A 55,922-nucleotide genomic window follows, 5' to 3' on the forward strand; every position below is an offset into this window, starting at 1 on the left:
AAACCAGTCGTCAAACGCCTGTCTGTCAATAAACTCGTCGCGCAGCGGCGAGGCCGCACTGTGCTGCTCCGTCTGGCTCAGCATCCGGAAGGTACGGGTATAATCGCTGCCCTCGCGCGCCATGAGGGCAAACAGACCGTTGAGGATGTCGTTATCGCCCTTCTCCTGCGTCATCAGCCCCAGCTTGTTGCGCATCAGCGAGCCGTATTCTCGCAGCAATATGTCCTGATAGCTGTCGAGCGCATCGTTGAGGGCATCTACGTCGATGAACGGCGACAGGGTTTGCGCAAGCCGCTGCAGGTTCCACAGGCCAACCGCGGGCTGATTGTCAAAGCTGTAACGCCCCTGATAGTCGGAGTGATTGCAGATATAGCCAGGCTGATAATCGTCCAGGAAACCAAACGGACCGTAATCAAAGGTCAGCCCGAGGATCGACATGTTGTCCGTATTCATGACGCCATGCGCAAAGCCCACCGTTTGCCAGCGGGCAATCAGGCTTGCGGTACGGGCAACCACATCCCTGAACCAGAGAACGTATTTGTCCGCTTCGTCCTGCAAATGCGCCCAGTGGTGACGAATGGCAAAGTCAGCCAGCTGGCGAACCTTGTCCGGCTCGCGGCGATAGTAAAAGTGCTCGAAATGACCAAAGCGCAAATGGCTTTGCGCAATACGCATCAGCATCGCCCCTTTTTCCACCGTTTCGCGCGCTACCGGCGTATCGCTGGTGACAATCGACAGCGCGCGCGTAGTGGGAATACCCAGGGCATGCATCGCTTCTGACGCCAGGCTTTCGCGGATCGTTGAACGCAGCACCGCGCGCCCGTCGCCCATTCGCGACCAGGGAGTAAGGCCCGCGCCTTTCAGGTGCCAGTCAACCGTCTCCCCGTTGGGAAGCCGTTGTTCGCCGAGCAGGATCCCCCTGCCGTCGCCCAGCTGCCCCGCCCAGACGCCAAACTGATGTCCGCTATAGACCTGGGCCAGAGGCTGCATACCGGCGAGAAGCGTTTCACCGCCCCAGACGCCTGCGCCTTCTGAACGCTGAAACAGCTCAGGCGGAATGGCCAGTTCTTCTGCCAGCAAATCGTTATGCCAGATAAGGCGTGAATTTTGTAACGGTGTTGGTTTGAGTGCGGTGTAAAAGCCAGGCAACTCGTCATGCCAGTGAGCAGTAAAAGACAGGGTCATAAGTCCTCCTGCTTTTAGTGTAGAGGGTTTACCCGGACTTAAACACGGGCGAAAGCAAGGGTTATCGCTGCTGAACCAGCGATGTAACGTGCTCCGCAGAGACGGCTGGCCAGAGTGCGCCCTGCATGGCGCCAAAATTGAAGGACAAAACGCGTTGCAACAGGCCGTGGTCGTCAATGCCCGAGACGATCACTGACTGGCAGTGCGGCGTGATTTGCCAGAGGATGGCGCGCATAAAAGGCTCAAAAGAGAGCTCCGGGGCACGCTGCTGAATGAAGCCTTTATCGAGGATGACCCGTTTAAATAATCCATCATAGACCGCTTTGAGCGATGCGGCACCTGCGCCAAAGTTTGCCAGAACCAACGGGAAATGGATTGCCATTCTCGCCAGCTGCAGATCGTCCTTTCCGTTATTTAAACCTGGATAATTCTCATTAACAGTAAACTCAAGAAACGGATAACGCTCAAGGATTGAAACAGCGTTTCCATTACTTAATAAAAATTCAACTATTGCAGGTGTAATATTGATCCATGCAATTAACTGATGCTGAATAAAAAACAGTTTACAGGTATCAAGCAATTGCAATTTTTCGTTAAACAGCACTAACTCTTCAGATGCTGAAAGCCGAGGGATAACGAGCTCAGTGGGGATCCGCACATCGCTGCCGACGCCAGTAAAGTTAACCAGAACCTCTAAACCTTTAAGCTCCCCTGCGCTATTACGGGCAGGCAGAAGCAGCAGTTCAGACTGGTAAGCATTATCTAGCGTAATAATCATTGCACTCGCTCCACATTAAAGATGAGAGAGGACATCCTGGAGCAATTGCCGACACAATTCCACTGTCTTGATTTTAATAAGATTAATTTCATTAGTTCCGTTTTTATTTTCAGATTTATCCCTGAATCTAAAATAATTTTATCCTGGTTGCCGAATAATAGCCAGTTTTAGATAAAACAGACACATGCAGGATTCGCTAATTTTAGATAAATTTAACTTTAAGCATCTTATTTGAGAAAAAACGGCATGATTTATTAGATACCATGCCGTCATAAGAGAAGTGTCTGACAAAGACTATATACGTCGTGCCTGCCAGAAATTTTTACGCCAGTAAACATTATCAAGAGAAGAGCGCATCACCCCGCGGCTTGTCGAAGCGTGAATGAACTGATTGTCTGTATCATATATCCCCACATGAAGACCGCTTTCACCCGATCCGGTTTTGAAGAAAACCAGGTCCCCGGGGAGAAGATCGTCTTTATCAATTTCAGTGCCAATTTCGGCCTGCTTGCGCGTTTCGCGCGGAAGCTGTAAATCAAACTTATCGCGGAACGTCATCAGAACGAAGCCGGAACAATCTACGCCGCCGCGGCTCATTCCGCCGTAGCGATAAGGCGTACCGCGCCAGTTGCTCAGCTGATCGTTAAGGCTGGCAATGACGGTGATCGAATCTGAAAGCCGTGGGTTAGGCGGCGGCGCACGATGGCTACTGCATCCCGCAAGAAAAAGTGCGGCCATCAGGAGAAACCAGAATCGCATTTTCAGACGAATCCTCTGCTTTTTTTGTTCTTTTCGTAATTTAGCGTGCAATTGTGCTAAGAGGCAAGAAACGGTTACGTCTGCCCGGTAGAAATCAGCATCTTATGTCCCTCAATATCCAGCCTGCGGAACGACATGTTGTACGCGCGGGCAAGATGGGGCGGCGTAAGAACCCGATCCCGCGCGCCGCTGGCGATCATCTTTCCCTGCGACAGCAGCCACACCCGGTGGGCATGACGCAGGGTGTGGTTGAGGTCATGACTGCTCATCACCACGGCGATACCTTTTCGGCTCAGGGTGCTTAACAGCGTATCCAGTGCCGCCTGCTGCGCCACGTCCAGACCGCTCATGGGTTCATCGAGGAGCAGCATTCGCCCGTGAGGATTACCTGCCGGGTGGATCTGAAGAATGACGGCCGCCAGGCGCACCCGCTGCCACTCTCCGCCGGAAAGCTGGCTGGCATGCCGGGACAGTTTATCTTCCAGTCCCAGGGCCGATGCAACGTCCGTCAGCAGTGCCGTTTGTTGTTTGTCGTGCAAATGCAGCATCAGATAGTGCCAGACCGGCATCGCAAAGGGCGGCATCTGCTGCTGTACGAGATAGCTGCGCCGATGCGCCAGCGAGACCGGCGTCCAGTCCGCGAGCGTATGCTCCAGCAGCGTTATCTGCCCTTCTCCGTCGGTCATGCCTGCCATCCGTGCCAGCAGCGTGCTCTTCCCTGCACCGTTTGGCCCGACAAGATGCAGGATTTCTCCCGCATTGATGATTTCGGTTATCGGCTCCAGACGTCCCCGCTCGGCAACGTCCGTGAGCTGCATCAGCAACGACATTATTTCGCCAGCGCCAGCTTGATCGATTCCATGACGATCGGATCTTCAGGGGTCATATCCGGCGAAAAACGCTGAACGACCTGGCCGTCGCGGCCAATCAGGAATTTTTCAAAATTCCACAGGATATCGTCCGGGTAAAGCGGCGCGCGGCCTTTGCTGGCCATGCGTTCATAAAAACCGCTTCCTTCCGGCGCAACGGCCTTCGGCGCGGCAGCGATCAGCTTCGCATACAGCGGATGGCGGTCTTCACCATTAACATCGATTTTGCTGAACATCGGGAACGTCACGCCATAGGTGGTGCTGCAGAAGGTTTTAATCTCCTCTTCGCTACCCGGCTCCTGGCCCAGGAACTGGTTGCACGGGAAGCCCAGCACGGTGAAACCGTCTTTCTCCCAGGCCTTCTGAATGTTCTCCAGCTGTTCGTACTGCGGCGTCAGGCCACATTTGGATGCCACGTTGACGATAAGCAGCACGTTGCCTTTGTAGCCTTCCAGAGTGGTGTTATCGCCATCAATGGTGGTCACTTCAGTATTCAGGATATCTGACTGCATAGCATTCCCTCAGGTTGTCTTACGGCTTGTTGATTAACGTCCAACTTTTAATAGTAGCCAGATAAATACCGGCGCGCCCAGCGTGGCGGTCACCACGCCAATCGGCAGCTCGGCTGCCGTCAGGGCAAGCCGGGCGATGATATCGGCCACCAGCAGCGTGACGGCCCCGGCAACCGCCGAGGCCGGAAGCAGGGTCCGATGGTCCGTGAGGCCACACAGGCGCAGCATGTGCGGAATCACCAGCCCGATAAAGCCGATCGCGCCCGCCAGAGCCACGCTGACGCCGACCAGCCAGCCAATGGCTATTACCAGCACATTACGCCAGAACCCAATCGGCATGCCGAGCTGGCGGGCAGAGGTTTCACCCAGCGCGAGCATATTCAGCGGCTGCGCCTGCAGGGCCGCCCAAACGATGACCGGCACCAGCAGCGCCATCAGCCAGCCCTGGTGCCAGTCAACGCCTCCAAAGCCGCCCATCATCCAGTACATCAGCTGACGCAAGTCAAAGGATGTTGAAAAGTAGACCGCCCAGGTCATCAGCGCGCTGCAGATGATCCCCAGCGCCACGCCGGCAAGCAGCAGGCGGCTGGTCGATAAGTGCCGTCTGGCGAAACGAAGAAGGATCGCGGTGATTAGCAGCGCGCCGAGGATAGCGCTCAGGCTAATACTCCATCCGGAGAGTTCTCCCCCACCCAGCATCACCGCCGCAATCAGGCCTACGCCTGCGCCGTTTGACACGCCGAGCAGCCCGGGCTCCGCCAGAGGGTTATCAAACAACGCCTGCATTATGGTGCCGCACAGCGCCAGCGCGGCGCCGACCAGAACCACCGCGACGGTGCGCGGCAGGCGAATTTGCCAGACGAAGAGCTGCCCGTCAGGCCCCCACCAGCTTTCAGGCCCGATCCATCTGTCGCCCGCGCAGAGGCTCACGCCTGCGGCGACAATGAGCATCAGCACCAGCAAAAGCAGGTGACGCTTATCGGAACGGTGCTGGTGATGGGCATAATCAAGCATGGGTACGGTTTTAGTAGCGAGAGATGTAATTGATTTTACGGCGGGTTTGCCGGAGAGCGCAAAGAAAAAAGGCCGCGTGGGCGGCCTTTTTAGTTAGTTCATATTACTCTGCTTTGGGCGTTGCGTTTTCGACACGGCTTTTCAACTTCTGGCCGGGTCTGAAGGTCACCACGCGGCGGGCTGTAATGGGAATATCTTCCCCCGTCTTCGGGTTGCGGCCCGGACGTTGGTTTTTGTCTCGCAAATCAAAATTGCCAAAACCGGAGAGTTTTACCTGCTCACCATTTTCCAGAGCACGACGGATCTCTTCGAAAAACAGCTCTACCAGCTCTTTGGCATCCCGTTTGCTAAGCCCAAGCTTATCAAACAGATATTCTGACATTTCAGCTTTTGTAAGCGCCATAGGTTCAATCCCTCAATGATGCCTGGAATCGCTCTTTTAATGCCTCTACACATTTGGCGACGGTAGCGGCAATCTCCTCTTCTTCGAGTGTACGGCTGGTATCCTGAAGGATAAGGCTAATAGCGAGGCTCTTGAAACCTTCTGCTACGCCCTTGCCGCGGTACACGTCAAATAAGTTTACGCCAACTACCTGATTTACGCCAACTTTCTTACATTCGGCCAAAATATCTGCTGCAGGCACATTTTCCGCGACCACAACCGCGATATCACGGCGGTTTGCCGGGAAGCGCGAGACGTCCTGAGCCTGAGGAATAACGCGGTCAGCCACCGGGTTCCATTCCAGCTCGAACACGATGGTACGGCCGTTCAGGTCCAGCTTACGCTCCAGCTCAGGGTGAACAACCCCAATAAAACCAACGCGTTTGCCGTCTAAATAGATAGCTGCGCTCTGGCCCGGATGCAGAGCCGGGATAGCTTCTGCGCGGAATTCAATTTCAGATAATTTACCGGTCAGATCCAGAATCGCTTCCAGATCGCCCTTCATATCGTAGAAATCAACCGTGCCTTTTGCCAGGTCCCAGTGCTCTTCATAGCGGTTGCCGCTGATGGCGCCAGCCAGCATGAGATCCTGACGGATGCCTAAATTTGCCTGATTATCCGGTACAAAGCGCAAACCGCTTTCGAAAATTCGCACGCGGTTTTGCTGGCGATTCTGGTTATAAACGACAGTGCCCAGCAGGCCCGTCCACAGAGACAGACGCATCGCGGACATTTCGCTGGAAATTGGGCTTGGCAGGATCAGCGCCTCCTGACCCGGGTGGATCAGCTGCTGCAGCTTTGGATCAACGAAGCTGTAGGTGATCACTTCCTGGTAGCCTTTGTCGTTCAGCATGGTTTTCACACGCTTCAGGGACAGGTCGGCTTCGCGGTGGGTGCCCATCACCAGACCTGCCTGGACAGGCTCGTCAGGGATGTTGTTGTAGCCGTAAACGCGGGCCACTTCTTCCACCAGATCTTCTTCAATTTCCATGTCGAAACGCCATGATGGCGCAACGGCTTTCCATTCGTCCTGGCCTTCGGTTACTTCACAGCCCAGACGTTTCAGGATGTCGGTTACCTGCGCATCGGCAACGTGGTGACCAATCAGGCGATCCAGCTTGCTGCGGCGCAGGGTGATGGTCGCACGCTTCGGCAGGGTCGCTTCGTTGGTGACGTCGATAACCGGGCCCGCTTCACCGCCGCAGATGTCGATCAGCAGGCGGGTCGCACGTTCCATCGCTTTGTACTGCAGCGCCGGGTCAACGCCGCGCTCGTAGCGGTGAGAGGCATCGGTATGCAGGCCGTGGCGGCGTGCGCGACCGGTGATGGAGAGCGGGCTGAAGAACGCGCATTCCAGCAGGACGTTTTGCGTCTCGTCGTTGACGCCCGAGTGCTCGCCCCCGAAGATACCGCCCATTGCCAGCGCTTTGCTGTGGTCAGCAATCACCAGGGTGTCGGCGTTCAGTTTCGCTTCGCTGCCGTCGAGCAGAACCAGGGTTTCGCCCTCTTTCGCCATGCGCACAACGATGCCGCCGTCGATACGGTCTTTATCGAACGCGTGCATTGGCTGGCCCAGCTCCAGCAGAACGTAGTTGGTCACGTCGACCACGGCGTCGATAGAGCGAATACCGCAGCGGCGCAGCTTCTCTTTCATCCACAGCGGAGTTGGCGCTTTCAGGTTGATGCCTTTCACCACGCGACCGAGGTAGCGCGGGCAAGCATCCGCAGCGTCAACCTGGATAGGCAGCACGTCACTGATGGTCGCTTCAACCGGCGCGATTTCCGGCGCGTTCAGCTCAGTCTGGTTCAGCACGGCCACGTCGCGCGCCACGCCGATGATACCTAAGCAGTCGGCACGGTTTGGCGTGACGCTGATTTCGATAGTGTTGTCATCAAGCTTCAGGTATTCACGGATATCGGTGCCGATTGGCGCATCCAGCGGCAGCTCAATAATGCCGTTGTGATCGTCGGAAATACCCAGCTCGGAGAAGGAGCACAGCATGCCTTCAGACGGCTCGCCGCGCAGCTTAGCCGCTTTAATTTTGAAATCACCCGGCAGCACCGCACCGACGGTCGCCACGGCCACCTTCAGGCCCTGACGGCAGTTTGGCGCACCGCAGACGATATCCAGCAGACGGTCACCGCCCACGTTTACTTTTGTTACGCGCAGTTTGTCAGCATTCGGGTGCTGGCCGCACTCGACCACTTCGCCAACGACCACGCCGTTGAAGGCACCGGAAACCGGCTCAACGCCGTCGACTTCCAGACCTGCCATGGTGATCTGGTTAGAAAGCGCGTCGCTGTCCAGCGTGGTGTTCACCCACTCGCGTAACCACAGTTCACTGAATTTCATTGTTCTGTCCTGCCCTTATTTAAACTGTTTGAGGAAACGCAGATCGTTTTCGAAGAATGCACGTAAGTCGGTCACGCCGTAGCGCAGCATAGTCAGACGCTCCATGCCCATGCCGAAAGCAAAGCCGGAGTAAACTTCCGGATCGATACCCACGTTGCGCAGCACGTTTGGATGCACCATGCCGCAGCCCAGCACTTCCAGCCATTTGCCGTTTTTACCCATCACGTCAACTTCCGCAGACGGTTCGGTGAACGGGAAGTAGGACGGACGGAAACGAACCTGCAGATCTTCCTCAAAGAAGTTGTTCAGGAAATCGTGCAGCGTGCCCTTCAGGTTGGTGAAGCTGATGTTTTTATCAACAATCAAACCTTCCATCTGGTGGAACATTGGGGTGTGGGTCTGATCGTAGTCGTTACGATAGACGCGGCCCGGCGCGATAATGCGGATTGGCGGCTCCTGATCCTTCATGGTACGGATCTGAACGCCGGAGGTCTGAGTACGCAGCAGACGCGTAGCGTCGAACCAGAAAGTGTCGTGGTCAGCGCGTGCCGGATGATGGCCAGGAATGTTCAGGGCGTCGAAGTTGTGGTAATCATCTTCGATTTCCGGGCCAGTCGCCACGGTAAAGCCGAGCTCACCGAAGAAACTTTCAATGCGATCGATGGTGCGGGTAACCGGGTGCAGACCACCGTTTTCGATGCGGCGACCCGGCAGAGAAACGTCGATCGTCTCTGCGGCCAGACGCGCATTCAGCACCGCGCTTTCCAGCTCGGCTTTGCGCGCGTTCAGCGCCTGCTGTACCTGCTCTTTGGCTTCGTTAATCACCGCACCCGCTGCCGGGCGTTCTTCTGGCGGCAGCTCACGCAGGGTTGTCATCTGAAGGGTCAGGTGCCCTTTCTTCCCAAGATATTCGACGCGGACATTGTCTAACGCGGCAACATCTGAGGCCTGATTAATGGCGGCTGTTGCACTGGCAACCAGCTCTGCGAGATGTGACATGATTTTCCTCATTATGTCGGTGCAGACACCGATTTGGTGGAGTTATTCTCTCAAATTCAGGCACAAAAAAAGCCTCCATCGGGAGGCTTATCTGGCGCTGTTTTTCGTTTCATCTTTCACGCGCTAGCCTCCTGAAATCAGGTGCTAAAGTAAAAGAAGAAGCGGAAAATAGCAGCATTCATGCTTGCGTTACCTTGTCTGGTAAAAACCGTTAAGACCTTATTGAAAAGCCTGGACGGATAAATGTCAATCTTCTGATGGTGTTAAATGAAAAGAGGGAGCAAAGCCCCCTCTCTCAACTGGCTTATGCCAGTGCTGCTTTCGCTTTTTCGACCAGAGCGGTGAACGCTACTTTGTCGAATACTGCGATGTCAGCCAGGATCTTACGGTCGATTTCAACAGAGGCTTTTTTCAGGCCGTTGATGAATTTGCTGTAAGAAATACCGTTCTGACGTGCTGCTGCGTTGATACGCGCAATCCACAGTTGACGGAACTGACGCTTACGCTGACGACGGTCACGGTAAGCGTACTGACCTGCTTTGATAACAGCCTGGAAGGCAACGCGGTATACGCGTGAACGCGCACCGTAGTAGCCTTTAGCTTGTTTCAAAATTTTCTTGTGACGTGCACGTGCAATTACACCACGTTTTACGCGAGCCATATGTGCTCTCCTGTATCTATATTCTTAGTAAAAAATTAAACGTTAACGGCTTATGCGTACGGCAGGCACGCGATAACCAGACCCAGATCGCCTTTAGAAACGAGGCCTTTTGGACGCAGGTGACGTTTACGCTTAGTAGATTTTTTGGTCAGAATATGACGCAGGTTTGCGTGCTTACGCTTAAATCCACCACCACCGGTTTTTTTGAAGCGCTTAGCAGCACCGCGTACGGTCTTAATTTTTGGCATCTTAATAACTTCCACTTCGCATTGTTAAATAAACGAAACATAGGCGAACAAAACCTATGAAACCCGAAGGCTCCACAGATTTTGCTGCTTGAAGGCCTTACTGTTTCTTCTTAGGAGCGAGCACCATGATCATCTGGCGGCCTTCGATCTTCGTAGGGAAGGATTCGACTACTGCCAGTTCACTCAGATCGTCACGGACGCGGTTAAGCACTTCCATACCAATCTGTTGGTGGGCCATCTCACGACCGCGGAAACGCAGTGTGATCTTGGCCTTATCGCCATCTTCCAGAAAGCGAATCAGGCTGCGGAGTTTTACCTGATAATCGCCATCGTCGGTACCAGGACGGAATTTGATTTCCTTAACCTGGATAACTTTTTGCTTCTTCTTCTGTTCCTTAGAAGACTTACTCTTTTCATAAAGGAACTTGCCGTAGTCCATGATACGACAAACTGGCGGTTCGGCGTTAGGGCTGATTTCAACTAAATCTACTCCAGCTTCTTCAGCTTTTTCGATCGCTTCTCTCAGACTCACAATCCCCAGTGGTTCACCTTCAAGATCTGTTAAGCGAACTTCCTGGGCGCGAATCTCGCCATTGATACGATTCGGACGTGCCGTTTGAACTCGTTTTCCGCCTTTAATACCTTATTCCTCCAGTTGTTGAAGACTGCGGCTGCGAATCTCTTGTTGCAGCTTCTCAATCACTTCACTTACGTCCAGGCTGCCCAGGTCTTTACCACGGCGGGTGCGAACGGCAACTTTGCCTGCTTCCACCTCTTTATCACCACAGACCATCATATACGGGACACGACGTAAAGTGTGCTCGCGGATTTTAAAGCCAATCTTCTCATTTCTCAAGTCTGCTTTTACGCGAATGCCCGCATTTTGTAGTTTCTGCGTCAATTCTTTAACGTAATCCGCCTGAGAATCGGTAATGTTCATCACCACGACCTGCACTGGCGCAAGCCAGGTTGGGAAGAAGCCAGCGAACTCTTCGGTCAGGATGCCGATGAAGCGCTCCAGAGAACCGAGAATTGCACGGTGAATCATTACCGGTACCTGACGCTCGTTGTCTTCGCCAACATAAGAGGCGCTTAAACGCTGCGGCAGGGAGAAGTCCAGCTGTACAGTACCGCACTGCCATGCGCGATCGAGGCAGTCATACAGGGTAAATTCAATTTTCGGACCGTAGAATGCGCCCTCGCCCAGCTGGTATTCGAACGGAATACCGTTCTCTTCCAGCGCCACGGCGAGATCCGCTTCTGCGCGATCCCATGTCTCATCGCTACCGATACGTTTTTCCGGACGCGTTGAGAGTTTGACCACGATCTTCTCGAAGCCAAAGGTGCTGTACATATCGTAGACCATACGAATACAGGCGTTAACTTCGTCACGGACCTGATCTTCAGTACAGAAGATATGCGCATCATCCTGAGTAAAGCCACGAACACGCATCAGACCGTGCAGCGCACCTGATGGTTCGTTACGGTGGCAGCTACCGAACTCCGCCATACGCAGCGGCAGGTCGCGGTAGGATTTCAGACCCTGGTTGAAGATCTGAACGTGGCCCGGACAGTTCATTGGCTTGATGCAGTATTCACGGTTCTCAGACGAGGTGGTGAACATCGCATCTTTGTAGTTGTCCCAGTGGCCGGTTTTTTCCCACAGCACACGGTCCATCATGAACGGGCCTTTCACTTCCTGATACTGGTACTCTTTCAGCTTGGAGCGTACGAAAGTTTCCAGTTCACGGAAGATGGTCCAGCCGTCGTTATGCCAGAACACCATGCCCGGCGCTTCTTCCTGCATGTGGTACAGGTCAAGCTGCTTACCGATTTTACGGTGGTCACGCTTCGCCGCCTCTTCCAGGCGCAGCAGGTACGCGTTCAGGGCTTTTTTATCGGCCCACGCGGTACCATAGATACGCTGCAACATCTTGTTGTTGCTGTCGCCACGCCAGTAGGCGCCTGCGATCTTCATCAGCTTAAAGTGATGACAGAAGCGCATGTTCGGCACGTGCGGTCCACGGCACATGTCGACGTATTCTTCGTGATGGTACAAGCCAGGCTTGTCATCATGCGAAATGTTTTCGTCAAGAATAGAGACCTTGTAGCTCTCGCCGCGCTTCACGAAGGTTTCACGCGCTTCGTGCCAGCTGACTTTCTTCTTGATGACGTCATAGTTCGTTTCGGCGAGCTCGTGCATGCGTTTTTCGAGCGCGTCGATATCTTCCTGAGTCAGGGTGTGGTCAAGGTCAACGTCGTAGTAGAAACCATTGTCGATAACCGGACCGATCGCCATTTTGGTGTTTGGCCACAGCTGTTTGATGGCATGGCCTAACAGGTGCGCGCAGGAGTGACGAATGATCTCCAGACCTTCTTCGTCTTTCGCGGTGATGATTGCAAGCGTCGCATCGTTTTCGATCAGATCGGAAGCATCCACCAGCTCACCGTTAACGCGGCCAGCGATAGTCGCTTTCGCGAGACCAGGACCAATGTCCAGGGCAACATCCATTGGGCTAACAGCACGGTCAAAATGGCGTTGGCTGCCATCAGGAAGAGTAATTACAGGCATTTTATATCCTTATTTGCAGTGATGCCCCACACATAAGAGCATATACAAAGAAAATAATCGTGATTTGACAATAGATTACGACACCATCTGACCAACAATCGTCAAATTGGTTCGTCATCATTCACCAGCCGAATTCAGATTAATGTGGATTTACGGCAAGCGACGTAATGTTAACACTAACGGCAAGGAGATTGCACCCTCTGCGGCCAGATTGATGGGCTGGCGCTTTCGCACGAATTTGCAGGTTGCTTCTCCCCTGCGCTCGCATTTCAAAGATGCTGGGCTACTCTTGAACAGGTCTATAAACCCAAAGGTGCATACCATGAACGTATCCAGTAGAACGGTTGTGATATTGAACATCCTTTCCGCCACAGGTTTATTGTTGATTCTCGCCGAACGATTCCACTGGTTCTGAGCCGAACCCTACGCTGGCATAACCCAATCGTTCCTGAGAAGGGGCATATTTCGGCCCTGTTTGGTAGACTGGGGATATCAACCAACAAGGATTAGGTTATGCCAACTAAACGATTTGCCGTTAAACACTGGAAAATGGTGCTGGTGCTGATTGCCATCTGCGGCGCAATGCTGCTACTCCGTTGGGCGGCAATGATTTGGGGCTAGGGGCGAAGACAAGTCATCAGAAGGGACGTCAAAAGACCGCAGACAATAAACGGGCCGACATCATCATCGGCCCGCTTTTATTACATTCTATAACCCAGTGAAACCGTGGTTCTGCGGTCGGTATGATCCGGTGCAGATTCTGGTGGTGAAGAGTTCCAGGTCACGTTGTAGGCGACTTTCAGGCCAAAGTGTTCGTTGATAGCCACGTTCAGCGCCGTCTCAGAGTTCAGCGTCGTATCGTCGGCACCAAATACAGAAACACCCTGGGTAAATTTGGTGTTGTCAGTCATCTGCCAGGCATAGGTACCGGAAGCGTAACCGAGCGGTTGGGTTTTGGTATCGCCATTGGTGTACTCGTCGTAACGCACACCCGGACCGAATTCAAAACGGAAGCTGTGTACCGGACCGTTCAGGAACTGGCGACCATAACCGGCGGTGAATACATCGCGCTGGCGATAACCGTTGTAACGGTCGGTTAACCAGCTTGCCTGACCAAACAGGTAGTCATAGTCGGTCATGTTGTAACGGCTACGTCCGCCTACCGCATACTTCTCGGAAGAACGTTCGTCGTTAGCAGAAGTGTTGCTGGCATTACCCCATAGAGACCAGGCGGTGGTATTACCGTACCAGGTGAGCGTACTGTCCGCCGTCAGAGAAGAGCTTTTCGTGTTACCGGATTGTGCCAGGTACCCAGCATTCAGATTACCTTCAAACGGTTTTTTCGCGGTGGATGGATCGTCCATGACAGTAAAAACGGTATCATCAGCGGTCGCGTTCATAGCCGCAAACACGCCACCCGCCAGCATCAGTGCAGCGGGCACTGTCTTTAAAAGCTTCATTTTATTAAGGAGTCCGTACAACAAAAAAAGAGACCACACGGTCCCGGAATCTTTCTTGAGGATCAATGACAAGGCGTCCAGAGAAAGGTAACAAATTATAAAAAGCCGCAAATAACATAGCAATGTTTTCTTATTTCATTTTTTGAATAAGAACGATCTCAAAAAGCGTTTTATTTTATATATCCCCCGCCTCACTTTTCGTCAGTATTCATATTTAAAATCATACTGTTATTTACATTGCCTTCCTGACAAATGGTGCCAGGCTAATAAGAACCCATGCTAAAAGGAGGTAATGATGGTTTCTATTTATACTCTGACGCTCTCCCCTTCCCTGGATTCCGCCACCCTGACGCCGCAGATTTACCCGGAAGGTAAATTGCGCTGCAGCGCCCCGGTCTTTGAGCCCGGCGGCGGCGGGATCAACGTGGCGCGCGCCATTACACACCTCGGCGGCAAAGCCACGGCAATTTTCCCCGCAGGCGGTGCTACCGGTGAACACCTGGTCTCTCTGCTGGCCGATGAACAGGTGGCCGTTGAAACCGTTGAGGCCAAAGACTGGACGCGGCAAAACCTGCATGTCCACGTAGAATCCAGCGGCGAGCAGTACCGTTTTGTCATGCCGGGCGCGAAACTCAGCGATGACGAGTTTCGTCAGCTTGAAGAAAAAGTGCTGACGATAGAAAGCGGCGCGCTGCTGGTGGTAAGCGGCAGCCTGCCGCCCGGCGTAAGCCCGGAAAAATTGACGGCGCTGATTCAGGCCGCGCAGCAGCGCGGTATCCGCTGCATAGTCGACAGCAGCGGCGAGGCCCTGCAGGCGGCTCTGGTGCCGGGCAATCTGGAGCTGGTCAAACCCAACCAGAAAGAGTTAAGCGCGCTGGTCAACCGCGAACTGACGCAGCCTGATGATGTGCGCACCGCAGCGCAGGAGCTGGTGCGAAGCGGCAAAGCGCGGCGCGTAGTCGTCTCCCTTGGCCCTCAGGGGGCGCTGGCAGTCGATGAATCGTCGTCCGTTCAGGTTGTCCCACCGCCGATGAAGAGCCAGAGCACGGTTGGCGCTGGCGATAGCATGGTGGGTGCGATGACGCTAAAACTGGCGCAGGGCGCGTCTCTGCTCGAGATGACACGCTACGGCGTGGCGGCGGGTAGCGCCGCCACCATCAACCAGGGCACGCGTCTCTGTTCGCTTGCCGATACGCAAAAAATCGTCGATTACCTGTCCCGAAATTAACCCCTCTTCCCCTTCGTCTTTACGGAGGGGAATGCCGTCTCTGAGTCGCCAAACGCAAACTATCGACTATGCTAAGAAAACTTCCATGATAACAATGAGGTGAATTATGAGCAGTGGTGACATCACACGCTACGTCGTGACCATCAACCTTCATGAAGCATCGCTGACCGAGCTGAATGAGCTCAACAATGCTTTCACCCGCGCTAATTTTCTCCTCACGCTGACGGATGACGAGGGCAACATTCATGATTTAGGCACCCTGACATTTGGTCTGATCGGCGCCCTGAGTCAGGAAGAGGTTCATGCGCTGGCCGCCAGTCTGGTGGAGAGCGTGACCGACAAGCCTGCCGAAATTGACGTGGATACCTGGGAAAGCTGGCGGAAAAAAGAACAATAAGTGCGCTGTATGAATTTAAACCGCTCAGGTGTGCGTTAGTTCGTATTTTTTTACCGCAGTTATGCGCTAACTTTATGATCTGGCAGACAACATGGGAGAGACAACATGTGGCAGGCTATCAGTCATCTTTTACGTGAGCAGCTGGGTGAAGGTGAAATTGAACTGCGTAACGAACTGCCAGGCGGTGAGATCCACGCCGCGTGGCATTTACGCTACGCTGGGCGCGATCTCTTCGTTAAATGCGATGAGCGAGAGCTGCTTTCAATATTTACCGCCGAAGCCGACCAGCTGGAGCTGTTGTCCCGCAGTAAAACGGTCACGGTCCCGCAGGTTCTGGCCGTGGGGAGCGACCGCGACTACAGCTTCCTGGTAATGGAATATCTCCCCGCCCGCCCGCTGGATGCCCATAATGCGTTCATCCTTGGCCAACAGTTAGCGCGCCTGCATCAATGGAGCGACCAGCCGCAGTTTGGTCTCGACTTTGACAACGATCTCTCCACCACGCCACAGCCCAATGCCTGGCAGCGTCGTTGGTCGACATTTTTTGCCGAGCAGCGCATTGGCTGGCAGCTTGAGCTGGCCGCCGAGAAAGGGCTGGAGTTTGGCAATATCGACGCCATCGTCGAGCACGTTCAACAGCGTCTGGCATCCCACCAGCCTCAGGCGTCTCTGCTGCACGGCGATTTGTGGTCCAATAACTGCGCGCTGGGTCCCAACGGCCCGTACATCTTTGACCCGGCCTGCTACTGGGGTGACAGAGAGTGCGATCTTGCCATGCTGCCGCTTCATCCTGAGCAGCCGCCGCAAATATACGACGGATACCAGTCTGTTTCCCCCCTCCCGCCCGGTTTCCTCGACCGCCAGCCGGTGTATCAGCTTTATACGCTGATGAACCGTGCCATTCTTTTTGGCGGAGAACACCTTGTTAACGCGCAGCGGGCACTCGAGCGTATGCTTGCCGCCTGAGAAGATAAGGGTGGCCTTGCCGCCACCCTTATTGCTTACAGAAAACCGAGCAGTGAGAAGAAGAAGTATCCCGCCACAATGATAATCACGGGCAAGATGTAGAGCGGGAAAATTTGCAGGAAAATGGTGTGACGCGGCACAACGATGCGGGATTCAATCTGCTCCCGACTCATTCCTTCCGGGCCTTTGGCCTGCTCCAGAATCAACTGATCCTCAACGCCTTCGCGTAAAAAGCGCGTCTGGCGACTCATTCTCGCGCCAGAGGCCTGCAGTGCCAGCGCGACAAAGATCAGGGCATATATCACCCAAAAGCCGATATTCAGCTGTTGATGAAAATCTGGGGTGGGTGAGTTAAACCAGAAGACATTCAAAAATGGCGTATTAAAACGCATCATCTCAATCATGACATGAGCGAAATCAAGCATTACCGCATTGATACCCGGCTGTTTTTCGCTGTGATCGTACATAAATTTGAGTACAGAAATCAGCGTAGAAATGACGGCAGGAATAAAAATCACCCAGCCAGCAATACGTTTTAAGACCGCAATGCGTCCAGCTTGTTGATACGTCATCAGTTCCTCTTCATAAAGACGCGTTATTTGTGCCTAAGTCTACCTGCTGGTCATCAATTTCGCCCGCTCTTTAAAAGCAATATGCTAAATTGCAGATTGTGCTTAGCACGTATCGTCTGTCGAACACCCTGGATAAGGAGACGTTGTGATGTCGACACCGCGCCAAATTCTTGCCGCAATTTTTGACATGGATGGATTACTGATCGATTCCGAACCGCTGTGGGATCGCGCCGAGCTGGACGTTATGGCCAGCCTGGGCGTGGATATCAGCCGCCGTAATGAACTTCCCGATACGCTGGGCCTGCGCATCGATATGGTGGTTGACCTGTGGTTTGCCCAACAGCCTTGGGTAGGTCCCAATCGCGATGAGGTGACCGCACGCATTATCAGCCGCGCCATTTCTCTGGTGGAAGAGAACCGGCCGCTGCTGCCCGGCGTACGTGAGGCCGTCGCGCTGTGTAAAGCCCAGGGGCTGAAGGTCGGACTGGCCTCGGCTTCGCCGCTGCATATGCTGGAAAAAGTGCTCACGATGTTTGAACTGCGCGACAGTTTTGACGCGCTGGCGTCCGCTGAAAAATTGCCTTACAGCAAGCCGCACCCGCAGGTCTATCTGGACTGCGCCGCAAAGCTGGGCCTGGATCCCCTCAACTGCGTTGCGCTGGAAGATTCCGTTAACGGTATGGTGGCGTCGAAGGCTGCACGGATGCGCTCCATTGTGGTGCCCGCAGAAGAAGGCCGTCACGCCCCCCGGTTTGCCCTTGCCGACGTGAAGCTTAACTCGCTGGCAGAACTCACGGCACATCACCTGCAGGGCGGTTAACGCCCTTCTCCGGTTTGTGACAAACAGTTACACCGTCACCTCTTCCGCCTACTGTATAAAAACCCTATACTGTATGAATTGACAGTTTTGTGGGTTTTATCATGACGGCGGAAGGCCACCTGCTTTTTTCTATTGCGTGCGCGGTATTTGCCAAAAACGCTGAACTCACCCCCGTGCTGGCACAGGGGGACTGGTGGCATATTGTCCCTTCCGCCGTATTGACCTGTCTGCTGCCCGACATTGACCACCCCAAATCTTTCCTCGGACAACGCCTTAAGTGGGTGTCGAAACCCATCGCCCGTGCGTTCGGCCACCGGGGTTTCACGCATAGCCTGCTGGCCGTCTTTGGCCTGTTAACGCTTTTCTATTTGAAGGTGCCCGAAAGCTGGATAGTCCCCGCCGATGCCATCCAGGGGATGGTGCTGGGCTATTTAAGCCATATTCTCGCCGATATGCTGACGCCTGCGGGCGTGCCGCTGCTTTGGCCCTGCCGCTGGCGTTTCCGTTTTCCGATCCTCGCACCGCAGAAAGGCAACCAGCTTGAGCGCGTATTGTGCATGGCATTGTTTGCGTACGCCGTCTGGATGCCGCAAACCTTGCCCGAAAACAGTGCAGTTCGCTGGTCATCCCAGATGATTAATTCGCTGCAATTTCAGTTTAATCGCTTTATTCATCACCAGATTGAACAGTAAACCGACAAAATCATCCCATTTGTCATAATCCATTCCATTTGGATATAAGCGCTACATCACACTTCTGCTAACCTTCCGCCAACAGGATCGGTAAAAACCGACCCAATAATAAATCAGGAGAACGGGGATGAATTTTCCACTCATCGCGAACGTCGTTGTGTTCGTTGTATTGCTATTGCTTCTCGCGCAGGCGCGCCACAAAAAGTGGAGCCTGGCGAAAAAAGTGCTGGTTGGTCTGGCCATGGGTGTCGTATTTGGTCTGGCATTACAGGCAATTTATGGCTCCGATAATCCAGTTCTGAAAGATTCCATTCAGTGGTTCAACATCGTCGGTAACGGCTATGTTCAGCTGCTGCAGATGATCGTTATGCCGCTGGTGTTCGCCTCTATTCTGAGCGCCGTGGCCCGCCTGCATAACGCGACTCAGCTGGGAAAAATCAGCTTCCTGACCATTGGTACGCTGCTGTTCACCACGCTGATTGCCGCGCTGGTGGGTGTGCTGGTCACCAACCTGTTTGGCCTGACCGCAGAAGGTCTGGTTCAGGGTACCGCTGAAACGGCGCGTCTTACCGCGATTCAAACCAACTACGTTGGTAAAGTGGCTGACCTGACCGTGCCGCAGATGGTGCTCTCCTTCATTCCGAAGAACCCGTTTGCTGACCTGACCGGTGCGAGCCCAACCTCGATCATCAGCGTGGTTATTTTCGCCGCGTTCCTGGGCGTAGCGGCGCTGAAGCTGCTGAAAGACGACGCGCCTAAAGGCGAACGCGTGCTGACGGCGATTGATACCCTGCAAAGCTGGGTGATGAAGCTGGTGCGTCTGGTGATGCAGCTGACGCCTTACGGCGTGCTGGCGCTGATGACCAAAGTGGTTGCCGGCTCTAACCTGCAGGACATCATCAAGCTGGGCAGCTTCGTTGTCGCCTCCTATCTGGGCCTGGGCATTATGTTTGTGGTGCACGGCATCCTGCTGGGCGTGAACGGCGTCAGCCCGCTGAAATACTTCCGTAAAGTCTGGCCGGTACTGACCTTTGCCTTCACCAGCCGTTCCAGCGCCGCGTCTATTCCGCTGAACGTTGAAGCGCAAACCCGTCGTCTGGGCGTGCCTGAATCCATCGCCAGCTTCTCTGCCTCCTTTGGTGCCACCATTGGTCAGAACGGCTGTGCGGGTCTGTACCCGGCGATGCTGGCGGTGATGGTCGCCCCTACCGTTGGGATTAACCCGCTTGATCCGGTCTGGATCGCCACGCTGGTCGGGATTGTTACCGTAAGCTCCGCAGGCGTTGCGGGCGTTGGCGGTGGCGCAACCTTCGCCGCGCTGATTGTGCTGCCCGCGCTGGGCCTGCCCGTGACGCTGGTCGCGCTGCTGATCTCCGTTGAGCCGCTGATCGACATGGGCCGTACCGCGCTGAACGTGAGCGGCTCCATGACTGCCGGTACGCTGACCAGCCAGTGGCTGAAGCAGACCGACAAAGCGATTCTGGAAAGTGAAGACGACGCCGAGCTGGCGCACCGTTAATCACGGTAGAAATAAAAAAACCGCCTGATGGCGGTTTTTTTATGGCTGTTATTCCTCAACCTCTTCATCCTGGCGGATCTGCATCGCCCACCGCTGCGCCGATTCCGGCACGGTAAACGTGGGCGAGCGGCGGAAATGTTCGCCGATCAGCACGAAGGCCACGTATTTCCCCCGCAGCTGCCAGACATCGCGAAAACCCTCCACTTTCAGGGCATGGTCAGGCGGCGCGGGCTCAACACGGGGCACATAGCTAATAACCTGGCGGTTTTGTTGACGAAGAGGTTTCATAAGCGACTGGTTCACTAAAGCAAATTCTTGAAGCAGGAAAATTCTATGATAGCCGATCCTGCTGCCTTCCGTCGCGCTCCGAGTGGGCGGGATGGCTCCTTTCGTCAATGACGGCATGTGAAAACTCTTAGTTCGCGAGCCATCTCGCGACATTGTTCTATCCTTAATAGGGTTTTTAGCAATGGATAAAGGAGAAGCGTGCAATGTCGAACAAAGATAAAACTCATCAATCACCGATTCATGGCACTGAGGAATCTCAACCGGGCATGGACTCTCTCGCCCCTGCTGACGGCTCTCACCGCCCCTCCCCTGGCCCTTCCGCACCGGGCGAACAACCTACCGCACCGGGAAGCATGAAATCACCGGACGCGGAAAACGAGAAGCTGAAATCGCTTGAGCCGCACCGCAAAGGCGGCGAAGGTTTTGCGCTCACCACCAATCAGGGCGTGCGCATTGCTGACGATCAGAACTCCCTTCGCGCAGGCGCGCGCGGGCCAACCCTGCTGGAAGATTTTATCCTGCGGGAAAAAATCACCCATTTCGACCACGAGCGGATACCGGAACGCATCGTCCACGCGCGCGGTTCCGCTGCGCACGGCTACTTCCAGCCATACAAGAGCCTGAAAGCGATCACCAAAGCGGACTTCCTTTCTGACCCGGACAAAATCACTCCGGTATTTGTGCGCTTCTCCACCGTACAGGGCGGCGCGGGTTCGGCAGATACCGTCCGCGATATCCGCGGCTTTGCCACCAAGTTTTATACCGAAGAGGGTATTTTCGATCTGGTGGGCAATAACACCCCGGTGTTCTTCATTCAGGACGCGCATAAATTTCCTGACTTTGTCCATGCGGTAAAACCGGAGCCCCACTGGGCCATACCGCAGGGACAAAGCGCGCACGACACCTTCTGGGACTATGTCTCCCTGCAGCCTGAAACCTTGCACAACGTGATGTGGGCGATGTCAGACCGCGGCATTCCGCGCAGCTATCGCACCATGGAAGGCTTTGGCATCCACACCTTCCGTCTGATCAACGCCGAGGGTAAAGCCACGTTCGTCCGTTTCCACTGGAAGCCGGTGGCGGGTAAAGCCTCGCTGGTGTGGGACGAGGCGCAGAAGCTCACCGGGCGCGATCCGGACTTCCATCGCCGCGAGCTGTGGGAGTCCATCGAAGCGGGCGACTTCCCGGAGTACGAGCTGGGCCTGCAGCTCATTCCGGAAGAGGACGAATTTAAGTTCGATTTCGACCTTCTTGACCCGACGAAGCTGATCCCGGAAGAGCTGGTGCCGGTTCAGCTGGTGGGTAAAATGGTGCTCAACCGCAACCCGGATAACTTCTTTGCCGAAAACGAACAGGCCGCGTTCCACCCGGGGCATATCGTGCCGGGGCTGGACTTCACCAACGATCCGCTCCTGCAGGGTCGTTTGTTCTCGTACACCGATACGCAGATCAGCCGTCTTGGCGGGCCGAACTTCCACGAAATTCCGATTAACCGCCCAACCTGCCCGTACCACAATTTCCAGCGCGACGGGATGCACCGTCAGGATATTGATACCAATCCGGCGAACTATGAGCCGAACTCGATTAACGATAACTGGCCGCGCGAAACGCCCCCGGCGCCGAAACGCGGTGGATTCGAATCGTACCAGGAGCGTGTCGACGGCAATAAAATTCGCGAGCGCAGCCCGTCGTTCGGCGAGTATTACGCACACCCTCGCCTGTTCTGGAACAGCCAGACGCCGATTGAGCAGCAGCATATTATCGGCGGCTTCAGCTTTGAGCTGAGCAAAGTGGTGCGTACCTACATCCGCGAGCGGGTGGTCGATCAGCTGGCGCGCATTGATATTCAGCTCGCCCAGAGCGTTGCGGATAACCTGGGTATTACGCTGACCGACGAGCAGCGCAACCTTGCCCCGCCGAAAGAGGTTAACGGCGTGAAGAAAGATCCGTCGCTGAGCCTGTATGCCGTGCCGGGTGGCACGATTAAAGGCCGCGTGGTCGCCATCCTGCTGAACGACAAAACCCGCGCCAGCGACGTGCTGGGGATCATGCAGGCGCTGAAGACCCAGGGCGTGCATGCGAAACTGCTTTATTCCCGCATGGGGAAAGTGACCGCCGATGACGGCTCCGTGCTGCCGGTGGCGGCGACCTTTGCCGGGGCGCCATCGCTGACCGTCGATGCGGTGATTGTGCCGTGCGGAGACATTGACAGCCTGCTGAACAACGGTGACGCGGTGTATTATCTGCTGGAAGCCTATAAGCACCTGAAACCGATCGCGCTGTCCGGCGACGCGCGACGGTTTAAGGCGCACCTGAAGGTGGCCGATCAGGGTGAGGACGGCATTGTCGAGGGAGACAACGTTGACGATGCCTTTATGACGAAGCTGTTTGATTTGCTCGCCGCGCACCGCGTCTGGTCGCGCAGCAGTAAGATTGACCAGATCCCGGCGTAAAAACCATTCCCGGTTGTGCTGCCTGATGCCCTCACCCCGCCCCTCTCCCACGGGAGAGGGAGAAAACAATAAAAACGGTAACCCAGGTTACCGTTTTGCTTTTACCTCGCCACCGGGCTTTATCTCAAAGATCCCCGAACGACCCCAACCGATACCCACGCTCGGCAATCGCGTATTTCAGCGAAGGCGACGTCAACACGTCCAGCTCCGCCAGGCGCGGCCAGCAGTAGGCGCTTTTCCGCACGGTGTTATCGACAAAAGCAGGATGCGCCATGACCTCCAGCGACCGTTCCCCCCGCGCGCTGGAATCATCCAGCACCTTAAGGAACAGCGCTTCGTCGATCTCATCGCCGTAAAATGCGCTGCTGAATCCCTCAGTGGTGGTCACGGCGCAGTCGGGCACGCCGCGCGCCTCCCGATCCACGCGCATCGCCACGCCTTTACGCTGCGCAAACTCCGCGACAATGGGGAAAATCGCCGAGATCATATGCACGTGGTGATGGCTGTCGATGTGCGTCGGTGCCTTACCAAAGGCGTCAACAAAGCGGTTGAACTGACACTCCAGCTCGCGGGCAATCTCTTCGAGAGGCAGAACGCCCTGTTCCGCCAGTTCCCAAATCCATTTGCCCAGCTGGCCATCGCGCGTCAGGCCGGGCATGGGCGAAAGCGGCATCCCGAGCGTCAGCACAAAATGCATGCCAACGCCCAGCTCCGGCACCTCGCGGCTCAGCTGCGCCGCGTGTTCAACCGCCTCACCATTCACCAGTGCCGTGGTCGAGGTCACAACACCCCGGCGACAGGCTTCAATAATGCCGTAGTTCTGGCCTTTCGAGAGGCCAAAATCATCAGCATTAACGATCAGCAGGTTTTCCATTGTGCGTCCTCTCAGTGGTGTTTGAACTTGAGCTTCTCGATCGTGGCGGCAAAGTTCGGCAACCATTTTTCATGCGCCAGGATCATCTCGCCGGCCAGCTGCTCCGCATCGCGGTCGGAATGCACCAGCGGGCTGAGGTTCAGCGCCAGCAGCACGTCATTGAGCTCGCCGCTCAGCGCCGCGTTGCTTGCCGCCACTTCAAAGCCTTTGATGGTGTGGATCAGGCCCATGACCTTATCATCGAAGTGGGTGATGCGTGGATGCGGTTTAGCGCCTTCGCGTCCCAGGATGCAGGTCATCTCGACCGCCCAGTCCGCCGGGATATTGTCGATATGGCCGTGGTGCGGCACGTTAACGTAGTGTTCCGCCTGCTTGTCGTTGTAGATGGCATTAATCACCTCGCACGCCGCATCGGAGTAGTAGGCCCCGCCGCGCTGCTCCAGCTCTTTCGGTTTAACGTTCAGGTTCGGATCTTTATACAAATCGAACAGCTGCTTCTCGACTTTCTGAACGATCTGCGCGCGCGCGCCGCCCTTATAGTACTCGCCCATTTCGATAGCCAGCATCTCTTTCTGCTTAAAGTAGTAAAGCAGGTACGAGCACGGCAGCAGGTTCAGCGAGCGGATCAGCCCTTCGCTGAACGGCAGGTCAAAGATGTTTTTCACCGATGCCGCCGTCAGGCGACCGGAAGCCACGCCGTCCAGCAGTTCGGCAAAGCGCGATTTTCCGTTCACGATCACGTCTTTAATGAATACCATGTGGTTCAGGCCGAACAGGTCGATGGAGAGATCGTCACTGTCGGTCAGCGCCAGCACGTCGCGGATAAACATCTTCATGCCGATCGGAATATTACAGACGCCGATAAAGCGTTTGAAATCGGTATGACGATAGACCGCCTCGGTCACCATCCCGGCCGGGTTGGTGAAGTTAATCACCCACGCGTTCGGGCAGATCTCCTGTACGTCTTTGACGATGTCGAAAATCACCGGGATGGTACGCAGGCCTTTGAACAGACCGCCCGCGCCGTTGGTCTCCTGCCCGAGATAGCCGTGGCTCAGCGGAATACGCTCGTCCAGCTCGCGCGCCTTCAGCTGGCCCACGCGCAGCTGGGTGGTGACGAAATCCGCATCTTTCAGCGCCAGACGACGGTCCAGGGTTTTATGCACGGTCAGAGGCACGCCCGCTTTCTCCACCATGCGCTTGCACAGGTCGAAAATAATATTCAGCTTTTCCTGACCTTCCTCAACGTCTACCAGCCATAATTCGCTGACCGGTAATTCATGATAACGTTTCAGGAAACCTTCAAGTAATTCCGGGGTATAGCTGCTGCCGCCACCAATGGTTACGACTTTTAATTTCTTCTGCATAATATCTCCCTTAGCGTATCAGGTTAATCGCCTGCAAGGTATAGCGTACTCTTCCCGCTATTTGGGCAAGCCATTAAAGCAATATTTGTGGCGGGTAATCCGCCGAAAGTTAATTAATTACCGTTAAATTCTTCCGGTAACTGTTCGGTGTGAATGAAGTCAATTTCTTAAAGGTCTTAATAAACAGGCTGGGACTGCTGTATCCTGACTCGTACGCAATATCGGTGACAGAGTAGTTGGTAATTTCCAGCTGTTTCCTGGCAAAATTAATGCGGATTTCATTAATAATTTGCACGGGTGTTTTACGATAATAGCGCTGCGTCGCGCGGGTCAGATATTCCTGGGATTTTCCCGACAGTGACACCATATTTTCCAGCGCATTTTCGCTGAACTGGCCTTTATCGTGCATCAGCTCAACGGTGCTGCGCAGCCACTGTGGAATATCATCCGTCACCTGCTGTTCTTCGCGATGATGGCGCAGCCGGTTCATCACGTAGAAGGTCACCGTCTCAATAAACTCATCAAATTCATTGTCGCGGAAGTTAAGCGAGGCGATAACCGTTTCAATCCAGGTCATGAACTCGTTTTTGACCCGATAGACCTGGGAGGCCACAAAGCAGAACGGCACCAGCGGCAGATAGTGCTTCTCAAAGAAGCGTCTGCTGACGCCCACATTCAGAATACGGGTGGCACCAAATTCGTAAAAGCTCTGGTGATAAGACCCCATCGGCAGGAAGACAAAATCCCCTCGCTCAAGCAGAACGCGCTTACCGTTGATCTCCTGGTAATAGCGGCCGGTCAGAACAATCGTGAACTCGTAGTAGTCATGCTGGTGCAGACCGCTGGCGCTCTCCGTCTTGTTGTAGATAACCACGTGAAAATTTTTGCCGTTAAACAGCTGCTGTTCAAGTGCGGTTTTAATTTCCATCGTGCTGACCTCCTGCTGCGAAATCCGACTCAGTGCATTTTCTCGTGAAGCTCAATGAGCTCCGCCACCAGCTCACGCGCCAGCATCGAGGTCATCAGGTGATCCTGCGCGTGGACCAGCACCAGGCTGACCTTCATCTTCCCTTCGCCCTGATCGCCTTCAATCAGCTTTGTCTGCACCAGGTGCGCTTCGTTGAGCGCCGTGCGGGACTGGTCCATCATGGTTTTCGCCGCGGCGAAATCCCCCTGCTTAGCCTGCTTCAGTGCGGCATAAGCCAGGCTGCGAGCCTGTCCGGAGTTGATGATAAGCCCCATCACCACTTCTTCAAGATCGTTCTCGACGGCTTCGTCTGCGACAATACTATCCAAATCTAACATTTTTAAGCTCCTTGTGGCTGGCGCGGGCTTCCCCGCGCCGGTCAATCTTAGAATTTCAGTGAGAGGGCAATATCCTCTTCGCTCTCTTCTTCATCAATAATGGTGGCGGCTTTGTTGGCAATCGCCACGAACGGCATATACAGCAAGGTGGCAATCCCGAGGTTGAATATCGCCAGCAGGAAGGCCGCGACGCTACCGTTGGTGTTGAAGAAGGCGCCCAGGCCCGCCGGCATGGTCCACGGTGCAATGTTGGTGACCGGTGGAATGATGCCCATGTAATACGCCGTCAGAGTGATCGCGGCCAGCAGCGGCTGAATCAGGATGAACGGAATGAACATTACCGGGTTCATGATGATTGGCAGACCGAACAGAATCGGTTCGTTAATCTGGAAGATGCCTGATGGCAGCGCCAGCTTCGCGACCTGACGGTAGTCAGCACGACGAGAGACAATAAAGACCGCGATGATCAGACCCAAGGTCGCTCCGGTACCGCCCAGGAAGATATAGGAGTCAAGCATCGGCTTCGCCCACACATGGAAGGTTTTACCCGCTGCCAGCGCCGCGTCAACGGAGCCGTACTGCTGGTAAAGCGCAACGTTTTCCAGTGCCCAGGGGGTCATAATCCCGCTGTCCAGCGCGGCCAGTGCCAGTGAACCATGCACGCCAAAGAACCACAGCAGAGAGGTGAAAATCACATACGCCCAACCGACCACGCCACCCATCGACGCCAGCGGCGTAGAGATAGAGTCCATGATGATCTGGTGGAAGTTTGTGCCCCAGTGGGAGAGCGCCCAGGCGATAATCCCCATGATGGAGAGAATAATGAAGCCTGGAATCAACGCGGAAAATGAACGAGAAACGGAAGCCGGTACGCTATCCGGCAGGCGGATAACCCAGTTGCGGCGGATAATAAAGGTGAACATTTCTGCCACCACCAGGCCGATAACAATACCGGAGATGATGTTGGCCCCGCCCAGCCAGTTGGCGCCAACGGCGTAGGCTTCACCCACGCTGTAAGGCGTTACGGTCATAAAGGCGGCAACGGATAATAATCCGGCAGCCAGCGGATCCACTTTACGCTCTTCTGCCAGTGCCATCCCAATAAAGAAAGGCGCCATCAGCGACATAATCCCTAACGTACCGTTATAGACGTTGCCGCCAATGGCTTTAAAACCATTAAGGGTTTCAATAGTGGAAGCGTCTAACCGAATTCCTAATGAATAAAAGAAGGAACCTTCACCAAAGCTCAGAAAAACGTTGTTAATTAAAACGAACATGGCCCCGGCCAGCGTCAACGGCATTAATTTAATAAAGCCGTTTTTGATGGCATTAACGTGAGGCTGCTTTCCTATTTTAACAGCAAAAGGAAGGAGTACCTTTTCAAGTGAAGCGATGACTTTACTCATAGGAAAATACCCTTAAATGCCGTAACGCATGTTACGGCGTATTGTGTGTGAAATAACTCTTTGACGGGAAAAATAAAAATTAATTAGCAGCTTTTTTAATGGCTGCCACAGCAGCTTTAAGAACACCTAAACCATCAATTTTGCCGTACAGCCCCGAGTCGATCACTTCGACCGGTTTATTGGGTAACAGTCGTTGAATTTCGGGCAACATATAGGCAATTTGTGGCCCCAGTAAAACAACATCGGCTGTCTGGCCTTTTTCGCCCGCCAGCGTCTCTGGAAACGCTTCAATCACCACAGGGACTTCATACTTTTCAGCCTGCGCACGCATCTTTGACACCAGAAGCGACGTTGACATGCCCGCTGAGCAGAACAGGTAGATATGTTTCTTTTCCATCGTGATTTCCCTCTTGTATGACTACCTGCCATCGCGCTATCACTCGACTCGCTGTCCCGGCAGACAGGTAGCTTGCGTACTGTTGTTTATCGTTGGAGTGAGTATACGCAATGGTACAGACAGGGGATAATTCTGGATAGGCTCAAATTGTCTCTCATTGACCTGGCTTGTTGACTCCCTTCACATTTCGGGCAAATAATTCGCGCAAAGAAATAAGATTTTCTGATGCATAAAAAAACCGGCCCATGGGCCGGTTTGTTAACATCCTCAGGCAAGCAGGGTTACTGCGCCTTAGGTGCCTGCGGATCGGTGTCGTATTCAGCACAGGTCTGATAGCCGGAGTTGATCACATGACCGGTATCATCCAGGGCGACGAAGTAGGTTTCTGCCTTACCATCACGTTGACCCAGGATATAGGTCTGACAGGTACCCTTCGCATGAATCATGGTCACTTCAGAAGAAGGTTTACCGGCAATCGCAGCCACCTGCGAACGGGTCATCCCTTTTTTAACGTCTTTTACTACGGGCTGCGTAAACTGATCCTTAGTGCGATCGTAAGCCGTACACCCTGCCAGCATAGTCAGTACCGCCGCTGCGCTAAGAATTCCTGCTACGTTCTTGTTCATATTCCGTCCTCTTGTTTATCAGCGTGTTATCTAAGCATGGGATAAAAAGTACTATTGTTCAACTTTGTGAGTTACGCCAGACGAATTTCGGAAAATTCTAATAAAACAACGATAACCTGCTAAATCGGCGCAAATTAGCGCACTCGAAACTGTGATCCTTGTCGTTTCTCGCCCAAAGGGTTAGTTTTAACAGCTAACACATTCTGTTTATGTACTGCATATGGAGGGCGTGATGGCTCTGCAACAAGAGATTATTCAGGCACTGGGCGCGAAGCCTACGGTAGATGCACATGAAGAGATCCGCCGCAGCGTGGATTTTTTAAAATCGTACTTAAAAAAGAACGCTTTCCTGAAATCCCTGGTGCTGGGCATTAGCGGCGGCCAGGACTCTACCCTGACCGGTAAACTCTGCCAGATGGCGATTTCAGAGCTTCGCGAAGAGACGGGTGATGAGAAACTGCAGTTTATCGCGGTGCGTCTTCCTTATGGCGTACAGGCGGACGAGCAGGATTGCCAGGATGCCATTGCCTTCATTCAGCCTGACCGCGTGCTCACCGTGAATATTAAGGGCTCGGTGCTGGCAAGCGAGCAGGCGCTTCGCGAAGCGGGCATTGAGCTGAGCGATTTTGTTCGCGGCAACGAGAAGGCCCGCGAGCGCATGAAAGCGCAGTACAGCATCGCCGGGATGACCAAAGGCGTTGTGGTCGGCACCGACCATGCAGCAGAAGCGATCACCGGTTTCTTCACCAAATACGGCGACGGCGGCACCGACATTAACCCGATCTTCCGTCTCAACAAGCGTCAGGGTAAGCAGCTGCTGGCCGCGCTGGGCTGTCCTGAGCATCTGTATCAGAAAGCGCCGACAGCGGACCTTGAAGACGATCGCCCTTCCCTGCCGGATGAAGCGGCCCTTGGCGTCACCTATGACAACATCGATGATTATCTGGAAGGCAAAAAGCTGGATGAACGGACCGCGAAAATCATCGAAGGCTGGTATCTGAAAACCGAGCACAAGCGCCACACGCCAATTACGGTGTTTGACGACTTCTGGAAAAAATAAAGCAAAGCGGTAACCAGGTTACCGCTTTTAATGTTTGCGCCCTCTCCCATGGGAGAGGGTTGAGGTGAGGGCATCAAGCCGCACGTCCTGGCCGGGTAAGGCTTAGCTGTCACCCGGCTCTTTTTTAACCATCACACTCCTGCTACACTGTATGTCTGAACAGTATATGGAGCAGTATGTGAGCAGGCGTCAATCCGCCCCGCGTCTTGAATTTGAAGCGGCGGCTATCTACGAATATCCCGAGCACCTTCGCCCCTGGCTTGAGGCGCTGCCTAAACAGCCGGGCGTGTACATCTTTCACGGTGAAAGCGATACCCTGCCGCTCTATATCGGCAAGAGCGTTAACATTCGCAGTCGGGTGTTATCCCATCTCCGTACGCCGGACGAGGCCGCCATGCTGCGCCAGTCGCGACGCATTTCCTGGTTCCAGACGGCGGGAGAAATGGGCGCGCTGTTGCTGGAGGCGCGGTTGATAAAAGAACAACAGCCGTTGTTCAATAAGCGCCTGCGCCGCAACCGTCAGCTCTGCTCGCTGCAGATAAACGATGGCATGCCGCAGGTCGTCTACGCGCGCGACGTCGATTTTTCTCATGCCCCGAATCTCTATGGGCTATTCGCCAATAAACGCGCCGCGCTCCAGGCGCTGCAGACGCTGGCGGACGATTTACAGCTTTGCTACAGCCTTTTAGGTCTGGAGGCAATCACCCGCGGACGCGCCTGTTTTCGATCCGCGCTGAAGCGCTGCGCCGGTGCGTGCTGCGGGAAAGAGAGCGTTGAGGCGCATCACGCCCGGCTTCTCACCGGTCTGGCGGCCATCAGCGTGAACTGCTGGCCCTGGGAAAGCGCCGTTGCGCTAAAAGAAGTGGGCGAGGCCATGACCCAGTATCACATCGTCAACAACTGGCTCTGGCTGGGCGCCGTCGACGACATCAACGACGCGGCAACCCTGCTGCGCACGCCCGCCGGATTTGACCACGATGGCTACAAAATTCTCTGCAAACCGGTCCTGGCAGGAAAGTTTGAGATCATTGTGCTCAATGACCCGGCAGCCACGTGATTTCGCTGAACAATAAGGTGCCCTGAGCCTCCAGCAGACGCAGCGTATGGGAACCCTCCTCCCAGCTAGCACCCTGATCGGCCGTCAGCAATTTATCGCCCAGCTGCCACGCCCCGCTTAGCACGAACACCACGCCCCCGCGTGAGCCAAAGGTGGTGAAGGTTCGGTCAGCAACGCGCACCTTCGCCCGGCAGCAGTCGCGCCGGGTCATGATGTTAAAGTCCATCGCCATCCGACCATCTGAAAGCAGCGCTTTCACCGGCAGATCGCCGGCAAAACTGTAGGGCTGATGATGCTTGAGGGTATGGGAGAACGCCTGACCCGCGTCCAGCGTCACCTCTCCCCCTTCCAGCAAGGTAATCACCCGGTCAACACCGGGAAACGAGGAGAATTCGCCGTTGCTGGCAATCGTCGCGATACTGGCACGCCAGTGAAAATCGCGCGTCGCGGGAGGGAAGCAGCAAATCTCACGCGTTTCGCCAGCACCATTGCGCCAGAGGCTGACCGGCATCTTACGGATATCAAAGAACTCCATCACCACTCCTGAATGGCACAACCCGTGCCAGGGCAAGGATATCGCTATCGTTGCTGTCTTGTTTGTTATCGTTGGGTATTCACAGAAACAGTATCGGCAGCAGAGCGGGCAGGCCTTAGCGGAACGTTAATAAAAATTCTAACGCCATGACTCTGCAAACATTCTCTGAAGCGACTACAGGAGGATACCGCGCTGGCGGCGGCAGGCAAGAGGGCAGGAAAGAAAAACCGCCGGTCCTGTCCACAGCGGTTGCGCTTTTGTGGACAGGATCCCGGCGGTCTTAAGAGTGTGAACCGATTATTCGGTTGGTGCTGGCATTTTACCTTCCATCGCCGGACGTTCTGTCAGACGCTTCTCAAAATTCGCATTAAATTGTTTTTTCTGTTCCGGGGTCAGAATGTTGTAGATCTTGTTCTGGGTTTCCATGTGAGCCAGCATGCGGGCTTTGTGCTGCTCGGCCATTTTGTCGATCTGCGCTTCGGCTTTCGCCTTATCGAAGCTATCGCTGGCGATGATGTCATGCATCGCACGGCGCTCTTCAAGCGGAGGACGTTTCATCTGGTCGCGTTCGCCTTTTCTGATGTCGCGGATCTGCTGCTTCTGGGCATCCGTCAGGTTGAGATCCTTAAACATCATCATCTCGTTGTGCATACCCGGACCTTTATGATGCATCATCATTTTGCCTTCAGCAGGCGCGGCAGTTGTAGTGGTCGCAGTATCTGCGGCGAACGCCATGCTGGTAGCGCCCAGAGCCAGGGTAGAAGCAACAAACAGTGCAGTAAATTTACGCATAATTTATTTCCTTTCTTTCAGTTATTCTTCGGCGCTATGCCGTGTTGACGAGATTAACTTTACGGGGTTTATCGTCAATTAGTCAGAGCAACGGTAAAACAATGAAAGTGTAAAAAACAAATTTTCGCCAAATGTGGAGGAAATAAGGATAAAGCGTGGAGAGTTGCAACAAAAAATATTTAACAGGATGATTTTAAAGAGATTAAGAAGAAGTATAGCGAAGTGAAGATCAATAATAAAGCAATTCACCAGGAATATTCTGCAAAACAAGCGCAAGCGCTTTAATCGTTAAGAAAAGTTTTTTACTTCCCCCACCCGGATGATGGGAGGGGAAAGGTTCAGGATATTTTTTCCAGCATCAGCCCGGCCCGCAGGCCAAACGCGACGGTGGGGTTAGGGAATAAGACATACTCGGTGGTGTTCTGCACCTCGTAACGTTCCTCGCCATCCTCAGCCAGCAGCGCCCCTTTGCGGAACGGGGTGAAGTTTAGGGTGTGTGCGGCCATATGGAGCTGGAAGGCATCGCTGCGGCGCGTGATCTGCTGTACGACCCGATACCGCTCAACGGGCTGATGCGCGTGCTCGGGAGCCGTTCCTCCCAGCAGCGCCCGAAGGGCGAGATGCGTAGGCGCAAAGCGGGTCAGATCGTTCTGGCCGAACGGCAGCGCTTTTCCCAGTTCCAGCGTGCAGGACAGCGCAGCGAAACGTTCACAGGTGAAATGGGTAAACGTTCCGCCCGGCGACTGATGAAATACCAGCGCCTCCAGCCCGGCGTCACCCAGCCAGCTCAGGAACGCTTCATCCCACGGCTGACTGCGCTGCGGCAGAACGCCGAAGCGAACGTGGTAAGACGCGCGGATTGCCGTATGCAGATCCAGATGCCAGCGCCCCGGCCCCGCGACGGCAAAAAACGCGGTCACGACGTTCTCCAGCCACTCAGCCCGCGCCGTTTCATCGCTCTGCGGAAACTGCGACCAGCGGCCGCCAAACATGCGGTTAATGTCGCTCACCAGATACCGTTTGTTTTGCGCCAGCGCAGGAGGATTGCCGAGCACCACCAGCACGCGGCACTTTAGTTCGATCTCATTGCGATACAGCGCACGCAGCAGCAGATCAACAATCTCGACGGGCGCGGTTTCATTCCCGTGGATACCCGTTGAAAGCAGCAGCGAGAGATCGCTTTTTACGGTCGGCGTCAGTTCAAGCACCCCGCGCCCCAGCCACCGCCAGCGAAATGAGGGGCCGTCCCCCTCTTTCAGTTCCGGCGTCTCGTCGGCCAGGGTCAGCGCCAGTAAATTTTCCATATCCACTCCTTTAGCGCTGGAACGGGTAAACCGATCCCAGCTGCAGGATTGTCGATAACGCGTCCAGCGCCTCGCGTCCTTCACGCAGAAGCTGCGGGTCAACCAGATCCGCCTGCGTTAGCCGATCGCGATAGTAGCGATCGACCCAGTCATTCAGCCGCGTAAAGAGCGTATCGTTCATCATGACCGCCGGGTTCACCGCCTGCACTTCGTCCTGGGTCAGGACCACGCGCAGACGTAAACAGGCGGGACCACCGCCGTTGGCCATGCTTTCGCGCAGGTCAAACACGCGCAGTTCGTCAATCGGGTTATCGGCCTTGACCAGCTCCGTCAGGTAGCGCCACACGCCTTTATGATCCCGGGACTCCTGCGGCAGGACCAGCATCATGCTGCCATCGTCACGGCTCAGCAGCTGGCTATTGAACAGATAGGTTTCTACCGCGTCCTGCACGCTCACCGCCTCCGTGGGCACCTGGATTGGCATGAAGCCGCGCACGCGCTCATGCAGCGTGGCGAGCAGCTTCTCCTGATGGGCAAACGCCTGCTCGTGGCAGAACAGCACCTGGCGGTTAGAAACGGCAATCACGTCGTTATGGAAAACGCCCTGGTCAATCACATGCGGGTTTTGCTGGGCAAAAACCACCTGGGAAGGATTGACCTGGTTCAGGCGGGCAACCGCCTGGCTCGCCGCCAGCGTCTGACGGGCAGGATAACGGGTTGGCGCGGCGTGCCCCCCCTCTTCTCGCCCGTAGATAAACAGCTGCAGGCCCGGGTCGCCATAGTCGCCCCCCAGGCGGTTATGGTTGGCCGCGCCTTCGTCGCCAAACATCGCCACCTGCGGCAGGGCCTGATGCACCTCAAAATGTGCGTCATGGTTGAAAATGGCGCGCAGCACGCGCTCGGTGGTTTCCGCTTCGGTGGCGCGGTGGAATTTATTGTTCAGGTTCGCCACTGTCAGATGAACTTTGCCATCCAGCGTATCGGCTGACGGCGCGACGGTCGCGGCGTTTGCCACCCACATAGAGGAGGCGGAGCTTGCCGCCGAGAGCAGGTGCGGCGTCTGCGTACCCGCTTTTTCGACGACCTGTTCATCGGTACCGCTAAAGCCGAGCTGACGAAGGACTGCCACGTTCGGGCGTTCCTGCGGCGGGATCACCGCCTGTGGGAAACCGGCATCCGCCAGCGCCTTCATTTTTAGCAGCCCCTGCTTCGCCGCCAGCTTCGGGTTGGAAACCTGAAAACGGTGCTTCGTCGAGGCTTCATTACCAAAAGAGAGACCGGCATAGTGGTGCGTCAGCCCCACCAGCCCGTCAAAGTTAACCTCACGCGCTTTCATGACGATCCCCTCCGGTAAAATCCAGCCCCGGATTAAGCGTCTCCGGCAGCGTCAGCGCCGGGTTTTCCAGGCTCGCCATCGGCCACGCGCAGTAATCGGCGGCATACCACGCGCTGGCGCGATGGTTGCCCGACGCGCCCACGCCGCCGAACGGCGCGGTGCTCGCGGCCCCGGTCAGCGGTTTATTCCAGTTCACAATCCCGGCGCGCGCTTCCAGCAGCAGTTGGTCAAACTTCTCGCGATGCGGCGAAATCAGCCCGCTCGACAGGCCGTAGCGGGTGTTATTCGCCATCGCAATAGCCGCATCGAAATCGTCGTAACGCCAGACGCAGAGCAGCGGGCCAAAGACCTCTTCGTCCGGCACGTTGCTCGCGCCGCTCATCTCTACAATGCCCGGCGTCAGCAGCGAGCTACCCGGCTGAACCTGCTTCGGCTCCAGCAGGGTTTTCGCGCCGCGCGCGACGTGGTCCTGCCAGGCCTTCAGCACGTTCAGCGCGGCCTGTTCGGAAATCAGCCCGCCGATAAACGGCTGCGGGTCGGCATCCCACGCGGCAGGCACCAGACGCGCGCTGATTTCTACCAGACGTTTCATGAAGGCATCCCCCTGTGCGCCCCGCTTCACCAGCAGACGGCGGGAACAGGTGCAGCGCTGTCCGGCGGTAATAAAGGCGGACTGAATCGTCAGGTGCACCGCGGCGTCGATATCGTCAGGGTCTTCCACGATCAGCGGGTTGTTGCCGCCCATCTCCAGCGCCAGGATTTTCTCCGGCTGCCCTGCCAGCTGGCGGTGCAGCTGATAGCCCGTACCGGCGCTGCCGGTAAACAGCAGGCCGTCGATATCGCTCAGCGCGCTCAGCGCCTGACCGGTTTCCCGCCCGCCCTGCACCAGGTTCAGCACGCCCGGCGGCAGGCCGGCCTGTTCCCACAGCTTAACCACCGCCTCGCCGGTGAATGGCGTGAGCTCGCTCGGTTTGAAAATGACGGTATTGCCCGCCAGCAGCGCAGGCACAATATGGCCATTCGGCAGATGCCCCGGGAAGTTATACGGGCCAAACACCGCCAGGACGCCGTGGGGACGGTGGCGCAGCGTGGCCGCGCCGTCCGGCATGTCGGTGTGCTGTTCGCCGGTGCGGGTGTGGTACGCCTTCACCGAAATGGCGATTTTGTTGATCATCGCCGTCACTTCGGTTGTCGCTTCCCAGCGCGGCTTGCTGGTTTCAGACGCGATGATGCGCGTCAGTTCGGCCTTGTTTGCCTCCAGCAGCCCGGCAAACTTTTCAACAATTTCCTGGCGCACGGCGAAAGGCTGTTTTGCCCACGCCGGAAACGCGCGGCGCGCGGCACGGCAGGCTTGTTCCACCTGCGCGGCGCTGGCGTCATGCCCCTTCCAGAGCACCTCTTTTCCAACCGGATTGGTCTTTACGCGCTCTTCGCCTTCGCCCGTGACCCAGTCACCGTTAATCCATAATGTCATGCTGTTTTCTCCTCAGGGCAGAGACGCACCAGGCGAACCGTATCGCCGGCGTTACATTTCAGGGCATCCAGTTCTGCAGCCGTCAGCACCAGACGTTCACATTTCGGGTTGGTACGCACCAGCATGGCGCGGAAGTTGGCGTAATTTTCATTCGATACCAGACAGGCGGGCCAGTCACCCGGCGCGGGCTGACCTTCAGAGACCTCAACCAGACGGCTTTTACGGATCGCGCGCACGCGGTCGATATCGCACTCAAGCGTTGGGCCGCCGTCAAAGATGTCGACATAGTTCCGGTAGCGGAACCCCTCTTTCTCCAGCACCGCGCGGGCAGGCGCGGTCTGCGGATGAACTTCGCCAATCACCGCCTGCGCTTCCGGGCTGAGGAAATGGGTATAGATAGGATGCTTCGGCATCAGTTCGGCGATAAAGGCTTTCTGGCCGGTGCCGCAGAGATAGTCTGCCCGGCTAAACTCCATCGAGAAGAAGCGCTCGCCCAGGCTCTCCCAGAACGGCGAGTAGCCGGTGTCGTCGATCACGCCGCGCATCTCAGCGACTACTTTTTCATTAAAGCGATCGCGGAAGGCGGCCATAAACATAAAGCGGGATTTGGAGAGCAGATAGCCGTTGCCCTCTTTACGCCACGCCGGGTCGAGGAACAGCGTGCACAGCTCGCTGGCGCCCGTGTGGTCATTGCAGAGAAACAGCGTGGGCAGCGCGTTATAAACGTTCAGCTCTTTCGAGGCGTGAACCATGGTGCCGACGCGGTAGTTGTACCACGGGTCGTTAAGCCCGACGGCCACTTCGATGGCGCAGATCCCGGCCACGGTCCCCGTGTCGGTGTCTTCCAGCACGAACACATACCCCTGTTCGCTTTTTGGCAACGTCCCCTGCCAGGTTTGCAGGGCGCGCTCAATGCGCGCCGACAGCGTTTTTTCATCGGCAGGAAGCGAGGTCAGCCCGCCTCCTGTCTTACCGGCAAGCTGCATGAGCCCGGCGAGATCGCCGCGCTCAACGGGACGGATGACCATCATGATGACACCCCGGATTTCACTTTTTCACACGCCAGCGCAAAACGGTCCAGACCGGTTTGCACCTCTTCCTCGCTGACGATCAGCGCCGGCGCAAAACGCACCACGTTGGCACCGGCAATCAGCACCATCACGCCCACTTTTGCCGCTTCCTGTGAAATAAGTTTAGCTTTTCCGGCAAACTCGGCGGTGAGCTCGCAGCCGATTAACAGCCCCAGACCGCGAATTTCTTTAAACAGCCCCGTTTTGCCGTTGATGGCGTTCAGACGCTCGACAAACCAGTCGTGACGCTGCTTAACGCCTTTCAGCACCTCAGGCGTGTTAATGATGTCCAGAACCTGCCCGGCGACGGCGGTTGCCAGCGGGTTGCCGCCGTAGGTGGTGCCATGGGTACCTACGGTCATTACGCTGGCGAATTTATCGGTGGTCAGCGTCGCGCCAATCGGGAAGCCGCCGCCCAGCGCTTTGGCGGTCGAAAGCACGTCCGGCGTCACGCCGTAGTGCATATAGGCATACAGCTCGCCGGTGCGGCCCACGCCGGTCTGGACTTCGTCGAAAATCAGGACCGCGTTGTGGCGATCGCACAGCTCGCGCAGCCCCTGCAGGAAGGCTTTTTGCGCCGGAAGCACGCCGCCCTCGCCCTGCATCGGTTCGACGATCACCGCGCAGGTGGTGTCGTTAATCAGCTCGCTGGCGGACTGCAGATCGTTATAAATACCGTGACGGATATCCGGCGGCAGCGGGGCGAAATCCTGCGAGTAGGAAGGCTGGCCGCCCGCGCTGACGGTAAAGAGCGTGCGCCCGTGGAAGGCGTTTTTAAACGCCACGATGCCGCTCTTGTGGCTACCAAATTTATCGTGCGCATATTTGCGCGCCAGCTTCAGCGCCGCTTCGTTGGCTTCAGCCCCCGAGTTACAGAAAAAGACCTTTTCGGCAAACGTCGCGTCGATCAGTTTTTTGGCCAGGCGCAGCGCGGGCTCGTTAGTAAAGCCGTTGCCGGTATGCCAGAACTTCGCCGCCTGGTCATTTAGCGCCTGACGCAGCGCAGGGTGCGCATGACCCAGCGCGTTGACCGCAATCCCACCTGCAAAGTCGATATACTCTTTACCCTGCTGATCCCACAGGCGCGAGCCTTCCCCACGAACCGGAATAAAAGCCGCCGGAGCGTAAACCGGCATCATCCATTCATCGAAATTTTCACGCGTAATTGACAGAGACATAGCGACCTCATCCGGTAAATAAAAAGTTATTTGAATGTTAAATAATTGAGTGTTTGCACTGTGAATGTAGATTGCAGCCTTCGTGCCAGCCAGCGATAAAATTGCATAAACGGGTTGAGGTAACAGAATATCAATAAGTTACAATATGGAGTTATTCACTGTTAGTGCATAAAAAGTGAATATTTTTACGACAAGCGGCGCTTTGCCGCATGAAAATCAGAAAGAGTATGCACAGGCCAAATATAATTCTGGAATTGTGATCGCTCGCGAAATTTATCGGTCATTTACGCCCTGTTTGAGGGCGATACGCGTCAGAATGGTGCAAATATTGCACCACCGGCATTATCTGTCGCAGTTATTGGCCGAACCCGGTAACAGTTGACGCAAATTCTGCTACCATCCATGCACTATTCACCTTGCACTGGCAGCGACTATGAAATTTGTCTCTTTTAATATCAACGGCCTGCGCGCCCGCCCCCATCAGCTTGAAGCCATTGTTGAGCAACATCAGCCAGATGTGATCGGCCTGCAGGAGACCAAGGTTCACGACGACATGTTCCCCCTCGAAGAGGTGGCGAAGCTCGGCTACAACGTCTTCTATCATGGGCAGAAAGGCCATTACGGCGTTGCGCTGTTGACCAAAGAGACGCCAGTTTCAGTCCGCCGTGGGTTTCCCGGCGATGACGAAGAAGCACAGCGCCGCATCATCATGGCGGAACTGCCTTCCCCGCTGGGGAACATCACCGTGATTAATGGTTACTTTCCCCAGGGCGAGAGCCGCGACCATCCGACCAAATTCCCTGCTAAGGCCAAGTTTTATCAGGATCTGCAGAACTACCTGACAACCGAACTCAATAAAGACAATCCGGTGCTGATCATGGGTGATGTGAATATCAGCCCGACCGATCTGGATATTGGCATCGGTGAAGACAGCCGCAAACGCTGGCTGCGTACCGGCAAATGCTCCTTCCTGCCGGAAGAGCGCGAGTGGATGCAGCGCCTGCTGGACTGGGGGCTGGTGGATACCTTCCGTACCGCCAACCCGGACACGCAGGATCGCTTCTCGTGGTTTGACTACCGCTCAAAAGGCTTTGACGACAACCGCGGCCTGCGTATCGACCTGCTGCTCGCCAGTTCGCCGCTGGCAGAGCGTTGCATCGAAACCGGGATCGACTACGAGATCCGCAGCATGGAAAAACCGTCTGACCACGCGCCGGTGTGGGCTAAATTCAAGCTGTAATGACGCGTGAACATTCGAAAAATTGCTTTCCTGTGCGCCCTTCTGGGCGCATTTATTCTGTCGTTTGTCATGCTTCCCCCAGGCACGCTCTCCCTGGAAGGGATTAAAACCCACCAGCAGGCACTCCTCTCCCATGTTGACCACGCGCCGCTGCGAAGCGCGCTGATCTTTTTTGCGCTCTATGTGGCGGTTTCCGCCCTGTCGATCCCCGGCGCGGCGATCCTCACCCTGCTGGGCGGAGCGTTATTTCCCCTGTGGGAAGGCACCGTGCTGGTCTCGTTTGCCTCCACGCTCGGGGCGACGCTTGCGATGCTCGCCAGCCGTTATCTGCTGCGCGACGGGGTCCAGCGGCGGTTTGCTCAGCAGATGAAAACGGTGAACGCCGGTATGGCGCATGACGGCGCGGGCTATCTTTTTGCCCTGCGCCTGATGCCGCTGTTCCCGTTTTTCCTGGTGAATTTGCTGATGGGGCTGACCCGCATTGGAGTCTGCCGCTACTGGTGGGTCAGCCAGGCAGCCATGCTGCCCGCGACGGTGGTCTTTCTGAACGCCGGGCGCGAGCTGGGGAAAGTGTCGTCGCTGCGCGATATTTTGTCGCCGGGCATGCTAATCGCCTTTACACTACTGGGGTTATTGCCGCTGGCGACGCGCCGGCTGTTTTCCCGTTATCTCCCGTCTGTTAAAAAGTGAGGCATTATGCGCCGTGTGCGTTTTTGCGCGTTCCTGACCGGTCTGCTGCTGGCAGCCCCCCTCTGTGCCGCCGAGAGCTGGCACGATATTCAACAGCAGGCCAAAGGCCAGACCGTCTGGTTTAACGCCTGGGGCGGCGATCCGGCGGTCAACCGCTACCTTGAGTGGGTCAGCGGTGAGATGCAAACGCACTACGCCATTACCCTAAAAATCGTCCCGCTGGCGGATGCCGCCGATGCGGTAAAACGTATTCAGACCGAAGCCGCCGCAGGGCGTAAGACCAACGGCTCGGTTGACCTGCTGTGGGTCAACGGCGAAAACTTCCGCACGTTAAAAGAGGCGAACCTGCTGCAAACCGGATGGGCGCAGACGTTGCCAGACTGGCGCTATGTCGATACCCGCAAACCCGTCACGGAAGATTTTGCGATTCCAACCGACGGGGCGGAATCCCCGTGGGGCGGCGCGCAGCTAACCTTTATCGCCCGCAAAGCCAGCATGCCGACGCCGCCCGCGGATCCGCAGGCGCTGCTGGCGTACGCGCAGCAGCATCCGGGCAAGGTCAGCTATCCCCGCCCGCCCGATTTTACCGGCACGGCCTTTCTGGAGCAGCTGCTGCTGACGCTCACCGATCGCCCTGATGCTTTACAAAAAGCGCCCGATGCAACGTTTGCTGAGGTTACGGCACCGCTCTGGGCCTACCTCGATAAGCTGCACCCGCTGCTGTGGCGCGAAGGAAAAGATTTCCCTCCCTCACCTGCCCGAATGGATGCCCTGCTTGCCAGCGGCAGTCTGAACCTGTCGCTGACCTTTAACCCGTCCCATGCGCAGCAGAAAGTGGCGAGCGGCGAACTGCCCGCCGACAGCTACAGCTTTGGTTTCGAGAGCGGGATGCTCGGCAACGTCCATTTTGTGGCTATCCCGGCCAATGCCAGCGCGAGCGCGGGTGCAAAGGTGGTCGCTAATTTCCTGCTGTCACCGCAGGCGCAAATCCGCAAGGCCGACCCGGCCATCTGGGGAGACCCGAGCGTCCTGGATGCGAAAGCGCTGCCCGAAGAGGAGGCGAAACAGCTGCTGGCCCATACGCCTAAGGGGCTGCCGCAGGTGCTTGCAGAGCCGCAGTCCGCCTGGGTGAACGCGCTGGAGCAGGAATGGCTGCGTCGTTACGGCACCCGCTAAGTGGCCTCGTCTGGCTGGCGATGGCGGTGATTTATCTGCCGATCCTGCCCGCTGGCGTCATGCTGTTCGCACCGGCGCTTTCTGCGACAAACTGGCAGCGGCTGCTGAACGATCCGCAGCTGCCTCAGGCGACCGTCGCCACGCTGGTCTCAACGCTCATCGCCACGCTGGGGGCGTTGCTGATTGCCCTTTTCTTCGTCTGCCTTTTGTGGCCCGGTCAACGCTGGCGACGCCTCACGACCCGGCTGCCCTGGCTACTGGCGATCCCCCATGTGGCGTTCGCCACCAGCGCGTTGCTGCTGTTTGCCGAGGGCGGTCTGTTTTATCAGGTCTGCACCGTCTGTACGGCTCCGTTTGACCGCTACGGCGTCGGGCTGGGCCTGACGCTCGCGGTCAAAGAGAGCGCGTTCGTGCTGTGGGCCATTTACGCCGTGCTGCCGGAAAAACGGCTCGCGCAGCAGAAGATCGTCCTGCAAACCTTTGGCTACGGGCGTTATCAGACGCTCAGCTGGCTGATCCTCCCGGCGATCGCGCCTGTCCTCGGCGCGGTGATGCTGGCGGTGCTGGCATGGTCGCTCTCGGTCGTGGACGTGGCGATCGTTCTCGGGCCCGGCAACCCGCCCACCCTGGCCGTGCTGGCCTTTCAGTGGCTAAGCCAGGGCGACGCGCAGCAGCAGGAAAAAGGAATGCTGCTGTGCCTGCTTCTCCTTGTACTGCTGGCCGCCCTGGCCGCCCTCGGATACGGCCTCTGGAAGGCATGGCGTCGCACAATTCCGCAACTCGCTGGAACGCGCCGAAGGTCTCAGCGCGCCCTGCCTGAGCGGGCATTCAGCGGGTTACTGCCCGCGTGCGGCATCCTGTGCACCGCGGTACTGCTGATGCAGGCGCAAGGGGGCGACGTGGGCCCCGTGGGGACCAGCCTTTCCTTCGGCCTGCTGTCGAGCCTGATCGCCCTCATCGTCATTTTTCTCTGGCTGGAATGGGGACCTCAGCGCGGCGCAGCGTGGGTGTGGTCACCGCTTGCCCTACCGGCGCTGCCGCTCGTCACCGGGCAATACTTTATTGCATTGCGTCTGGGGCTCGACGGGCACTATGTCGCCGTGCTCTGGAGCCATCTGCTGTGGGTGTTGCCGTGGATGCTGCTGGTTCTGCAGCCCGCCTGGCGGCGGATCGATCCCCGGCTTATCCTTACCGCCAGAACGCTCGGCTGGCGACGGGCGAAAATATTCTTACTGCTGAAATGCCCCATGCTGGTGCGCCCGGCGCTGCTGGCCTTTGCCATTGGTTTTTCCGTCAGCATGGCGCAATACATGCCGACGCTCTGGCTTGGCGCGGGGCGTTTCGCCACGCTGACCACTGAAACCGTCGCGCTCAGCAGCGGGGGCAGCATTCCTGTTCTCGCTAACCGGGCGCTGGGATTACTGCTGGTCACGGGAACGGTGTTCGGTCTTGCCGCCCTGATATCCCGGCTCGTGGGCCGCTACCGTCAAGGATTACGTTAATGCTGAAGGTAAACCATCTCACCATCGAACCGCTTTTCCGCGAGGTCAATTTTTGCGTTCCCCGCGGGGAGATCGTTACCCTGATGGGGCCGTCCGGCAGCGGAAAATCGACCCTTTTTGCGTGGATGGTCGGCGCGCTGTCAGACGATTTCCAGGCGCGGGGCGAACTGTGGCTCGACGCGCGTCGCTGCGATAGCCTCCCCGTTGAATCCCGCGGGCTGGGCATACTTTTTCAGGACGCGCTGCTGTTTGAACCGTTCAGCGTCGGGCAAAATTTGCTGCTGGCGCTGCCTGAGCGGATCGTCGGACGCGCGCGGCGGGAAGCGGTCGAGCAGGCGCTGGATTCCGCCGGGCTGATCGGTCATTACGCCAGCGATCCGGCCACCCTTTCCGGCGGGGAGCGTGCCCGGGTCAGCCTGCTGCGCGCCCTGCTCGCAGAGCCGCAGGCGCTGCTGCTGGATGAACCGTTCAGCCGTCTCGATAAAACGCTGCGCATAGCGTTTCGGGAATGGGTTTTTGACGCCGTCCGCACGCGCAATATCCCGGTGGTGCTGGTCACGCACGATGAGGATGATATTCCGCCCGGCGGCGAGCTGATTGAGATTTCTCGCTGGCAATAATGTGCTAACGCAATGTTTTCCGTTTCCGGAGAGACGACAATGCCCCCCTCTTTTACTGACGTCAGGTTATTCGATGAAACGTGTTTCTCAACTGACCGCGCTGGCCCTGCTCTGCGGCCTCGCGTCCTTTTCCTCTCTGGCGGCTGATATGCCCAACGCGATGACGCTCTCCCAGCTTCAGGCGCAGCACGGCACGCCTGTCGACACCCGCCCCAGCGCGTTCTATAACGGCTGGCCGCAAACCCTCAGCGGCCCTTCCGGGCACGAACCCGCCGCACTCAACCTGGCTGCCGCCTGGCTGGGCGCAATGAGCGACGAGCAGATTGCGCTTTGGGCAAAACAGCATCAGCTTACGCCCGCGACGGCCATCGCCCTCTACGGCGAAGAGAACGATAACCTGGCGGTGAAATCCCGCCTGGAGAAAGCCGGATACCGCCACGTCTCGCTGCTCAGCGACGCGCTGCAGACGCCCGACCGCCTTCAGCGCCTGCCCCACTTTGAACAGCTGGTTTACCCGCAGTGGATCCACCGCCTCCAGCAGGGTAAACCCGTGACCGCCGCGCCGGCGGGTGACTGGAAAGTGATTGAAGCCGCTTGGGGCGCACCGAAGTTTTACCTGCTGAACCACATTCCCGGCGCGGGCTACATCGACACCAACGAGGTGGAAAGCGAGCCGCTGTGGAATAAAGTCTCCGACGACAAGCTGAAAGCGATGCTGGCGAAGCACGGTATCCGTCACGACACCACCGTTATTTTGTATGGCCGTGACGTTTACGCCGCCGCGCGCGTGGCGCAGATAATGCTGTATGCAGGCGTGAAGGATGTGCGCATTCTCGACGGCGGCTGGAAGGCGTGGTCGGATGCAGGCCTCCCGGTTGAACGCGGCACGCCCGGCAAAGTGACGCCAGCACCCGATTTCGGCGCGCCGATCCCCGGCCAGCCGCAGCTGATGGTTGATATGGAACAGGCGCGGGGGATGCTGCACCGTCAGGATGCCTCCCTGGTCAGCATTCGTTCGTGGCCGGAGTTCATCGGCGAAACCAGCGGCTACAGCTACATCAAGCCAAAAGGTGAAATAGCCGGTGCCCGCTGGGGTCATGCGGGCAGCGACGCGACCCATATGGAAGATTTCCATAACCCGGATGGCACCATGCGCAGCGCGGACGATATCGCCGCCCAGTGGAAGCGCTGGAATATTCTGCCGGAACAGCACGTCGCGTTTTACTGCGGCACCGGGTGGCGCGCGTCAGAAACCTTTATGTACGCCCGGGCGATGGGCTGGAAGAATGTCGCCGTCTATGACGGCGGCTGGTACGAATGGAGCAGTCACCCGCAGAACCCGGTCACCACCGGAGAGCGCGGGCCAGAGAGCGCTCTCTAACGGGTGAGTGACTTCAGCGTCACATAGCCGCTCCAGACGCGCGTTGTGGTGGTCAGCCAGCACAGCGCGCCGAATACCCACGCGAACAGCGCAAAGTGCGCCGGGAACAGGCAGCACAGCACGAACAGCGCGATGGTCTCCGTCCCTTCCGTTAACCCACCGATGTAATAAAACGACTTGTGCGCATAGCCGGGGTTGTCGATGTCGTGCTTTGCGGCCAGCGCCGCAAACGCCAGAAAACTGCTGCCGGTACCGATAAACGCAAACAGCAGCCAGGCGGCCGCGAGCGCATTCTCTGCCGGAGCCGCGAGCGCAAAGCCAAACGGCACCAGGGCGTAGAACAGAAAATCGAGCGCGATATCGAGAAATCCCCCCGCGTCGGTCAGCCCTCTCCGGCGCGCCAGCGCGCCGTCCAGGCCATCCAGCAGGCGGTTAAGCACGATGGCGGCCAGCGCCGCCGGATACCAGCCGAGGGCCAGAAACGGCAGCGCCAGCACGCCGATGGCAAACCCGGTCAGGGTTAATCCGTCGGGCGTGATGCCCGGCTTATCCAGCACGGAAACCAGACGATTCAGAACGGGCTTTACCCGCGGGTGCAGGTGACGGTCAAGCATGGGGAGTCTCGCTAAACGTGGCGCACAGCCCCTGCGCCGGAATATCCAGCGCGGCATTAAAGCGGGCGGAGAGATTCTGAAACGCAATCAGCGCCGTCATCTCGGTGATGGCATCATCCGTGAAGTGGCGTTTCAGCGCCGTTCTGACTGACTCATCCGCCCGGGGCGGCGTGGCGGTCATCGCCTCGGCGTAGGCCAGCGCCGCGCGCTCTTGCTCGTTGAACAAGGCGGAATCCTGCCAGTCGCTCACGGCCTGAACCTTATCCAGCGCGCCGCAGCGCTCGGCCAGCCGCAGGCTGTTGGCATCAATACAGAAAGCGCAGTGACAGAGCTGGGATACCCGCGTCATGAGCAGCGAACGCAGCGCGGGCGTCAGGCGCGCGTGACGACGCTCCAGAAAGCCGACAAACAGCGCCACCAGCCAGAACAGACGCGGCATTCGCCCCCACCAGCGGGTGGGATTCAGCACCGCGCCAAAATGCTTTTTCTGCATGGCGGCTATCGGTTTTAGGCTGGCGGGAAGGGATTCGAGGGGGGCAACCCAGGCGGTGGACTCTTTCACCTGATTCTCCTGTTTACTGGACTCTGAGAAAGGGCACGATAATATGTCTTTTTTCGCTATTAATTATTGACGACCATGCTGAAAACACTCGATGTCGTTGCCGCCATCATCGAAAAAGACGGCAACATTTTACTGGCGCAGCGCCCTGCCCACGCCGATCAGCCGGGAATGTGGGAATTTGCAGGCGGTAAAGTCGAGGCCGGAGAAACCCAGCCAGAAGCGCTTATCCGCGAGCTGCGTGAAGAGTTGGGCATTGACGCCCTGCCGGGGCAATACGTGGCAAGCCACCAGCGGGAAGTCTCGCAGCGGTTGATTAACCTGCATGCCTGGCACGTTCCTGCTTTTCGCGGCGAGCTCACGGCGCACTACCACAGCGCGCTCGCATGGTGTACGCCGGAAGAGGCGTTTGGCTACTCCTTAGCCCCTGCGGATATTCCGCTGCTGGAAGCCTTTATTGTTTTACGCGACGCCAGACCAGCGGGTTCGTGCTGATGGCGCGCTCGTCGCGCTGGCACTGCAGCAGAATGCCGTCCGCTTTCACAACGGCCCCTTCCGAGTAGTTCTGATTCTGATAGATACAGCACTGATTACAGGGCTGCACCGTTTGATTCTGGCCGCTGGAGCTAAACACTTCCGGCGGCACATTCACTTCCACGTCCGGGAGAATGGGGTTGGCCTGCACGCCTGCAGTAAAGATCAGACATAACGCGGTGAGTAGATAACGTTTCATAGACACATCTTCCAGTAGTTCCTTGATAATGACTATAACGGTAAACCAGAGCCGAACCTTTAATTTATCTCTTCATCGCTTTTCGTTATGACGCCCGCCCTCTCATTAATTTCCCTTTCGTCATAAATTTCTGCTTGCCTCACAAAGCGGTACGGGTGGTATAGTCAAAAAAACAACACAAATCGCATAAGTAATACACATAAAATACGATAAGAGGTTCTTATATCTATGGATCAGACACGCTCTCTGGAAAGTTTCCTTGCCCATGTTCAGCAGCGCGACCCGCACCAAAGCGAGTTCGCGCAGGCCGTGCGTGAAGTTATGACCACCCTGTGGCCCTTCCTTGAACAAAACCCGCGTTATCGCCAGATGTCTCTGCTTGAACGCCTGGTCGAGCCAGAGCGCGTGATCCAGTTCCGCGTGACGTGGGTTGACGATCGCAACCAGGTACAGGTTAACCGGGCGTGGCGCGTTCAGTTTAACTCGGCCATTGGTCCGTTTAAGGGCGGCATGCGTTTTCATCCGTCCGTGAACCTGTCGATTCTGAAATTCCTCGGCTTCGAGCAGACCTTTAAAAACGCCCTCACCACGCTACCGATGGGCGGCGGGAAAGGCGGCAGCGATTTCGACCCGAAAGGCAAAAGCGAAGGCGAAGTCATGCGCTTCTGCCAGGCGCTGATGACCGAACTCTACCGTCACCTCGGCCCGGATACCGACGTTCCTGCCGGTGATATCGGCGTGGGCGGACGTGAAGTGGGCTTTATGGCCGGGATGATGAAAAAGCTCTCCAACAACAGCGCCTGCGTCTTTACCGGCAAGGGGCTGTCGTTTGGCGGGAGCCTGATCCGCCCGGAAGCGACGGGATACGGCCTGGTTTACTTCACCGAGGCGATGCTCAAGCGTCACGGTTTAGGCTTTGAAGGTATGCGCGTCGCGGTGTCCGGCTCAGGTAACGTGGCGCAGTACGCGATTGAGAAAGCGATGCAGCTTGGCGCTCGCGTGGTGACCGCCTCTGACTCCAGCGGCACGGTAGTGGATGAAGCGGGCTTCACGGCAGAGAAGCTGGCGCGCCTGTGTGAAATCAAAGCCAGCCGCGACGGTCGCGTGGCGGATTATGCCCGGGAGCTTGGCCTGACCTACCTGGAAGGGAAACAGCCGTGGGGCGTGCCGGTGGATATCGCCCTGCCGTGCGCCACGCAGAACGAGCTGGATGCAGACGCCGCGCGTACCCTGATTAGCAACGGCGTAAAAGCGGTGGCCGAAGGGGCGAATATGCCGACCACCATCGACGCGACGGACCTGTTCCTGGAAGCGGGCGTGCTGTTTGCGCCGGGCAAGGCCGCTAACGCGGGCGGCGTGGCGACCTCCGGCCTCGAGATGGCGCAAAACGCCGCGCGTCTCGGCTGGAAGGCGGAGAAAGTGGATGCGCGCCTGCACCACATCATGCTGGATATTCACCATGCCTGCGTGGAGTACGGTGGCGAGGCATCGCAAACCAACTACGTGCGCGGGGCGAATATCGCCGGGTTCGTGAAGGTGGCGGATGCGATGATTGGGCAGGGTGTGATTTAAGGTTTATCGCGTGTGGCCGGGAGCCCTCATCCCGGCCCTCTCCCAGAGGGAGAGGGAGAAAACCGGGCGTATCAGGCCGCGCTCTTTTTCTTTTTGAACGGTTTCTTCGCGCCCCCACCGGGCGCAACCATCCCTCTGAACGTTTTCACCGGCGTGCTGCGCGCCTGATCGATCAGCTGATAAAGCGTCCCGACCAGCGGCTGCATAAAGTCCTGATAGCGGCACTGCTTCTCGCTGATCTGCGTCAGCACCGATTCCCAGTGCGCGGTCATGTCCGGCCTCGCGGCCAGCTCCGGCAGAGAATGAATCAGCGCCCGGCCCGGTTCCGTTGAGTGGATGTAGCGTCCCTTTTTCTCCAGGAAGCCGCGCTTAAAGAGCAGCTCGATGATCCCCGCTCGCGTCGCTTCCGTCCCCAGACCGTCGGTGGCGCGCAGGATCTTCTTCAGATCTTTATCCTGCACAAACCGGGCGATCCCGGTCATCGCCGACAGCAGCGTCGCATCGGTGAAATGGCGCGGCGGCTGGGTCTGACGTTCAACCACTTCGCCCTTCTCGCACAGCAGTTCGTCATCTTTAGCGACCACCGGCAGCGGCGTGCCGTCGTTCTCTTCGTCGCGCTCTTTATTCCCCAGCAGCGTGCGCCAGCCTGCTTCCGCGAGGAAACGCGCTTTGGCGATAAACTTGCCTTTGGCAATCTCAAGCTCGATCACGCACTTACGGAATACCGCGTCCGGGCAGAACTGCATCAGGTACTGACGGGCGATCAGGTTATAGACCTTCGCTTCGTTCTCGGTCAGGTTGACGTTGCTGGCGCGCGCCGTCGGGATAATCGCGTGGTGAGCATCGACTTTTTTGTCGTCCCAGCAGCGATTATGGGTGTCCGGATTCACCGCCGGCTGCGGGAGCAGATCCGGCGCGTGCACGCTAATGGCGTTCATCACCGAGTGGCGTCCGGCAAAGTGTTCTTCCGGCAGATAGCGACTATCCGAACGCGGATAGGTGATGAGCTTGTGGGTTTCATAGAGCTTCTGGCAGATGTCCAGCACGTTCTGCGCGCTGAGGCCAAACTTTTTGGCCGCCTCAATCTGAAGTGCAGAAAGCGAGAACGGCAGCGGCGCGGGTTCTGATTCCCGTTTATCGTTATAGCTGGTGACGATAGCCGGCTGGCCGGTAATGCGGTTAACCACGTGATCCGCCAGCGGACGATGGAGCAGTCGCCCCTCTTCATCCTGATACGATTCACAGGCATCGCTCGGCTGCCAGACGGCGGTGAAGCGTTCGTCTTTAGGCGTGACGATATGCGCTTTCACCTCAAAGAAATCTTTGGCGACGAAGTTCTCAATCTCTTCGTCACGACGCACGACCAGCCCCAGCACCGGCGTCTGCACGCGCCCCACGGAGAGCACGCCCTGATAGCCCGCGTTGCGCCCAAGAATTGTGTAGGCGCGGGTCATGTTGATGCCGTACAGCCAGTCGGCGCGGGCGCGGGCTAATGCCGAGACGCACAGCGGGATAAACTCGCTGTTGGCGCGCAGGCGAGAGATCGCCCGCTCGACGGCCTGCGGGTTGAGGTCGTTTATCAGGCAGCGCTGCACCTGCTGGCGCTTTTCCGGCGCCAGCTCCAGGTAGTCCAGAACCTCATCCACCAGCAGCTGCCCTTCCCTGTCCGGGTCACCCGCGTGCACAATTTCAGCGGCGTCATGCAGGAAACGCTTGATCACGTTGAGCTGTTTGGTGACCGAAGGACGGGGCTGCAGGCGCCATTTTTCCGGCACGATGGGCAGATCGTTCAGGTTCCAGCGGGCGTAGCGGCTGTCGTAGACGTCCGGCTGCGCCTGCTCAAGCAGGTGACCAATACACCAGGTGACCACCTGCCCGTTACCGCATTCGATAAAGCCGTCGCCCTTACGATGCGGCTTAGGCAGCACGTCGGCGATGGCACGGGCCAGGCTCGGCTTTTCGGCAATAAACAACCGCATCGAATTAACGGATCTCAATCATCGGTCGGCCACCGCGCGCGGTCACCAGCTCGCCGATCGCCGTCAGGGTGATGCCAAACTCGGCGGCAGTGGCCTGAACCTCGGCTTCAGATTCCGGCGTCACCGCCAGCAGCAGGCCGCCGGAGGTTTGCGGATCGCACAGCAGGTTGCGCCACTCCTCGGGCATTTCGCCCATCATGTGACCGTAGCTGGCGAAGTTGCGCTGGGTACCGCCCGGGACCGCGCCCTGAGCAATATACTCCTCCACGCCCGGCAGCTTCGGCACGTCCTGATACCAGACCTGTGCCTGCACGCCCGCGCCCTGACACACTTCAGAGAGGTGCCCCAGCAGACCAAAACCGGTGACGTCGGTCATCGCCTTCACGCCGTCGATATTGGCAAACGCCGCACCGGCGAGGTTCATCTGGCACATGACTTCGGTTGCCAGGCCTTTGTGCTCCGGTTTCAGCAGGGATTTTTTCTCGGCGGTGGTCAGCACGCCAATGCCCAGCGGCTTGGTGAGGAACAGTTTGCAGCCCGCCTGCGCGGTGCTGTTGCGCTTCACGCGTTCGGTCGGCACTACGCCGGTAACGGCCAGGCCAAAGATAGGCTCCGGCGCATCAATAGAGTGACCACCGGCCAGCGCAATCCCCGCCTGCTGGCAGGCAAAGCGTCCGCCATCAATCACTTCACGGGCCACTTCCGGCGGGATGGTGTTGATCGGCCAGCCCAGAATGGCAATCGCCATGATCGGCTTACCGCCCATCGCGAAGATATCGCTGATGGCGTTGGTGGCCGCAATGCGCCCGAAGTCGAACGGGTTGTCGACAATCGGCATAAAGAAGTCGGTAGTACTGATAATGCTGGTGCCGTTACCTAAGTCATAAACTGCAGCATCGTCACGCGTTTCATTGCCGACAAGCAGGTTCGGGTCGACAAACTTCGCCTGTTCACTGTGCAGGATGGTCTCCAGCACTTTCGGGGAAATTTTACAACCGCAACCGGCTCCGTGGCTGTACTGCGTTAAACGAATGGTTTGCTCGCTCATGGACGTCTCCTGTCATCTCAATCGCGCTATGGTAGCGCTCATTCCATAAAGAGGTAAGTATGACTGTCTGAATTCTGCGGCAGATGCTCAGAATCCAGACAGTTTAGGTGCGTTATCAGAAATGGCTGACGAAAGGCGTGGTGTCCGGAATGCTGATGGTGCTGGAGGCTTTAAGCTGCGGGGTGCCGAGATAGAGGAAACCGACAATTTTGTCATGCTCACCGCAGCCAAAACCGTCACGGACCGCCGGGCTTTCGGTCAGCGCACCGGTACGCCAGATACCGTTAAAGCCCTGCGCGACGGCGGCCATTTGCATCGCCATCACCGCGCAGCCTGCGGACATTTCCTGCTCCCAGACCGGCACCTTATGGCCGGCCTGGCATTTCGCCACGACGGCGATAATCATCGGGGCGCGGAACGGGGCATTGCGCGCCTTGTCGATCCCTTTCTCATCCTGCCCGGCGGCAACCGCGCCCTGTTCCAGCAGCTGGCTGAAACGATCGCGGCCTTCGCCTTCAATCACAAAGAAGTGCCACGGCTGCAGCGTGCCGTGATCGGGGGCACGCATGCCGGCACGCAGAATGTTCTCCAGCTGCTCGCCTGCCGGGGCAGGTTCGGCCAGACGGGAAGCGCTACGGCGGTTAACAAGCAGTTCGAGTGCGTCCATTGGTTAACTCCTTTCTTGAAATTTACTCACAAAATTAACACGACGGCAGATTTTGTTACAGCCTGGCAGGCGATTCCTGCTGACAAGTGGCGGTTGGGTCATTACGATAACCCCACATTACCGTCCAGTGGCGACGGAAACAGTCATTTTCTGGTTAGGGAGAATACATGCGAACCCTTTGGCGAATCATTGCCGGTTTCTTTAAATGGACGTGGCGACTGCTCAACTTCGTCCGCAACCTGGTGATGAACATTTTCTTCATCCTGCTGGTTCTGGTTTGCGCGGGCATCTGGATGCATATCAGCAACGCGAATCAGGCGCAGCATTCGACTCGCGGGGCCCTGTTACTCGATATCACCGGCGTTATCGTTGATAAACCGTCCGCCAGCAACCGTCTGGGGGCAATCAGCCGCCAGCTGTTTGGCGCGACATCAGACCGTCTGCAGGAAAACTCCCTGTTCGATATCGTCGATACCATTCGTCAGGCCAAAGACGACCGGAACATCACCGGGATCGTGCTGGATCTGAAAGATTTCGCCGGAGGCGATCAGCCTTCAATGCAGTACATCGGTAAAGCGCTGCGCGAATTCCGCGACAGCGGCAAGCCGGTGATTGCCGTGGGCGACAGCTACAGCCAGGGGCAATATTATCTGGCGAGCTTCGCCAATAAAATCTGGCTCTCCCCGCAGGGGACGGTGGATCTGCACGGTTTTGCCACCAACGGCCTGTACTACAAATCCCTGCTCGACAAGCTGAAGGTCACCACCCACGTCTTCCGCGTCGGCACGTATAAATCAGCCGTCGAGCCGTTTATCCGCGACGACATGTCTCCTGCCGCCCGTGAAGCGGACAGCCGCTGGATTGGCGAGCTGTGGCAGAACTATCTGGGCACCGTTGCCGCTAACCGCCAGATTACGCCTGAGCAGGCGTTCCCCGGCGCGCAGGGCGTGCTGGATGGCCTGCGTAAGGTTGACGGTGATACCGCAAAATATGCGCTGGATAACAAACTGGTGGATGCCCTGGGCACCAGCGCCGAGATTGAAAAATCCCTGAGCAAGCAGTTTGGCTGGAGCAAAGAGGACAAAAATTACAGCGCCATCAGCATGTATGATTACTCGGCGAAAAAACCGGATGACAGCGGTAACAGCGTCGCGGTGGTCTTTGCCAACGGCGCCATCATGGACGGCCAGGAGACGCCGGGGAACGTGGGCGGCGATACTACCGCGTCACAAATCCGCGATGCTCGCCTGGATCCAAAAGTGAAAGCAATCGTCCTGCGGGTGAACAGCCCTGGCGGCAGCGTCAGCGCCTCCGAGGTGATCCGCGCTGAACTGGCCGCGGCACGCGCCGCCGGCAAGCCGGTGGTTGTATCAATGGGCGGAATGGCCGCCTCCGGTGGGTACTGGATCTCAACGCCAGCCAACTACATCGTGGCTAACCCAAGCACGCTGACCGGTTCGATTGGCATCTTCGGGGTGATCAACACCGTGGAAAACAGCCTGGATTCTCTGGGCGTGCATACCGATGGCGTTGCCACCTCTCCGCTGGCGGATGTGTCGGTGACCAAATCCCTGCCGCCGGAAGTCTCTGAGATGATGCAGCTCAGCATTGAGAACGGCTATAAGCGCTTTATCACCCTGGTGGCGGACTCGCGTAAAAAGACGCCTGAGCAGATCGACCAGATCGCACAGGGCCACGTCTGGACCGGCCAGGATGCGAAGAGCAACGGTCTGGTGGACAGCCTGGGCGACTTCGATGACGCGGTGAAGAAAGCCGCCGAGCTGGCGAAGCTCAAGCAGTGGCATATCGAGTATTATCAGGACGAGCCGTCGTTCTTCGATATGGTCATGGACAGCATGTCCGGCTCGGTACGCGCCATGCTGCCGGAGGCGATGCAGGCTTACCTGCCTGCGCCGGTCGCCACGGCGGCGAAAGCAATGAAGGCGGAAAGCGACAAGCTTGCGGCCTTTAACGATCCACAGAGTCGTTACGCGTTTTGCCTGACCTGCGCTAACGTCCGTTAAAAACCGTCCCCTCTTCCCGCGAAGAGGGGATTTTTTTCTTTTGAAGAACAAGAACTCACTACCATGCAGAAGAAATCGATTTATGTAGCCTACACTGGCGGTACCATCGGTATGCAGCGCTCTGAAAACGGCTATATCCCTGTCTCCGGCCACCTTCAGCGTCAGCTTGCGCTGATGCCAGAATTCCACCGTCCGGAGATGCCTGACTTCACCATCCACGAATACGAGCCGCTGATGGACTCCTCCGACATGACGCCGGAAGACTGGCAGCATATCGCGGATGACATTAAAGCCCATTACGACCAGTACGACGGCTTCGTGATCCTGCACGGCACCGACACCATGGCGTTTACCGCCTCGGCGCTCTCCTTCATGCTGGAGAACCTGAGCAAGCCGGTTATCGTCACCGGGTCGCAAATCCCGCTGGCGGAGCTGCGCTCGGACGGGCAGATCAACCTGCTTAACTCCCTGTACGTGGCGGCGAATTACCCGATTAACGAAGTAGCGCTGTTCTTTAATAACCGTCTGTATCGCGGCAACCGTACCACCAAAGCCCATGCCGACGGTTTTGACGCCTTCGCCTCCCCTAACCTGCAGCCGCTGCTGGAGGCCGGGATTCATATTCGTCGTCTGGGCACGCCGCCTGCGCCGAACACCGCCGGCGAGCTGATCGTGCATCCGATCACTCCGCAGCCGATTGGCGTGGTCACTATCTACCCGGGTATCTCTGCCGACGTGGTGCGTAACTTCCTGCGCCAGCCGGTGAAAGCGCTGATTCTGCGCTCCTATGGCGTCGGCAACGCGCCGCAGAACGGCGAATTCCTGAAAGAGCTTCAGGAAGCCAGCGAGCGCGGAATTGTGGTCGTGAACCTGACCCAGTGTATGTCCGGAAAGGTCAACATGGGTGGCTATGCCACCGGCAACGCGCTGGCGCATGCGGGGGTTATCAGCGGCTTCGATATGACCGTTGAGGCAACGCTGACTAAACTTCACTATTTACTGAGTCAGGATCTGGACATTCAGTCCATTCGCAGCGCGATGATGCAAAACCTGCGCGGCGAGCTGACCCCGGACGAATAAGGAGTACTCATGAAGCAACGCGCCCTGGTACTGGTCGATTTGCAAAATGATTTCTGCGCGGGCGGTGCGCTGGCCGTCGCCGAAGGTGACAGCACCGTTGACGTGGCAAACACGCTGATTGACTGGTGCAAAGCCCGCGGTGAAGCGGTTGTCGCAAGCCAGGACTGGCACCCGGCGAACCACGGCAGCTTTGCCAGCCAGCACGACGTCGAGCCTTTCACTCAGGGGGAACTCGACGGGCTGGCGCAAACCTTCTGGCCGGATCACTGCGTACAGCAGACGGAAGGCGCGGAGCTGCATCCGCTCCTGAACCAGAAAGCCATCGACGCGGTGTTCCATAAAGGTGAAAACCCGGCTATCGACAGCTATAGCGCGTTTTTTGATAACGGGCATCGCCAGAAAACGGCGCTGGACGCGTGGTTACGCCACCATGAAATCACGGAGCTGATCGTGCTGGGCCTGGCGACGG

The 55,922-nt window shown here is 56.8% G+C and carries 59 protein-coding genes and 1 other annotated feature (1 of these 60 running past the window's edge); of the genes, 22 read left to right on the forward strand and 37 right to left on the reverse strand.

What is annotated here, in order from left to right; all coding sequences use genetic code 11:
* The 14 genes from SPH27_RS05360 to thrS all read right to left on the reverse strand — a co-directional run.
* Nucleotides 1-1,185: protein adenylyltransferase SelO family protein (locus tag SPH27_RS05360; RefSeq protein ID WP_322435615.1), on the reverse strand; the 1,185-nt coding region annotated here is incomplete at its 3' end.
* 61 nt (nt 1,186-1,246) lie between these two features.
* Nucleotides 1,247-1,963 (reverse strand): EAL domain-containing protein, encoded by a 717-nt coding sequence (locus SPH27_RS05365; protein WP_182071164.1) that lies wholly within the window; start codon nt 1,961-1,963, stop codon nt 1,247-1,249.
* A gap of 294 nt (nt 1,964-2,257) precedes the next feature.
* Entirely contained in the window at nt 2,258-2,722 is a 465-nt protein-coding gene (locus SPH27_RS05370; protein WP_008500650.1) for an NlpC/P60 family protein, read from the reverse strand.
* A 74-nt stretch (nt 2,723-2,796) separates the two neighbouring features.
* Nucleotides 2,797-3,552, reverse strand: a complete 756-nt coding sequence (gene btuD, locus SPH27_RS05375) for a vitamin B12 ABC transporter ATP-binding protein BtuD (protein ID WP_048979468.1) — start codon at nt 3,550-3,552, stop codon at nt 2,797-2,799.
* Nucleotides 3,552-4,103, reverse strand: a complete 552-nt coding sequence (locus tag SPH27_RS05380) for a glutathione peroxidase (RefSeq protein WP_023311298.1) — start codon at nt 4,101-4,103, stop codon at nt 3,552-3,554. The genes btuD and SPH27_RS05380 overlap by 1 nt, the downstream gene beginning before the upstream one ends.
* A gap of 33 nt (nt 4,104-4,136) precedes the next feature.
* On the reverse strand, nt 4,137-5,117 hold the full coding sequence (btuC, locus tag SPH27_RS05385; RefSeq protein WP_182071163.1) for a vitamin B12 ABC transporter permease BtuC: 981 nt from the start codon (nt 5,115-5,117) through the stop codon (nt 4,137-4,139).
* 103 nt (nt 5,118-5,220) lie between these two features.
* Nucleotides 5,221-5,520 (reverse strand): integration host factor subunit alpha, encoded by a 300-nt coding sequence (ihfA, locus tag SPH27_RS05390; RefSeq protein ID WP_003857805.1) that lies wholly within the window; start codon nt 5,518-5,520, stop codon nt 5,221-5,223.
* A gap of 4 nt (nt 5,521-5,524) precedes the next feature.
* Nucleotides 5,525-7,912 (reverse strand): phenylalanine--tRNA ligase subunit beta, encoded by a 2,388-nt coding sequence (pheT, locus tag SPH27_RS05395; RefSeq protein ID WP_182071162.1) that lies wholly within the window; start codon nt 7,910-7,912, stop codon nt 5,525-5,527.
* Nucleotides 7,913-7,927: 15 nt separating this feature from the next.
* Nucleotides 7,928-8,911: a phenylalanine--tRNA ligase subunit alpha gene (gene pheS / locus SPH27_RS05400; protein ID WP_010426091.1), complete on the reverse strand. Its 984-nt coding sequence runs from the start codon at nt 8,909-8,911 to the stop codon at nt 7,928-7,930.
* A gap of 62 nt (nt 8,912-8,973) precedes the next feature.
* Nucleotides 8,974-9,098: a sequence feature (Phe leader region), on the reverse strand.
* A complete protein-coding gene (pheM, locus tag SPH27_RS05405; protein ID WP_001386830.1) occupies nt 9,049-9,093 on the reverse strand; it encodes a pheST operon leader peptide PheM in 45 nt (14 codons plus the stop codon). (Overlaps the previous feature by 45 nt.)
* A 117-nt stretch (nt 9,099-9,215) precedes the next feature.
* Nucleotides 9,216-9,572: a 50S ribosomal protein L20 gene (rplT, locus tag SPH27_RS05410; protein ID WP_000124850.1), complete on the reverse strand. Its 357-nt coding sequence runs from the start codon at nt 9,570-9,572 to the stop codon at nt 9,216-9,218.
* A gap of 50 nt (nt 9,573-9,622) precedes the next feature.
* Entirely contained in the window at nt 9,623-9,820 is a 198-nt protein-coding gene (rpmI, locus tag SPH27_RS05415; protein WP_003030583.1) for a 50S ribosomal protein L35, read from the reverse strand.
* Between the two features lie 97 nt (nt 9,821-9,917).
* On the reverse strand, nt 9,918-10,460 hold the full coding sequence (infC, locus tag SPH27_RS05420; RefSeq protein WP_014069901.1) for a translation initiation factor IF-3: 543 nt from the start codon (nt 10,458-10,460) through the stop codon (nt 9,918-9,920).
* A gap of 3 nt (nt 10,461-10,463) precedes the next feature.
* Entirely contained in the window at nt 10,464-12,392 is a 1,929-nt protein-coding gene (thrS, locus tag SPH27_RS05425) for a threonine--tRNA ligase (RefSeq protein ID WP_181594920.1), read from the reverse strand.
* A gap of 322 nt (nt 12,393-12,714) precedes the next feature.
* Here thrS and yncL point away from each other — a divergent pair, with 322 nt between their 5' ends.
* Nucleotides 12,715-12,807 (forward strand): stress response membrane protein YncL, encoded by a 93-nt coding sequence (gene yncL / locus SPH27_RS05430; RefSeq protein ID WP_021241082.1) that lies wholly within the window; start codon nt 12,715-12,717, stop codon nt 12,805-12,807.
* A 98-nt stretch (nt 12,808-12,905) separates the two neighbouring features.
* Complete coding sequence (gene yniD, locus SPH27_RS05435) at nt 12,906-13,013, forward strand: small membrane protein YniD (RefSeq protein WP_008500658.1); 108 nt, start codon at nt 12,906-12,908, stop codon at nt 13,011-13,013.
* An 80-nt stretch (nt 13,014-13,093) separates the two neighbouring features.
* On the opposite strand, the gene SPH27_RS05440 is transcribed toward yniD, so the two are convergent.
* Nucleotides 13,094-13,852 carry a DUF481 domain-containing protein gene (locus SPH27_RS05440; protein WP_033145273.1) on the reverse strand — a complete coding sequence of 253 codons (759 nt, stop codon included), beginning with the start codon at nt 13,850-13,852 and terminating at the stop codon, nt 13,094-13,096.
* A 295-nt stretch (nt 13,853-14,147) separates the two neighbouring features.
* On the opposite strand from SPH27_RS05440, the gene pfkB reads away from it, so the two are divergent.
* The 3 genes from pfkB to SPH27_RS05455 all read left to right on the forward strand — a co-directional run bounded on the left by pfkB (nt 14,148) and on the right by SPH27_RS05455 (nt 16,443).
* Complete coding sequence (pfkB, locus tag SPH27_RS05445; protein WP_182071285.1) at nt 14,148-15,080, forward strand: 6-phosphofructokinase II; 933 nt, start codon at nt 14,148-14,150, stop codon at nt 15,078-15,080.
* A 106-nt stretch (nt 15,081-15,186) separates the two neighbouring features.
* Nucleotides 15,187-15,477: a type V toxin-antitoxin system endoribonuclease antitoxin GhoS gene (gene ghoS, locus SPH27_RS05450; protein WP_033145271.1), complete on the forward strand. Its 291-nt coding sequence runs from the start codon at nt 15,187-15,189 to the stop codon at nt 15,475-15,477.
* A 105-nt stretch (nt 15,478-15,582) separates the two neighbouring features.
* Complete coding sequence (locus SPH27_RS05455) at nt 15,583-16,443, forward strand: fructosamine kinase family protein (protein WP_182071161.1); 861 nt, start codon at nt 15,583-15,585, stop codon at nt 16,441-16,443.
* Between the two features lie 35 nt (nt 16,444-16,478).
* On the opposite strand, the gene SPH27_RS05460 is transcribed toward SPH27_RS05455, so the two are convergent.
* On the reverse strand, nt 16,479-17,015 hold the full coding sequence (locus tag SPH27_RS05460; protein ID WP_023311291.1) for a YniB family protein: 537 nt from the start codon (nt 17,013-17,015) through the stop codon (nt 16,479-16,481).
* Nucleotides 17,016-17,163: 148 nt separating this feature from the next.
* Between SPH27_RS05460 and hxpB the strand changes: the two genes are divergently transcribed.
* From hxpB to SPH27_RS05475, 3 genes are all read left to right on the forward strand, one after another.
* Nucleotides 17,164-17,835, forward strand: coding sequence for a hexitol phosphatase HxpB (gene hxpB, locus SPH27_RS05465; protein ID WP_073001153.1), 672 nt, complete (start codon nt 17,164-17,166; stop codon nt 17,833-17,835).
* Between the two features lie 101 nt (nt 17,836-17,936).
* Nucleotides 17,937-18,527 (forward strand): metal-dependent hydrolase, encoded by a 591-nt coding sequence (locus tag SPH27_RS05470; RefSeq protein WP_014883483.1) that lies wholly within the window; start codon nt 17,937-17,939, stop codon nt 18,525-18,527.
* A 127-nt stretch (nt 18,528-18,654) separates the two neighbouring features.
* Entirely contained in the window at nt 18,655-20,046 is a 1,392-nt protein-coding gene (locus SPH27_RS05475; protein WP_058840789.1) for an L-cystine transporter, read from the forward strand.
* A 48-nt stretch (nt 20,047-20,094) separates the two neighbouring features.
* Here SPH27_RS05475 and cedA read toward each other — a convergent pair whose 3' ends face one another.
* Entirely contained in the window at nt 20,095-20,487 is a 393-nt protein-coding gene (gene cedA / locus SPH27_RS23100) for a cell division activator CedA (protein WP_309136789.1), read from the reverse strand.
* A 50-nt stretch (nt 20,488-20,537) separates the two neighbouring features.
* On the opposite strand from cedA, the gene katE reads away from it, so the two are divergent.
* A complete protein-coding gene (katE, locus tag SPH27_RS05485; RefSeq protein ID WP_182071160.1) occupies nt 20,538-22,787 on the forward strand; it encodes a catalase HPII in 2,250 nt (749 codons plus the stop codon).
* A 124-nt stretch (nt 22,788-22,911) separates the two neighbouring features.
* Here the strand turns inward: katE and chbG are convergent, their stop codons facing one another.
* The 7 genes from chbG to osmE all read right to left on the reverse strand — a co-directional run bounded on the left by chbG (nt 22,912) and on the right by osmE (nt 28,762).
* Nucleotides 22,912-23,661: a chitin disaccharide deacetylase gene (chbG, locus tag SPH27_RS05490; RefSeq protein WP_182071159.1), complete on the reverse strand. Its 750-nt coding sequence runs from the start codon at nt 23,659-23,661 to the stop codon at nt 22,912-22,914.
* An 11-nt stretch (nt 23,662-23,672) separates the two neighbouring features.
* Entirely contained in the window at nt 23,673-25,028 is a 1,356-nt protein-coding gene (locus SPH27_RS05495; RefSeq protein ID WP_182071158.1) for a 6-phospho-beta-glucosidase, read from the reverse strand.
* A gap of 109 nt (nt 25,029-25,137) precedes the next feature.
* The gene (gene chbR, locus SPH27_RS05500; RefSeq protein ID WP_071884835.1) at nt 25,138-25,980 is read right to left on the reverse strand and encodes a transcriptional regulator ChbR; all 843 of its coding nucleotides are present in this window, start codon (nt 25,978-25,980) and stop codon (nt 25,138-25,140) included.
* A 5-nt stretch (nt 25,981-25,985) separates the two neighbouring features.
* Entirely contained in the window at nt 25,986-26,333 is a 348-nt protein-coding gene (gene chbA / locus SPH27_RS05505) for a PTS N,N'-diacetylchitobiose transporter subunit IIA (RefSeq protein WP_023311284.1), read from the reverse strand.
* Nucleotides 26,334-26,380: 47 nt separating this feature from the next.
* Nucleotides 26,381-27,739, reverse strand: coding sequence for a PTS N,N'-diacetylchitobiose transporter subunit IIC (chbC, locus tag SPH27_RS05510; protein ID WP_023311283.1), 1,359 nt, complete (start codon nt 27,737-27,739; stop codon nt 26,381-26,383).
* Between the two features lie 79 nt (nt 27,740-27,818).
* On the reverse strand, nt 27,819-28,136 hold the full coding sequence (gene chbB / locus SPH27_RS05515; RefSeq protein WP_008500676.1) for a PTS N,N'-diacetylchitobiose transporter subunit IIB: 318 nt from the start codon (nt 28,134-28,136) through the stop codon (nt 27,819-27,821).
* A 281-nt stretch (nt 28,137-28,417) separates the two neighbouring features.
* On the reverse strand, nt 28,418-28,762 hold the full coding sequence (osmE, locus tag SPH27_RS05520) for an osmotically-inducible lipoprotein OsmE (RefSeq protein ID WP_010430142.1): 345 nt from the start codon (nt 28,760-28,762) through the stop codon (nt 28,418-28,420).
* Between the two features lie 232 nt (nt 28,763-28,994).
* Here osmE and nadE point away from each other — a divergent pair, with 232 nt between their 5' ends.
* Nucleotides 28,995-29,822 (forward strand): ammonia-dependent NAD(+) synthetase, encoded by an 828-nt coding sequence (nadE, locus tag SPH27_RS05525; protein WP_094935583.1) that lies wholly within the window; start codon nt 28,995-28,997, stop codon nt 29,820-29,822.
* Nucleotides 29,823-29,988: 166 nt separating this feature from the next.
* Complete coding sequence (gene cho / locus SPH27_RS05530; protein WP_404851815.1) at nt 29,989-30,879, forward strand: excinuclease Cho; 891 nt, start codon at nt 29,989-29,991, stop codon at nt 30,877-30,879.
* Here cho and ves read toward each other — a convergent pair.
* The 7 genes from ves to SPH27_RS05565 all read right to left on the reverse strand — a co-directional run bounded on the left by ves (nt 30,857) and on the right by SPH27_RS05565 (nt 38,568).
* Nucleotides 30,857-31,414: an environmental stress-induced protein Ves gene (ves, locus tag SPH27_RS05535; protein WP_182071156.1), complete on the reverse strand. Its 558-nt coding sequence runs from the start codon at nt 31,412-31,414 to the stop codon at nt 30,857-30,859. The genes cho and ves overlap by 23 nt on opposite strands.
* Nucleotides 31,415-31,711: 297 nt before the next feature.
* Nucleotides 31,712-32,206 carry an ATP-independent periplasmic protein-refolding chaperone Spy gene (spy, locus tag SPH27_RS05540; RefSeq protein WP_023311279.1) on the reverse strand — a complete coding sequence of 165 codons (495 nt, stop codon included), beginning with the start codon at nt 32,204-32,206 and terminating at the stop codon, nt 31,712-31,714.
* A gap of 338 nt (nt 32,207-32,544) precedes the next feature.
* Nucleotides 32,545-33,510, reverse strand: a complete 966-nt coding sequence (gene astE, locus SPH27_RS05545) for a succinylglutamate desuccinylase (RefSeq protein WP_094935580.1) — start codon at nt 33,508-33,510, stop codon at nt 32,545-32,547.
* A 10-nt stretch (nt 33,511-33,520) separates the two neighbouring features.
* A complete protein-coding gene (gene astB / locus SPH27_RS05550; RefSeq protein WP_182071155.1) occupies nt 33,521-34,846 on the reverse strand; it encodes an N-succinylarginine dihydrolase in 1,326 nt (441 codons plus the stop codon).
* Nucleotides 34,833-36,320, reverse strand: coding sequence for a succinylglutamate-semialdehyde dehydrogenase (astD, locus tag SPH27_RS05555; protein ID WP_182071154.1), 1,488 nt, complete (start codon nt 36,318-36,320; stop codon nt 34,833-34,835). Before astD ends, astB begins: the two co-directional genes overlap by 14 nt.
* Nucleotides 36,317-37,351 (reverse strand): arginine N-succinyltransferase, encoded by a 1,035-nt coding sequence (gene astA / locus SPH27_RS05560; RefSeq protein ID WP_023311275.1) that lies wholly within the window; start codon nt 37,349-37,351, stop codon nt 36,317-36,319. Before astA ends, astD begins: the two co-directional genes overlap by 4 nt.
* Nucleotides 37,348-38,568 (reverse strand): aspartate aminotransferase family protein, encoded by a 1,221-nt coding sequence (locus SPH27_RS05565; protein ID WP_182071153.1) that lies wholly within the window; start codon nt 38,566-38,568, stop codon nt 37,348-37,350. The genes astA and SPH27_RS05565 overlap by 4 nt, the downstream gene beginning before the upstream one ends.
* Before the next feature lie 433 nt (nt 38,569-39,001).
* Here SPH27_RS05565 and xthA point away from each other — a divergent pair, with 433 nt between their 5' ends.
* The 6 genes from xthA to SPH27_RS05595 all read left to right on the forward strand — a co-directional run bounded on the left by xthA (nt 39,002) and on the right by SPH27_RS05595 (nt 45,177).
* The gene (gene xthA, locus SPH27_RS05570; RefSeq protein ID WP_023311273.1) at nt 39,002-39,808 is read left to right on the forward strand and encodes an exodeoxyribonuclease III; all 807 of its coding nucleotides are present in this window, start codon (nt 39,002-39,004) and stop codon (nt 39,806-39,808) included.
* A gap of 6 nt (nt 39,809-39,814) precedes the next feature.
* Nucleotides 39,815-40,498, forward strand: a complete 684-nt coding sequence (locus SPH27_RS05575; RefSeq protein WP_207168147.1) for a TVP38/TMEM64 family protein — start codon at nt 39,815-39,817, stop codon at nt 40,496-40,498.
* A 15-nt stretch (nt 40,499-40,513) separates the two neighbouring features.
* Nucleotides 40,514-41,674: an ABC transporter substrate-binding protein gene (locus tag SPH27_RS05580; protein ID WP_404851816.1), complete on the forward strand. Its 1,161-nt coding sequence runs from the start codon at nt 40,514-40,516 to the stop codon at nt 41,672-41,674.
* A complete protein-coding gene (locus SPH27_RS05585; RefSeq protein ID WP_182071150.1) occupies nt 41,647-43,176 on the forward strand; it encodes a thiamine ABC transporter permease in 1,530 nt (509 codons plus the stop codon). Before SPH27_RS05580 ends, SPH27_RS05585 begins: the two co-directional genes overlap by 28 nt.
* Nucleotides 43,176-43,796: an ATP-binding cassette domain-containing protein gene (locus SPH27_RS05590; RefSeq protein ID WP_182071149.1), complete on the forward strand. Its 621-nt coding sequence runs from the start codon at nt 43,176-43,178 to the stop codon at nt 43,794-43,796. Before SPH27_RS05585 ends, SPH27_RS05590 begins: the two co-directional genes overlap by 1 nt.
* Nucleotides 43,797-43,869: 73 nt before the next feature.
* Entirely contained in the window at nt 43,870-45,177 is a 1,308-nt protein-coding gene (locus SPH27_RS05595; protein ID WP_182071148.1) for a sulfurtransferase, read from the forward strand.
* Here SPH27_RS05595 and SPH27_RS05600 read toward each other — a convergent pair.
* Nucleotides 45,174-45,791 carry a CDP-alcohol phosphatidyltransferase family protein gene (locus SPH27_RS05600; RefSeq protein ID WP_087822395.1) on the reverse strand — a complete coding sequence of 206 codons (618 nt, stop codon included), beginning with the start codon at nt 45,789-45,791 and terminating at the stop codon, nt 45,174-45,176. The two genes, SPH27_RS05595 and SPH27_RS05600, sit on opposite strands and share 4 nt — an antisense overlap.
* Nucleotides 45,784-46,353, reverse strand: coding sequence for a carboxymuconolactone decarboxylase family protein (locus tag SPH27_RS05605; protein WP_182071147.1), 570 nt, complete (start codon nt 46,351-46,353; stop codon nt 45,784-45,786). The genes SPH27_RS05600 and SPH27_RS05605 overlap by 8 nt, the downstream gene beginning before the upstream one ends.
* A 75-nt stretch (nt 46,354-46,428) precedes the next feature.
* Here SPH27_RS05605 and SPH27_RS05610 point away from each other — a divergent pair, with 75 nt between their 5' ends.
* A complete protein-coding gene (locus tag SPH27_RS05610) occupies nt 46,429-46,845 on the forward strand; it encodes a pyrimidine (deoxy)nucleoside triphosphate diphosphatase (RefSeq protein WP_284593250.1) in 417 nt (138 codons plus the stop codon).
* Here the strand turns inward: SPH27_RS05610 and SPH27_RS05615 are convergent.
* A complete protein-coding gene (locus SPH27_RS05615) occupies nt 46,805-47,083 on the reverse strand; it encodes a DUF1496 domain-containing protein (protein WP_029742006.1) in 279 nt (92 codons plus the stop codon). The two genes, SPH27_RS05610 and SPH27_RS05615, sit on opposite strands and share 41 nt — an antisense overlap.
* 228 nt (nt 47,084-47,311) lie before the next feature.
* On the opposite strand from SPH27_RS05615, the gene gdhA reads away from it, so the two are divergent.
* Nucleotides 47,312-48,655: an NADP-specific glutamate dehydrogenase gene (gdhA, locus tag SPH27_RS05620; RefSeq protein ID WP_039262035.1), complete on the forward strand. Its 1,344-nt coding sequence runs from the start codon at nt 47,312-47,314 to the stop codon at nt 48,653-48,655.
* A gap of 71 nt (nt 48,656-48,726) precedes the next feature.
* Here gdhA and SPH27_RS05625 read toward each other — a convergent pair whose 3' ends face one another.
* The 3 genes from SPH27_RS05625 to SPH27_RS05635 form a co-directional block, all read right to left on the reverse strand.
* Nucleotides 48,727-50,634, reverse strand: a complete 1,908-nt coding sequence (locus tag SPH27_RS05625; protein WP_048977359.1) for a DNA topoisomerase III — start codon at nt 50,632-50,634, stop codon at nt 48,727-48,729.
* Nucleotides 50,635-50,638: 4 nt separating this feature from the next.
* Nucleotides 50,639-51,682, reverse strand: coding sequence for a selenide, water dikinase SelD (gene selD, locus SPH27_RS05630; protein WP_182071146.1), 1,044 nt, complete (start codon nt 51,680-51,682; stop codon nt 50,639-50,641).
* 115 nt (nt 51,683-51,797) lie between these two features.
* Nucleotides 51,798-52,349 carry an NAD(P)H nitroreductase gene (locus SPH27_RS05635; protein WP_033145247.1) on the reverse strand — a complete coding sequence of 184 codons (552 nt, stop codon included), beginning with the start codon at nt 52,347-52,349 and terminating at the stop codon, nt 51,798-51,800.
* 167 nt (nt 52,350-52,516) lie between these two features.
* On the opposite strand from SPH27_RS05635, the gene sppA reads away from it, so the two are divergent.
* The 3 genes from sppA to pncA all read left to right on the forward strand — a co-directional run.
* On the forward strand, nt 52,517-54,373 hold the full coding sequence (sppA, locus tag SPH27_RS05640; protein ID WP_182071145.1) for a signal peptide peptidase SppA: 1,857 nt from the start codon (nt 52,517-52,519) through the stop codon (nt 54,371-54,373).
* Between the two features lie 63 nt (nt 54,374-54,436).
* Nucleotides 54,437-55,453 carry an asparaginase gene (gene ansA / locus SPH27_RS05645; RefSeq protein WP_182071144.1) on the forward strand — a complete coding sequence of 339 codons (1,017 nt, stop codon included), beginning with the start codon at nt 54,437-54,439 and terminating at the stop codon, nt 55,451-55,453.
* A gap of 9 nt (nt 55,454-55,462) precedes the next feature.
* On the forward strand, nt 55,463-55,922 hold the 5' portion of the coding sequence (gene pncA / locus SPH27_RS05650; protein ID WP_182071143.1) for a bifunctional nicotinamidase/pyrazinamidase. It continues 182 nt past the right edge of the window; only the first 460 of its 642 coding nucleotides appear in the window; it begins with the start codon at nt 55,463-55,465; the stop codon falls past the right edge of the window.

This window comes from Enterobacter sp. A103 (genome assembly GCF_034427535.1).
In the GTDB taxonomy this organism is placed as follows: Bacteria; Pseudomonadota; Gammaproteobacteria; order Enterobacterales; family Enterobacteriaceae; genus Enterobacter; species Enterobacter asburiae_B.

Coding starts and splice junctions, on each gene's coding strand:
- SPH27_RS05365 (WP_182071164.1), bottom strand. CDS start 1,963: ATGATTATTACGCTAGATAATGCTTACCAGTCTGAACTGCTGCTTCTG.
- SPH27_RS05370 (WP_008500650.1), bottom strand. CDS start 2,722: ATGCGATTCTGGTTTCTCCTGATGGCCGCACTTTTTCTTGCGGGATGC.
- btuD (WP_048979468.1), bottom strand. CDS start 3,552: ATGTCGTTGCTGATGCAGCTCACGGACGTTGCCGAGCGGGGACGTCTG.
- SPH27_RS05380 (WP_023311298.1), bottom strand. CDS start 4,103: ATGCAGTCAGATATCCTGAATACTGAAGTGACCACCATTGATGGCGAT.
- btuC (WP_182071163.1), bottom strand. CDS start 5,117: ATGCTTGATTATGCCCATCACCAGCACCGTTCCGATAAGCGTCACCTG.
- ihfA (WP_003857805.1), bottom strand. CDS start 5,520: ATGGCGCTTACAAAAGCTGAAATGTCAGAATATCTGTTTGATAAGCTT.
- pheT (WP_182071162.1), bottom strand. CDS start 7,912: ATGAAATTCAGTGAACTGTGGTTACGCGAGTGGGTGAACACCACGCTG.
- pheS (WP_010426091.1), bottom strand. CDS start 8,911: ATGTCACATCTCGCAGAGCTGGTTGCCAGTGCAACAGCCGCCATTAAT.
- rplT (WP_000124850.1), bottom strand. CDS start 9,572: ATGGCTCGCGTAAAACGTGGTGTAATTGCACGTGCACGTCACAAGAAA.
- rpmI (WP_003030583.1), bottom strand. CDS start 9,820: ATGCCAAAAATTAAGACCGTACGCGGTGCTGCTAAGCGCTTCAAAAAA.
- thrS (WP_181594920.1), bottom strand. CDS start 12,392: ATGCCTGTAATTACTCTTCCTGATGGCAGCCAACGCCATTTTGACCGT.
- yncL (WP_021241082.1), top strand. CDS start 12,715: ATGAACGTATCCAGTAGAACGGTTGTGATATTGAACATCCTTTCCGCC.
- yniD (WP_008500658.1), top strand. CDS start 12,906: ATGCCAACTAAACGATTTGCCGTTAAACACTGGAAAATGGTGCTGGTG.
- SPH27_RS05440 (WP_033145273.1), bottom strand. CDS start 13,852: ATGAAGCTTTTAAAGACAGTGCCCGCTGCACTGATGCTGGCGGGTGGC.
- pfkB (WP_182071285.1), top strand. CDS start 14,148: ATGGTTTCTATTTATACTCTGACGCTCTCCCCTTCCCTGGATTCCGCC.
- ghoS (WP_033145271.1), top strand. CDS start 15,187: ATGAGCAGTGGTGACATCACACGCTACGTCGTGACCATCAACCTTCAT.
- SPH27_RS05455 (WP_182071161.1), top strand. CDS start 15,583: ATGTGGCAGGCTATCAGTCATCTTTTACGTGAGCAGCTGGGTGAAGGT.
- SPH27_RS05460 (WP_023311291.1), bottom strand. CDS start 17,015: ATGACGTATCAACAAGCTGGACGCATTGCGGTCTTAAAACGTATTGCT.
- hxpB (WP_073001153.1), top strand. CDS start 17,164: ATGTCGACACCGCGCCAAATTCTTGCCGCAATTTTTGACATGGATGGA.
- SPH27_RS05470 (WP_014883483.1), top strand. CDS start 17,937: ATGACGGCGGAAGGCCACCTGCTTTTTTCTATTGCGTGCGCGGTATTT.
- SPH27_RS05475 (WP_058840789.1), top strand. CDS start 18,655: ATGAATTTTCCACTCATCGCGAACGTCGTTGTGTTCGTTGTATTGCTA.
- cedA (WP_309136789.1), bottom strand. CDS start 20,487: ATGTCGCGAGATGGCTCGCGAACTAAGAGTTTTCACATGCCGTCATTG.
- katE (WP_182071160.1), top strand. CDS start 20,538: ATGTCGAACAAAGATAAAACTCATCAATCACCGATTCATGGCACTGAG.
- chbG (WP_182071159.1), bottom strand. CDS start 23,661: ATGGAAAACCTGCTGATCGTTAATGCTGATGATTTTGGCCTCTCGAAA.
- SPH27_RS05495 (WP_182071158.1), bottom strand. CDS start 25,028: ATGCAGAAGAAATTAAAAGTCGTAACCATTGGTGGCGGCAGCAGCTAT.
- chbA (WP_023311284.1), bottom strand. CDS start 26,333: ATGTTAGATTTGGATAGTATTGTCGCAGACGAAGCCGTCGAGAACGAT.
- chbC (WP_023311283.1), bottom strand. CDS start 27,739: ATGAGTAAAGTCATCGCTTCACTTGAAAAGGTACTCCTTCCTTTTGCT.
- chbB (WP_008500676.1), bottom strand. CDS start 28,136: ATGGAAAAGAAACATATCTACCTGTTCTGCTCAGCGGGCATGTCAACG.
- osmE (WP_010430142.1), bottom strand. CDS start 28,762: ATGAACAAGAACGTAGCAGGAATTCTTAGCGCAGCGGCGGTACTGACT.
- nadE (WP_094935583.1), top strand. CDS start 28,995: ATGGCTCTGCAACAAGAGATTATTCAGGCACTGGGCGCGAAGCCTACG.
- cho (WP_404851815.1), top strand. CDS start 29,989: ATGGAGCAGTATGTGAGCAGGCGTCAATCCGCCCCGCGTCTTGAATTT.
- ves (WP_182071156.1), bottom strand. CDS start 31,414: ATGGAGTTCTTTGATATCCGTAAGATGCCGGTCAGCCTCTGGCGCAAT.
- spy (WP_023311279.1), bottom strand. CDS start 32,206: ATGCGTAAATTTACTGCACTGTTTGTTGCTTCTACCCTGGCTCTGGGC.
- astE (WP_094935580.1), bottom strand. CDS start 33,510: ATGGAAAATTTACTGGCGCTGACCCTGGCCGACGAGACGCCGGAACTG.
- astB (WP_182071155.1), bottom strand. CDS start 34,846: ATGAAAGCGCGTGAGGTTAACTTTGACGGGCTGGTGGGGCTGACGCAC.
- astD (WP_182071154.1), bottom strand. CDS start 36,320: ATGACATTATGGATTAACGGTGACTGGGTCACGGGCGAAGGCGAAGAG.
- astA (WP_023311275.1), bottom strand. CDS start 37,351: ATGATGGTCATCCGTCCCGTTGAGCGCGGCGATCTCGCCGGGCTCATG.
- SPH27_RS05565 (WP_182071153.1), bottom strand. CDS start 38,568: ATGTCTCTGTCAATTACGCGTGAAAATTTCGATGAATGGATGATGCCG.
- xthA (WP_023311273.1), top strand. CDS start 39,002: ATGAAATTTGTCTCTTTTAATATCAACGGCCTGCGCGCCCGCCCCCAT.
- SPH27_RS05585 (WP_182071150.1), top strand. CDS start 41,647: ATGGCTGCGTCGTTACGGCACCCGCTAAGTGGCCTCGTCTGGCTGGCG.
- SPH27_RS05590 (WP_182071149.1), top strand. CDS start 43,176: ATGCTGAAGGTAAACCATCTCACCATCGAACCGCTTTTCCGCGAGGTC.
- SPH27_RS05595 (WP_182071148.1), top strand. CDS start 43,870: ATGAAACGTGTTTCTCAACTGACCGCGCTGGCCCTGCTCTGCGGCCTC.
- SPH27_RS05600 (WP_087822395.1), bottom strand. CDS start 45,791: ATGCTTGACCGTCACCTGCACCCGCGGGTAAAGCCCGTTCTGAATCGT.
- SPH27_RS05610 (WP_284593250.1), top strand. CDS start 46,429: ATGCTGAAAACACTCGATGTCGTTGCCGCCATCATCGAAAAAGACGGC.
- SPH27_RS05615 (WP_029742006.1), bottom strand. CDS start 47,083: ATGAAACGTTATCTACTCACCGCGTTATGTCTGATCTTTACTGCAGGC.
- gdhA (WP_039262035.1), top strand. CDS start 47,312: ATGGATCAGACACGCTCTCTGGAAAGTTTCCTTGCCCATGTTCAGCAG.
- SPH27_RS05625 (WP_048977359.1), bottom strand. CDS start 50,634: ATGCGGTTGTTTATTGCCGAAAAGCCGAGCCTGGCCCGTGCCATCGCC.
- selD (WP_182071146.1), bottom strand. CDS start 51,682: ATGAGCGAGCAAACCATTCGTTTAACGCAGTACAGCCACGGAGCCGGT.
- SPH27_RS05635 (WP_033145247.1), bottom strand. CDS start 52,349: ATGGACGCACTCGAACTGCTTGTTAACCGCCGTAGCGCTTCCCGTCTG.
- sppA (WP_182071145.1), top strand. CDS start 52,517: ATGCGAACCCTTTGGCGAATCATTGCCGGTTTCTTTAAATGGACGTGG.
- ansA (WP_182071144.1), top strand. CDS start 54,437: ATGCAGAAGAAATCGATTTATGTAGCCTACACTGGCGGTACCATCGGT.